Origin of the sequence: Streptomyces sp. NPDC060205 (assembly GCF_042728395.1) — a bacterium.
In the GTDB taxonomy this organism is placed as follows: domain Bacteria; phylum Actinomycetota; class Actinomycetes; order Streptomycetales; family Streptomycetaceae; genus Streptomyces.
This window is the reverse complement of record NZ_JBHWZP010000048.1, coordinates 1-42,110: the sequence shown is the minus strand read 5'-3', so window position 1 is coordinate 42,110 and position 42,110 is coordinate 1. Positions and strand designations below refer to the sequence as shown.

The window sequence follows — 42,110 nt, the reverse complement described above, 5'->3', positions numbered from 1 at the left end:
CGGGCTAGTAGTTAGCCTCTCCGGCGTTTGAGGAGCGGGGGTTCGGGGGCTGGCCCCCGAGTCGTTGACGGGAACGGGTAGGGGCGGCGGGGGCGAAGGACTAAAGACGGTCCAGGACCTGGGTGAGGAGCGCTCCCATGTGCGTGGCCGAGTCCCGGCCCGCCTGGAGCACCTCCTCGTGGTTCAGCGGCTCGCCCGTCATCCCCGCGGCGAGGTTGGTGACGAGCGAGATGCCGAGCACCTCCGCCCCCGCCTCCCGCGCGGCGATCGCTTCGAGCGTGGTCGACATGCCCACCAGGTCCGCCCCGATCACCCGGGCCATCCGGATCTCCGCCGGAGTCTCGTAGTGCGGGCCGGGGAACTGCGCGTACACGCCCTCTTCGAGCGTCGGGTCGATCTCCTTGCACAGCGCGCGCAGCCGCGGCGAGTACAGATCCGTCAGGTCGACGAAGTTCGCGCCGACGATCGGGGACGTCGCGGTGAGGTTGATGTGGTCGCTGATGAGGACCGGCTGCCCGGGCCGCATGCCCTCGCGCAGACCACCGCAGCCGTTGGTCAGCACGATGGTCTTGCAGCCGGCGGCCACGGCCGTCCGGACGCCGTGCGCGACGGCGGCGACCCCGCGGCCCTCGTAGTAGTGGGTGCGGCCCAGAAAGACGAGCGCGCGCTTGTCGCCGATCCGGTACGAGCGGACCGTGCCGCCGTGCCCCTCGACCGCCGGCGGCGGGAAGCCGGGCAGCTCGGTGACCTGGAACTCGGCTTCGGGATCGCCGAGGGCGTCCACGGCCGGGGCCCAGCCGGAGCCCATCACGAGGGCGACGTCGTGGGTCTCGGCGCCCGAGAGTTCCCGCAGGCGCGCGGCGGCGGCGTCGGCGGCGGCGTAGGGGTCGCCCTGGATGTCGTCCGGAAGAAGAGATGCGTTCACGCGCATGAGGGTAGCCGCTCGCGGCCTACGCGCGTAGATGTTGATGGTCACGGGTTTGCGATCGTTGTCTTGTTGTTTCCCACGAATCCCGGCGACGGCGTGTTCCGGGAGGCGTCCCGCGGGTCAGCAGGGGCGCTTGCGCAGCTCCATCACATAGTCGTGCGGGGCGCCCGCCGACTCCGCCGCGTCGGCCAGCTCGCCGAGGTAGCGGGCCGAGGGGAGCCCGCCCTCGTAACCGTTGAGGACGTACAGCCACGCCGACTCCTCGCCCTCCAGTGTGTGGATCCGTACGCGCATCCGCCGGTAGACGTCGAGGCCGACACCCTCCCAGCGGTCCAGGGACTCCTCGTCCGGGGGAGCGATGTCGTACAGGGCGACGAAGACCTGCGAGCGCGGGGCCTCGACGATCGTCGCCAGCGCGCCCTCCCAGCCCATGTGCTCGCCGCCGAACGTCAGCCGCCAGCCGTTGAGCCACCCCGTGGCGCGCAGCGGCGAATGGGGTGCGCGGCGCGTCATGAGCCGCGGGTCGAGATTGCCGGCGTACGCGGCGTAGAGCGACATGGGACCGAGGGTACGGCAGCGAACCCATGTGACTCGCCCGTAACCGCAGCCCCGTATCGCACACCCGTGCCACCCCGATCGCCCGTCCGCGACACCCGGACAGCGCCCCCGTGCGGAAGCACCTTGAAGCGTGCGGGACAATGGAGTACGTGACTCGGATCGTGATCATTGGCGGCGGACCCGGCGGATACGAAGCGGCCCTGGTGGCCGCGCAGCTCGGCGCGGAGGTGACCGTCGTCGACTGCGACGGCCTGGGCGGTGCGTCGGTGCTCACCGACTGCGTGCCGTCCAAGACCCTCATCGCGACGGCCGAGGTGATGACCACCTTCGACTCCTCGTACGAGGAACTGGGGATCATCGTCGCCGACGACACCCCGCACATCGACCAGCCCGCGCGCGTCGTCGGCGTGGACCTCGGCAAGGTCAACCGCCGGGTGAAGCGCCTCGCGCTCGCCCAGTCCCACGACATCACGGCCTCCGTGACGCGCGCCGGGGCGCGGGTGCTGCGCGGTCGCGGCCGGCTGGAGGGCATGCAGGCCCTGGACGGCTCCCGCAAGGTCGTCGTCCGGGCCGCGGACGGCAGCGAGGAGACGCTCGTCGCCGACGCCGTCCTCATCGCCACCGGCGGGCACCCCCGCGAGCTGGCCGACGCGCAGCCCGACGGCGAGCGCATCCTGAACTGGACGCAGGTCTACGACCTCGACGAGCTCCCCGAGGAGCTCATCGTGGTCGGCTCCGGTGTCACCGGCGCCGAGTTCGCCGGCGCCTACCAGGCCCTCGGCTCCCGGGTCACGCTCGTCTCCAGCCGCGACCGCGTGCTGCCGGGCGAGGACCCGGACGCGGCGGCCGTCCTGGAAGACGTCTTCCGCCGGCGCGGCATGAACGTCATGGCCCGCTCGCGCGCCGCCTCCGCCAAGCGGGTGGGCGACCGGGTCGAGGTGACGCTCGCCGACGGCCGTGTCATCACCGGCTCGCACTGTCTGATGGCCGTCGGCGCCATCCCCAACAGCCACGGCATGGGCCTGGAGGAGGCCGGGGTCAAGGTCCAGGAGTCCGGGCACATCTGGACGGACAAGGTCTCCAGGACCACGGCCCCCGGCGTGTACGCGGCCGGTGACGTCACCGGGATCTTCGCGCTCGCCTCCGTGGCCGCCATGCAGGGCCGTATCGCGATGTACCACTTCCTCGGCGACGCGGTCGCGCCGCTCAACCTGAAGACGGTCTCGTCGAACGTCTTCACCGACCCCGAGATCGCCACCGTCGGCTACTCGCAGTCGGACGTCGACGGCGGCGTCATCGACGCCCGGGTCGTGAAGCTGCCCCTGCTGCGCAATCCGCGCGCCAAGATGCAGGGCATCCGGGACGGCTTCGTGAAGATCTTCTGCCGTCCGGGCACCGGGATCGTCGTCGGCGGTGTGGTCGTCGCGCCGCGCGCCTCGGAGCTCATCCACCCGATCTCGCTGGCGGTCGACAACAACCTGACCGTCGAGCAGATCGCGAAGGCCTTCACCGTCTATCCGTCCCTGTCGGGCTCGATCGCCGAGGTGGCCCGTCAGCTCCACACCCGGAAGTCCACGGGCGAGGGCTGAGCACCGACGGTCGGCGCCGGGGCCCGCGAGCCCGGCCGGCGCGGCAGCGAAAGCGGTGCCCCGAGCGGTTTTTCGCTGGTCACGCGGATCGGCCGTCCCTCTGGTCACGGGGAGTCGTCGACCATTCGTGCGGCATAGGCGCCCGGATTAGGCGCGTATACCACTCCGGGTACTGCCATGCGAACAACTTCTGTTATTCGGCGCAAACTGCTGAAAGCAGACGGTCGTTGGGGTTACTGTCAGTTTCGTGTTCGCTGCAGAACGTCGTCAATTGATCCTCGAAATGGTGCGAGCAAATGGAGCCGTGTCGCTCCGTGAGCTCGCCCGCGTCGTCCAGACCTCCGAAGTGACCGTACGGCGGGACGTGCGCGCACTGGAGGCAGAAGGACTCCTCGACCGCCGGCATGGCGGTGCGGTATTGCCGGGCGGGTTCACGCGGGAGTCCGGCTTTCCGCAGAAATCTCATCTCGCGACCGCCGAGAAGACGGCCATCGCCGACCTCGCCGCGGGTCTCGTCGAAGAGGGCGAGGCCATTGTGGTGGGAGCGGGAACCACCACGCAGGAGCTGGCTCGCCGGCTCGCGCGGGTGCCGGGGCTGACCGTCGTCACCAATTCCCTGCTGGTGGCCCAGGCGCTGGCCCATGCCAACCGCGTGGAAGTCGTGATGACCGGCGGCACCCTGCGCGGTTCCAACTACGCCCTGGTGGGCAGCGGGGCCGAACAGTCCCTCCAGGGGCTGCGGGTCTCCCGGGCCTTCCTGTCGGGAAGCGGGCTCACCGCCGAACGCGGGCTGTCCACCTCCAACATGCTGTCGGCCTCGGTCGACCGCGCGCTCGTCCAGGCGGCCGCCGAGGTCGTCGTCCTGGCCGATCACACCAAGCTCGGCGCCGACACGATGTTCCAGACGGTGCCGACCGATGTGATCACCCGCCTGGTCACGGACGAGCCACCGGCCCAGGACGACCGTGCGGCCACCGAACTGCAGGCCCTGGCCGACCAGGGCGTACAGATCGCGGTGGCGGGAGCGGGTGGTTCGGGCGGCGATACGGTCCCGGCGGGGCGCCAGCCGCCACGCCGGGACGTGCCGCTGCCCGGCCCCCGACGCGGTCAGGTGCCCGGAGCGGGACCGCAGTTGCGCAGCGCCGCGGCGGTGCTGGGCGACCAGGCCCAGAGCGAGCGGGCGCGGGTCGCCGACATGCGCAGACGCTGACAACAGGGTTGTGGCTGACGGACGGCGGTCCAGTCCGTACGTCGGAACGCGCCGCGCCGGTGGTTACGTTCGGTGTGCGCGGCGTCAGGCCTTGAGGCCCCGCAGCGTCAGCGCCAGCAGGCGGTCGGCCAACTCCGGGTCGCCCGGACTCTCTTCGGCGGCCAGCGCGATCGCGTTGGTCAGCTGAAGCAGATCACCGATGGCGACACCGGTGCGTACGGAGCCTGCCTGCTGCGCGCGCGTCAGGAGGGCGCTGCCCGCCTCGCGCATCGGGCCGCTGCACTGCGCGAGCGCCGACGCGTCGTCGTGCGAGGCCGACATGAGTGCGCGTGACAGTCCGCGGTACTCACTCGCATGGGTGATGACGGCGCGCAGCCATTCCACGAGCGCCGTGCACGGGTTCGGGGCGTCGAGCAGTTCGCGGGAGCGGGTCAGCAGGTCGCTCACCGCGTCCGCGAAGACGGCGTTCAGCAGGGCGTGGCGGTTGGGGAAGTGGCGGTAGAGGGTGCCGATGCCTACGCCCGCGCGTTTCGCGACGTCCTCCAGGGAGGCGTCGGCGCCGTTCTGGGCGAACGTGGCTCTTGCCTCTGTGACCAGGCGGGCGTGGTTTCTGCGGGCGTCGGCGCGCATCCCTGCCGGGGGGTTGGCCATGTGTCCTACCTACCCTCTCCTCGGTCCTTCGGGCGGGGACGGTGGCCGCCCTCGAACCCTATCCGTCTGCCCATGACCACCGGCTGGGTGCTGCGGGTCGTGTGTGGCTGGTCGCGCAGTTCCCCGCGCCCCTGAAGGCACGGGGTGCTGCGGGTGTGTTGTGTCTGCGGGCCGGTGGGGGTTGCCCGCGCAGTTCCCCGCGCCCCTGAAAAGCGCCGGCTGGTTGTGCAGTTCGCCGCGCGTCTGAAAACAGCGTCGGACGGGGTGCGCCTTCTGAGGCGCATCCCGTCCGACGTGGCGGCTGGTGTCAGTCCTTGATTTCGCAGATGACCGCGCCCGAGGTGAGGGACGCGCCCACCTCTGCCGCGAGGGCCTTGATGGTGCCCGAGCGGTGGGCGTTCAGGGGCTGTTCCATCTTCATGGCCTCCAGGACCACGATCAGGTCGCCCTCCTTGACCTCCTGGCCCTCCTCGACGGCCACCTTCACGATGGTGCCCTGCATGGGCGAGGCGAGGGTGTCGCCGGAGGCGGCCGGGCCGGACTTCTTGGCCGCGCGCCGCTTGGGCTTGGCGCCCGCCGCGAGTCCCGTACGGGCCAGGGACATGCCCAGCGAGACCGGCAGGGAGACTTCGAGGCGCTTGCCGCCGACCTCGACGACGACCGTCTCACGGCCCGGCTCGTCCTCCGTGTCGGCGTCCGCGGGAGCGGTGAAGGCCGGGATCTCGTTGACGAACTCGGTCTCGATCCAGCGGGTGTGGACCGTGAACGGGTCGGCGGAGCCGGTCAGCTCCGGCGCGAAGGCGGGGTCGGCGACCACCGTGCGGTGGAAGGGGATGGCCGTGGCCATGCCCTCCACGGTGAACTCCTCCAGGGCGCGCGCGGCCCGCTGCAGGGCCTGCTCGCGGGTGGCGCCGGTGACGATCAGCTTGGCGAGCAGCGAGTCCCAGGCCGGGCCGATGACCGAGCCGGACTCCACGCCCGCGTCCAGGCGCACACCGGGGCCCGACGGCGGGGCGAAGGTGGTCACCGTGCCGGGGGCGGGCAGGAAGCCGCGGCCCGGGTCCTCGCCGTTGATGCGGAACTCGAAGGAATGGCCGCGCAGCGGCGGGTCGTCGTACCCCAGTTCCTCGCCGTCGGCGATCCGGAACATCTCCCGGACCAGGTCGATGCCGGAGACCTCCTCGGTGACCGGGTGCTCGACCTGCAGCCGGGTGTTGACCTCCAGGAAGGAGATCGTGCCGTCCGCGCCGACCAGGAACTCGACGGTGCCGGCGCCGACGTACCCGGCCTCCTTGAGGATCGCCTTGGAGGACGAGTACAGCTCGGCCACCTGGGCGTCGGAGAGGAACGGCGCGGGCGCCTCCTCGACGAGCTTCTGGTGGCGGCGCTGCAGGGAGCAGTCACGGGTGGAGACGACCACCACGTTGCCGTGGGTGTCGGCCAGGCACTGGGTCTCCACGTGCCGGGGCTTGTCGAGGTAGCGCTCCACGAAGCACTCGCCGCGGCCGAAGGCGGCGACGGCCTCGCGCACCGCGGAGTCGAACAGCTCGGGGATCTCTTCGAGGGTGCGGGCCACCTTCAGACCACGGCCGCCACCGCCGAAGGCCGCCTTGATCGCGATGGGCAGACCGTGCTCCCGGGCGAAGGCGACGACCTCGTCCGCGCCGGGCACCGGGTCCGGCGTACCGGCGACCAGCGGGGCGCCCGCGCGCTGCGCGATGTGCCGGGCCGCGACCTTGTCACCGAGATCGCGGATCGCCTGCGGCGGCGGGCCGATCCAGGTCAGGCCCGCGTCCAGGACGGCCTGGGCGAACTCGGCGTTCTCCGAGAGGAAGCCGTATCCGGGATGGATCGCGTCCGCCCCGGAGTCCTTGGCGGCCTGCAGCACCTTGGCGATGTCGAGGTAACTGCTCGCGGGGGTGTCACCGCCCAGCGCGAACGCCTCGTCCGCGGCCCGCACATGCAGGGCGTCCCGGTCCGGCTCGGCGTACACCGCCACGCTCGCGATGCCGGCGTCTCGGCACGCCCGGGCGACACGAACAGCGATTTCGCCACGGTTGGCGATCAACACCTTGCGCACGTTGGCTCCCTCTCCTTGAAACAAGCCGAGTTTAGGGACTGCCGACACGTCGTTTCGACCCGTCCCCGATGGTGAGCTTGCCCACACGGAGCGTGATACAAGGCCTGCTCGCCCGCGAATTCCCTTGCCCTACCTCGGTACGCAGGGGGCTTACCTTGAACACTAGCTCTCCGGTGTGGCCAAGGTCTCTGTGAGTCCGTGCTGCGCGCCACTCGGTTTCTTTGTGGAGACCCTACGAATGGCCCAACGATTCTTTGCCCTCCGCAGATCCCTTGTCCCTGGGTTTACTCGTTAGTAGCGTGCTCGCTGGCGTACGGATACTTGAGGTAACACGGCCCTGCTCGGGCGGAAGTCGAAAGTGGGTGGGGGCCGGTGGTCCGCAGACCGGTGGCATTCGTGACTGCGATCGTGCTCTTCGTGGAGGCGGTGGGCATCGCGTGGGTCAACTGGTTCATGGGGGTCGTCGTCGACCGGCAGGACATGTCGCTGGCAGGGCTCGACCCGGACGTGATGTCCACGTCGTCGAAGGTCGCCGGGCTCGTCTTCGGCCTCTACTTCGCGCTCTGCGGCTTCACCGCGCTGCGCGTCGGCCTGCGCGACCGCGCGCCCGCGGGCCTCGGCCGCATCCTGCTGATCAGCGCGGCGGTGGTGCACGCCCTGCTCGGCGCGTTCGCGGTCGGCCTGGTGGGCTGGGGCGCGTTCGCCTTCACGATGGTCGTGCTCGGACTGATCGTGCTCATCTTCATGACGTACGACCGTCTGGAGGCCACGAGGTCCGAAGCGAAGCCGGATGCGGGGCCGGACGCGGGGCCCGGCGCCGGTCCGGGGAGCCCCGGCGGCCCGGGGAGCGCCGGTGGTACCGGGGACGGTGTGCTGCCTCCGCCCCCGGCGCCTTCCGTCTCCTGAAGCCACTCCCCTGAACCCAGTCTCCTGAACTCCGTCTCCTGCGGCCCGTCGCCCGGAGCCCGTCGGCTGCACCGTCCGCGGCCCGGCCCGGTGGGCCTACCGCCCCTGACCCGGCCCGGTGGGCCCTACTTCTCGCGCGGGGTCCACAAGTCGGTGATGCCGACGCCCAGTTTCGCCAGCAGGCGGCGCAGCAGCGGCAACGAGAGTCCGATGACGTTGCCGTGGTCGCCGTCGATGCCGTCGACGAACGGGGCCGAACGCCCGTCCAGCGTGAACGCCCCGGCGACGTGCAGCGGTTCGCCCGAGGCGACGTACGCGGCGATCTCGGCGTCGGTCGGCTCGCCGAAGCGGACCACGGTGGACGCCACGCCCGAGGTGTGACGGCCGGACTGCGTGTCCCACACGCAGTGGCCGGTCTGCAGGATGCCTGCCCGGCCGCGCATCGACTTCCAGCGCGCGGTCGCCTCCTCGGCGTCGGCCGGCTTGCCGTACGCCACGCCGTCCAGTTCGAGCACCGAGTCGCAGCCGATCACCAGGGCGCCGGCGACCTCGGGCCGGGCCGCGACCACGGACGCCTTCGCCTCGGCGAGCGCGAGCGCCAGTTCGGCGGGGGTCGGAGCGGTCACGGCGTCCTCGTCGACCCCGCTGACGATGACCTCGGGGTCGAGTCCGGCCTGCCGCAGCAGTCCGAGCCGGGCGGGGGACTGGGAGGCGAGAACGAGCCTGCGGCGTGGCTGATCAGTCATGCGGTCAGCGTAGCGAGACCCGGCCGGCCGGATTCGCCGGAGGCCGGACTCCCGGTCGGGCCGGTCTCACATGAGGCCGAGGATGATCATCGCGAACACCACGGCCAGTGCCATGAGGACGCCGAGCCGCCGCAACATGTCCTGCATGTCGCGCAGCTCCTTCGGCGGCTCGTTCTCCGGGTCGGACCACAGCATGTCTCCGATCGTGACTCCGGCACGGCTCCGGACGCCTGAGTACGCGTACTCATCTTGAGTAAAAGGGTCGCTGGTTCCATTAGATGGTCACCTCCTGCTACCGTTCCCGGCACCACTAAAGGGACTGTATTCCCATTAGGGAGTCCCCTGAGGAACTGGAGGGAACCGCTGTGTTCACCACCGCCTGGACCGCTTCTCCGCAGTCGCCCAGCACCGGCTTCACCCCCAACTGGTCGCAGGAGGGCTTCTGGCGCCAGTCCCTGCGGCAGGTAGTCCGCCTGTCCGCCGGCGGCGACCGCGTCCGCATCCGTCTGTCGAACGCGTACGGGACCTCGCCGCTGCGGATCGCGGGCGCGACCCTCGCCCGTACGGCCACCGGTGCCGGAGCCGGTGCCGCCGTGCGGGCCGAGCCCGTGCGGCTCACCTTCGGCGGGGCCGCGTCCGTCGAGATCCCGGCGCGCGGGAAGATCATCGGGGACGCGGCCGGGCTGGCCGTGGCGGCCGGGGAGTCCGTGACCGTCACCCTGCACCTCGACGCCGTCACCGGGCCCGCCACCTTCCACGCGCAGGCCTTCGCGACCAGCTACCGGGGCGCGGGCGACCTCCTGGCGGACACCGGGGGCGCGGGCTTCGACGAGACCACCGAGTCCTGGTACTTCCTGACCGCGGTCGACGTCTCAGCAGCGCGCACGGACGGCGTGGCGCTCTTCGGCGACTCGATCACCGACGGGTTCGGGTCCACGCCGGGCGCGAACCGCAGATGGTCCGACGCCCTCGCCGCACGCACCGGACGGCCCGTGCTCAACGCCGGCATCGGCGGGAACCTGCTGCTCAACGACTCCGCCTGGTACGGGGAGAAGGGCGTCCACCGGCTGGAGCGGGACGTGCTCTCCCTGGCCGGCGTCGACACCCTCGTGGTGCTGCTCGGGCTCAACGACATCGGGTTCAGCGAGGGGGCGGCGGAGCCCACGTATTGGCCCGCGCCGCGTGTCGAGGTGGATGAACTCATCGCGGGGCACCGGGAGTTGATACGGCAGGTGCGGGGTCGGGGGGTGCGGGTGGTGGGGGCGACGCTGTTGCCCTTCGGGGGGTCCGATCACTGGGGGGAGCGGGCCGCGAAGGTGAGTCACGAGTTCAACGAATGGGTTCGTTGCTCGGGGGAGTACGACGGCGTGGTCGATCTCCATCGGGCGCTCGCCGATCCCGTCGCGTCCGAACGGCTGCGGGGTGTTTACGACTTCGGCGATCACCTGCACCCGAATGATCTCGGGTACGAGGTGATGGCCGAAGCCGTGGGGGTGCTTCTTTGACTGCGGGTGCGTCGTGGCTGGTCGCGCAGTTCCCCGCGCCCCCAAGAGGGGGCTGCGCCCCCATCGGGGACCCGTCAGGCGGGCCAGAAGGTGTGGGCCCAGGACTGTGGGCCCGGGGACGGTAGGCGGGTTCGTGCTACTCGGGACGGGTCGGACCACGCGTCCCGGTTCTCCGCCGCGCCGGGCGGGGGTGTCTCCGCCGCCGCGGCGCGTGCTCTGACCACTGCCAGTGCGGCGGCCAGCTCCTCGGGGGTCGGGTTGCCCCGTACGACCTTGATGTTCATGAGACCGCTCCCGTTCTCGACGACCGGCGTACTGGCTACAGGGGGATGTTGCCGTGCTTCTTCGGCGGCAGGGACTCCCGCTTGGTGCGCAGCGCCCGCAGACCGCGTACGACGTGGGCGCGGGTGTCGGAGGGCAGGACCACCGCGTCGATGTAGCCGCGCTCGGCCGCCGTGTAGGGGTTGAGGAGCGTGTCCTCGTACTCCTGGATCAGGCGGGCCCGGGTCGCTTCCTGCTCCTCGGCGGGGGTGGCCGCGATGGCGCGGCGGTGCAGGATGTTGACCGCGCCCTGCGCGCCCATCACGGCGATCTGGGCGGTCGGCCAGGCGAGGTTGAGGTCCGCGCCCAGATGCTTGGAGCCCATGACGTCGTACGCGCCGCCGAAGGCCTTGCGGGTGATCACCGTGATCAGCGGGACGGTGGCCTCGGCGTACGCGTAGATCAGTTTGGCGCCCCGGCGGATGATGCCCGTGTGCTCCTGGTCGACGCCCGGGAGGAAGCCGGGGACGTCCACGAAGGTGAGGACGGGGACGTTGAAGGCGTCGCAGGTGCGCACGAAGCGGGCCGCCTTCTCGCTCGCGTCGATGTCCAGGCAGCCCGCGAACTGCATCGGCTGATTGGCCACGATGCCCACCGGCCGGCCCTCCACGCGGCCGAAGCCGGTGAGGATGTTCGGCGCGAACAGCGGCTGCGTCTCGAAGAACTCGGCGTCGTCCAGGACGTGTTCGATCACCGTGTGCATGTCGTACGGCTGGTTCGCGCTGTCCGGGATCAGCGTGTCGAGCTCGCGGTCCTCGTCCGTCGTCGTCAGGTCCGCCTCCTCGGGGAAGGCGGGCGGCTCGCTCAGGTTGTTCGACGGCAGGTAGGACAGCAGCGACTTGACGTACTCGATCGCGTCCTTCTCGTCGCCCGCCATGTGATGGGCCACGCCCGAGACCGCGTTGTGCGTGCGCGCGCCGCCCAGCTCCTCGAAGCCGACGTCCTCGCCGGTGACCGTCTTGATGACGTCAGGGCCGGTGATGAACATGTGCGAGGTCTGGTCGACCATCACCGTGAAGTCGGTGATGGCGGGGGAGTAGACCGCGCCGCCCGCGCACGGGCCGACGACCAGGCTGATCTGCGGGATCACACCCGAGGCGTGCGTGTTGCGGCGGAAGATCTCGCCGTACATGCCGAGCGCCGCCACACCCTCCTGGATGCGGGCGCCGCCGGAGTCGTTGATGCCGATGACCGGACAGCCGGTCTTCAGCGCGAAGTCCATCGCCTTCATGATCTTCTGGCCGAAGACCTCGCCGAGGGCGCCGCCGAAGACCGTGAAGTCCTGCGAGAACACGGCGACCGGACGGCCGTCCACCGTGCCGTACCCGGTCACCACGCCGTCCCCGTACGGACGGTTGTTCTCCAGGCCGAAGTCCGTGGAGCGGTGCTGGGCGAACTCGTCGAACTCGACGAAGGAGTCCTCGTCCATCAGCAGCTCGATCCGCTCACGGGCCGTCAACTTGCCCTTGGCGTGCTGCTTTTCGACGGCGCGTGCCGAGCCGGCGTGCGTCGCCTCGTCGATGCGGCGCCGCAGGTCCGCGAGCTTGCCCGCGGTGGTGTGGATGTCGATCTCTTGCTGCTGTTCCGGCTCGGACATCGGGATGCGGCTCCCTGCCTGCTCAGTGGGGACGTGAGGGTGAGGTGCTCAGAAGGGGGGTTGGGCTCAGATGGGGGATTGGCTACTCATCCGTAGCGTAGTGGCGTGCCTACCGTTCGGCAGTGCGGCGTTTACCACACCTAGGGTGGGTTGCATGACGCCGCGAGATGACTCAGACGCGAACAGCGACGCGCACCGCAATCCATGGTCCGACCTGGACCGTCCGCCGCTCAACGCCACGGCGCTGCGCCGCGCGCTCGTGCGCGACGAGGGACGTGACGGAGGGCGCGGCGGGCTCTGGTCCGACGTCCGGGTGGTCGCCCGTACCGGCTCCACCAACTCCGACCTCGTCGCCCTCGCCGTGGACGGCAAGGCCGCGGAGGGCACGGTCCTGATCGCCGAGGAGCAGGACGCCGGACGGGGACGCCTGGACCGGCAGTGGACGGCGCCCGCCCGCTCGGGCCTCTTCTTCTCCGTGCTGCTGAAGCCCACCGGGGTCCCCGTCGAACGGTGGGGCTGGCTGCCGCTGCTCGCCGGGGTCGCGATGGCGACGGGGCTCTCGCGGTCGGCCGGCGTGGACACGGCGCTGAAGTGGCCCAACGACCTGCTGGTGACGGTCGAGGGCCAGGAACGCAAGGTCGGCGGCATCCTCGCCGAACGCGCCGGGGCCGACGCGGTCGTCGTCGGCATCGGCATCAACGTCACGCTGCGGGCCGACGAGCTGCCCGTGCCGGGCGCCGGATCGCTCGCCCTCGCGGGCGCGGCGACCACCGACCGGGACACCATCCTGCGGACGGTCCTCCGCTCGCTGGAACAGTGGTTCGAGAAGTGGCGGAGTGTGGGGGGCGACCCGGCCGCGTCCGGCCTCCAGGACACCTACGCCGCCGGCTGCGCGACCCTCGGCCGTGCGGTACGGGCCGAACTGCCCGGGGACAAGTCGATCACCGGCGAGGCGGTCGCCCTCGACGGCGACGGACGACTGGTGCTGGCCACCGCGGAGGGCGTGCAGCAGCCGGTGGGCGCCGGAGACATCGTGCACCTGCGCCCGGCGGGGTCGCCGGGGAGTGAGTGACGGGCGCGTCCAGCGGGATTCCCGGGGGACGTGTGGCCGGTGCGCTCGGCGGGATCTGCGGGGGCACGTGTGACGGGCGCGTCCAGCGGGGTACGCGGGGCGTTCCGTGTGTTCGCCGTGTCGCGCGTCCGTTCGTGCTGGTGATGAGCAAGGGGCGCGGCCGGGCCGTACGACAGGGAGCGGGCCGGAGCGGGCCGCCGGACGTACGGGGACGGAGTGGGTCATGGGCCGTCCGGCCTCGGCAGTCGGGAGTGAGCCACAGCACACCTGCCGTAGAGTTGAGGCCGGTCGATACCTGACCGCGGCAGATCGGAAGGGCAGCAGGCGTGACGGTCGACGACAGCGGTTCGGGCACGGGTGACCCCGCCTCCGACGGGGAGCCCGGGCGTGCCGCCGGGTCTGTCGCCGACACGGCGGCCGCGCGGGTCGACCGCGCCGAGCTCCACGCGCGCGTGGAGGAAGAGGAACAGGACCCAGTGGACGCGCAGGACGGCCGGACCGACGTGCACAACGGCCGGGCGGACGTGCGGGACAGCCGCACCGACGTGCAGAACAGCCGGACGGGCGGGCAGGGCGGCCGGACCGACCAGCCCGGCGCCGAGTCCGACGACGATCCGCTCGCGCTCCGGCTCGAACAGCTCATCCTCGGCGCCGAGCGCCGCTACACCCCCTTCCAGGCGGCCCGCAGCGCGGGTGTCTCCATGGAGCTGGCCTCCCGTTTCTGGCGGGCCATGGGCTTCGCCGACATCGGCCAGGCCAAGGCGCTGACCGAGGCGGACGTCCTGGCGCTGCGGCGGCTGGCCGGTCTCGTCGAGGCGGGGCTGCTCAGCGAGGCGATGGCGGTGCAGGTGGCCCGTTCCACCGGCCAGACCACGGCCCGGCTGGCCGAGTGGCAGATCGACTCGTTCCTTGAGGGCCTCACCGAGCCGCCCGAGCCGGGCATGACGCGCACCGAGGTCACGTACCCCCTGATCGAGCTGCTGCTGCCCGAGCTGGAGGAGTTCCTGATCTACGTCTGGCGGCGCCAGCTCGCCGCCGCGACCGGGCGGGTCGTGCAGGCCGCGGACGACGAGGAGATGGTCGACCGGCGCCTGGCCGTCGGCTTCGCGGACCTCGTCGGCTTCACCCGCCTGACCCGGCGCATGGAGGAGGAGGAACTCGGCGAACTCGTCGAGGCCTTCGAGACCACCGCCGCCGACCTCGTCGCCGCCCACGGAGGACGGCTCATCAAGACCCTGGGCGACGAGGTGCTGTACGCGGCCGACGACGCCGGGGTCGCCGCCGAGATCGCGCTGCGCCTCATCGAGACGATGGCCAACGACGAGACGATGCCGGAGCTGCGCGTGGGCATCGCGTTCGGCACGGTCACCACGCGCATGGGCGACGTGTTCGGTACGACCGTGAACCTCGCCTCCCGGCTGACGTCGATAGCTCCCAAGGACGCGGTCCTGGTCGACGGGGCCTTCGCGGAGGAGCTGATCCGCACCGGCGACGCGCCCGCCTCCGAGGCCGTGGCCGTCGAGGAGGCCGTCGCCGCGGAGAAGGAGGGCGAGGAGCCGCCTGCGTACCGCTTCGGGCTCCAGCCGATGTGGCAGCGGGCGGTCCGTGGCCTCGGCGTGGTCGAGCCGTGGCTGATGAGCCGACGGGGCTGAGGGCTCGCCGCTCCTACGGGCCGCCGTCGATGCACAGGCCCACGATCGGTACGCAGACGGCGTCCGGCGGGCGCGGCGGCCGGGTCGGTGCCGAGGGCTCGGTGGCGGGCGGTGTGTGGGGTGCCGGCTGCCGTGCCGACTCCCGTGCGGGGGGTGGCTTGACGGGCACGGTGACCGGGACGGAGCGGGTGGGCGCGGGCGCGGGGTGGACGGCCGTCGGGGCCGTGGTCCCTGCCGGTGTCCGGCCCGGGGCCGTGGGGGTCGGTGGGTTCGTGCGTGCCGCCTCTCGTGCCGCTTCTCGTGCCTGTTCCGACGGTGTGGCGGAGGGGGAGGCGGCGGTCGTCGCCGGTCCGGTTCGCGGTACCTCGGGGACGGTGGACGCGCTGGGGTCCAGGTCCGTGGCCTCCACGCGTTCGCCACCCGCATGCGAGGGGGTGGGGACCGCCAGGCGCAGCATGCCGAGCGCGCCTGCGGCCAGGGCGAGGCCGCTGACCGTGAGGAGGGTGCGGTGGGGGCGGGGTTTGCGGTGGCGACCGCGGGGTGCTGCCGCTGTGGCCGTCGGGTCCGTCTGCGGTGCGGTGTGCGTGGGCGTGTGCGTCATGCTGATCCCTCCCCCGGTGGGCAGGTTATGCACGGGGGTGGGGGTGCGGGCGGTATGCGGCGACACGTCACTCGAACGGGGTTTTCCGCCCCCGCCGCCCCTACCCGTTCCCGTCCACGTATGGGGGCTTCGCCCCCTCGCCCCCTTTGTCCTCAAACGCCGGACGGGCTGGTGGGTAGCCTCTCCGGCGTTTGAGGAGCGGGGGTTCGGGGGCAGCGCCCCCGAGTCAGTGACGGGAACGGGTAGGGGCGGCGGGGGCGAGGAAACTACTCCCCGGGCCACTCCGGGCGGCGCTTCTCGTTGAACGCCGCAACCCCCTCCGCCCGGTCCCCCGAGAACGCGACCGACCGCCACGCCGCGTCCTCGATCTCCAGCCCGGCCCGGAGATCGAGCCCGTGCCCGAGCCGCAACGCCCGCTTGGCGGCCCGAAGCCCCACGGGCGAGTTCCCGGCGATCCGCGCGGCCAGCGCAACCGCCTCCGCCCGGTCCTGACCGTCCCCGACCAGCACGTCGACCAGCCCCAGCTCCCGCGCCTCCACCGCCTCCACCCGCCGAGCGGAGAAGATCAGCTCGGCGGCCCGCGCGGCGCCCACCCGGCGCGGCAGCAGCTGCGTACCGCCGCCGCCGGGGATGACGCCGACCGACACCTCGGGCAGGCCCACGACGGCCGTGCCGTCCGCCACGATCAGGTCGCAGGCCAGGGCCAGTTCGAAACCGCCGCCCAGCGCGAAACCGTGCACGGCGGCCACCGTCGGCATCGGAAGCTCCAGCACCCCGGTGTACGCCGCCCGCGCGACCGGCCGCTGGCGGACCAGCTCGGCGTCCGTGAGGGAGTTGCGCTCCTTGAGGTCGGCGCCGACGCAGAACGCCCGCTCGTGCGTCGAGGTCAGCACCACCACGCGTACGTCCCGGTCGGCGGCCAGCGCCTCGCAGGCCGCGGCGATCGAGCGGGCCATCCCGGACGACACGGCGTTCATGGCCTTGGGCCGGTCCAGGGAGAGTTCCGCGACGTACGGGGCGGGGCGCCGCACCGCCACGTACTCCCCGAACCGTCGCGCCGAGTCCGGGACGGCCTGATCCACCTGGTCCACCTGGTCCACCTGGTCCGCCCGGTCGGCCCCGCTGTCCTGCTCCGTCATGTCGCCGCTCCCCGGTTAACGTGGGTTAACTTCCGGGTCGATCATCCCAGCGGGCCGTCCCGGAGGGAACCCCTGTTCGCCGCGTCGACCTCTCATAGTCGTACAAACCTACCTAACCTAGGGTAATGGGTGGTGACGATGTGCGACTGAGGGCCGTGGTGGCGCTGGCCCAGGGCATGGCCGCCGCGCACGCCCCGCGTGAGTCGTGGCGCGCGGCGGCGGACGGGGCCCGCCTGGCGCTGGGCGGGAGCTTCGCCGCGCTGTCCGTGTGGGAGCGGCAGCTGGGGCGGCTGCGGGTCCTGGTGAACACGGGGGAGCGGGTCCCGGACGAGGAGGAGTTCCCGGAGTCGGAGACGTACCCCGTCCATCAGTTCCCCGAGATCACCGAGTTCCTGCACGAGCGCTGGGTCGGCGGCGGCGAGCCCAACGCCTGGGTCGAGACGGCGGACGGTCCGGCCGCCGGGGGCGCCGAGTACTGCCATCAGAGAGTGGCCGCGCTGCGGCGGCGCGGGCGCGGCTGCTGTGTCGTCGCGCCGATCGTGCTGCACGGGCGCGCCTGGGGTGAGCTGTATGTCGCCCGGTCGGCCGGTGAGCCCGTCTTCGGCCGTGCCGACGCCGACTTCGCGACCGTCCTCGCCTCCGTGGTCGCCGCCGGGATCGCGCAGACCGAACGGCTCGAAGAGGCACGGCGGCTCGCCTTCACCGACGCGCTGACCGGGCTCGCCAACCGCCGGGCCGTGGACGTGCGCCTGGACGAGGCCATCGAGTGCCATCGCGCGCAGGGAGTGGTCGTCAGCCTGGTGGTGTGTGATCTCAACGGACTCAAGCGCGTCAACGACACCCGGGGGCACGCCGTCGGCGACCGGCTCCTCGAACGCTTCGGGTCGGTGCTCTCGCTGTGCGGCGCGATGCTGCCCGGCACGCTCGCGGCCCGTCTCGGCGGTGACGAGTTCTGCCTGGTCGCGGTGGGCCCCGCCGCCGACGAGGTGGTCCGGGTCGGCGAGGAGCTGTGCCGCCGGGCCGGTGAGCTGGAGCTGGGGGAGGGGGTGGCGTGCGGGATCGCCTCGACCGGGGACCCCCTCGGGCCCGTCCGCTCGGCCCGCCGCCTCTTCCGCCTCGCCGACGCGGCCCAGTACCGGGCCAAGGCCGTACGCGCCACGAAGCCCGTCGTCGCCGGGCGTGAGGGCCCCGACGATCCCGTCGTACGCCTCGCCGACGCGCCCCCGCCCGCGGCGGCCGAACGGCGGCGGTTTCGCGGACGGCGGTAGGCAGCGCGCGAGCCTCGGTGCGAGGCCTCGGTGCAGGGCTTCGGTGTGAGGCCTCGGTGCAAGGCTTCCGAGCGAGGCCTCGGTGTGACGCAGAGGTAAGGACCCAACCCCGTATCCACTAGTGACATCACTGCATTCACTGCGTACGCTCCTGAATATGGATATGCACTCTGTGGTGGTGGGGACGAGCGGGGTCACCGCGTCCGACGTGCTGGCCGTGGCGCGCGGCGGCGCCCGCGTCGAGCTCTCCGGCGAGGCGGTGGCGGCACTCGCCGCGGCTCGCGAGATCGTCGAGGCCCTGGCCGCCAAACCCGAGCCCGTCTACGGCGTCTCCACCGGCTTCGGAGCCCTCGCGACCCGGCACATCAGCCCGGAGCTGCGGGCGCAGCTGCAGCGCAACATCGTGCGCTCGCACGCCGCCGGCATGGGGCCGCGCGTCGAGCGCGAGGTCGTCCGGGCCCTGATGTTCCTGCGGCTGAAGACCGTCTGCTCCGGCCGGACCGGGGTGCGCCCGTCCGTCGCGCAGACCATGGCCGACGTCCTCAACGCCGGGATCACCCCGGTCGTCCACGAGTTCGGCTCGCTCGGCTGCTCCGGCGACCTCGCCCCGCTCTCCCACTGCGCCCTGACCCTGATGGGCGAAGGGGACGCCGAGGGGCCTGACGGTGTGGTCCGCCCCGCCGGTGAACTGCTCGCCGAGCACGGCATCGAACCCGTCGAACTGCGCGAGAAGGAGGGGCTGGCCCTCCTCAACGGCACCGACGGCATGCTCGGCATGCTGATCATGGCCCTCGCCGACCTCGACACCCTCTACAAGTCCGCCGACATCACGGCCGCCCTCAGTCTGGAGGCGCTCCTCGGGACCGACAAGGTTCTCGCGCCCGAACTGCACGCCATCCGGCCGCACCCCGGCCAGAGCGCCAGCGCCGCCAACATGCTGGCCGTGCTGAAGGGTTCGGAACTGACCGGCCATCACCAGGACGACGCGCCGCGCGTGCAGGACGCGTACTCCGTGCGCTGTGCCCCGCAGGTCGCCGGCGCCGGGCGCGACACGCTGGCCCACGCCCGGCTGGTCGCCGACCGCGAGCTGGCGTCCGCCGTCGACAACCCGGTTGTGCTGCCCGACGGGCGCGTCGAGTCGAACGGCAACTTCCACGGCGCCCCGGTCGCGTACGTGCTGGACTTCCTCGCCGTCGTCGCGGCCGACCTCGGCTCCATCGCGGAGCGCCGTACCGACCGGCTCCTCGACAAGAACCGCTCGCACGGGCTGCCGCCGTTCCTCGCGGACGACGCCGGCGTCGACTCCGGCCTGATGATCGCGCAGTACACGCAGGCCGCCCTGGTCAGCGAGATGAAGCGGCTCGCCGTACCGGCCTCCGCCGACTCCATCCCGTCCTCCGCGATGCAGGAGGACCACGTCTCGATGGGCTGGTCGGCCGCCCGCAAGCTCCGCACGGCCGTCGACAACCTGACCCGGATCATCGCCATCGAGCTGTACGCGGCCACGCGCGCCGTCGAGCTGCGCGCCGGACTCACACCCGCGCCGGCCTCGCAGGCCGCCATCGCCGCCGTCCGGGCCGCCGGCGTGGCGGGCCCCGGGGCGGATCGTTTCCTCGCCCCGGACCTCGCCGCCGCGGACGCGTTCGTACGCTCCGGAGGCCTGGTCGCGGCCGTGGAACCGGTGACCGGCCCGCTGTCCTGACGGAATTCCCGATCGGCGGGGCGGGGCTGTCGCGTGCGTCACGGCAGCCCCGCCACTTCATGTGCTAGGGTTCATAGCGAAACGTTTTTGGTACCCATTAACTTGTGCGCCTGAAAGGATTCTCTCTCAGGCGCGTTTTGTTTTTCCGGTCATTTCCGGATGGGAGCCACACCTATCCAAGGAGAAATGACATGGCTACTGGCACCGTGAAGTGGTTCAACAGCGAAAAGGGCTTCGGCTTCATCGAGCAGGACGGCGGCGGCGCCGACGTCTTCGCCCACTACTCCAACATCGCCACCTCTGGCTTCCGTGAGCTGCAGGAGGGCCAGAAGGTCTCCTTCGACGTCACGCAGGGCCAGAAGGGCCCGCAGGCGGAGAACATCGTTCCCGCCTAATTCCGGGACGCGCATCACGCGAGCCGGGGCCCGCACCTTCGGGTGCGGGTCCCGGCTTGTGCTGTCCGTGTGTCCTTGAGCACGGGAAACCGTGAGCACGGAAATCCGTGCGGCCCAGGAAGGAATTCCCGATCCAGCATGACTCGATCCGAACGTCCTGAACGAACCGCCGGCGGGCGGCCGGCGAATTCCCGGGGTTCCCGCGGCTCTCGTGGCACACGCGGCGCAGGCCAGGCGGCCCCCGCGAACGGCGGCGGCAGAAACGTACGCAAGAAGCCCCTCGCGCAGGCCGCCCCGCCGCGCGAGTTCACCCTGCCGCAGACGCTCACGCCCGCGCTGCCCTCCGTCGAGTCCTTCGACGCGCTGGACATGCCGGCCGCGCTCAGCAAGACCCTCAGCGCCCAGGGTGTCACCGACCCCTTCCCGATCCAGGGCGCCACCCTGCCCAACTCCCTCGCCGGGCGCGACATCCTCGGCCGGGGCCGCACCGGCTCGGGCAAGACCCTCGCCTTCGGCCTCGCGCTGCTCGCCCGCACCGCGGGCCGCCGCGCCGAGCCCAAGGCGCCGCTCGCGCTCGTCCTGGTGCCCACACGCGAACTCGCGCAGCAGGTCACCGACGCGCTCACGCCGTACGCCACGGCCGTGAACCTGCGCCTGGCGACCGTCGTCGGCGGGCTCTCCATCGGCAAGCAGTCCGCCCTGCTGCGGCGCGGTGCCGAAGTGCTCGTCGCCACGCCGGGACGCCTGAAGGACCTGATAGACCGGGGCGACTGCACCCTCGCACAGGTGTCGATCACCGTCCTCGACGAGGCCGACCAGATGGCCGACATGGGCTTCATGCCGCAGGTCATCGGTCTCCTCAACCAGGTCGAGCCGGACGGCCAGCGCATGCTGTTCTCGGCGACCCTGGACAAGAACATCGACCGGCTCGTGCGGATGTACCTCACGGACCCCGTCGTGCACTCCGTCGACCCCTCCGCGGGCGCGGTGACGACGATGGAGCACCACGTGCTGCACGTCGCCGACGAGACCGACAAGAAGGCCGTCGCGATGCGGATCGCCGCCCGCGACGGGCGCGTGATCCTCTTCGTCGACACCAAGCGCTCGGCCGACCGCTTCACCAAGCGGCTGCTCGCGAGCGGCGTACGCGCCTCCGCCCTGCACGGCGGACGCTCGCAGCCGCAGCGCACCCGCACGCTCGACCAGTTCAAGAACGGTCTGGTGACCGCCCTCGTCGCGACCAACGTGGCGGCGCGCGGCATCCACGTCGACGACCTCGATCTCGTCGTGAACGTCGACCCGCCGACCGACCACAAGGACTACCTGCACCGCGGCGGCCGTACCGCCCGCGCGGGCGAGTCCGGCAGTGTCGTCACGCTGGTCCTGCCCGAGCAGAAGCGCGACATGACGCAGCTGATGGCCAACGCGGGGATCAATCCGCACACGGCCCGCGTCAGGTCCAGCGACGAGGAACTGGTCCGGATCACCGGGGCGCGGGAGCCTTCGGGCGTACCCGTCGTCATTCCCGTGCCGGAGCCCGCGGTCGCCCAGCCTGCGCAGGGGAAGTCGCGGGCGCGGCGGGGTGGTGGCGGGGGTGGCCGCGGCGCGGCTGCCGCCGGTACTCGGTCCTCCGGTACGCGGGCCGGTGGCGGCGGGGCTCGCAGCGGGTCCGGCGCCGGGGCGGCGGCCTCGCGTGGGCGCGGGGGTGCCGCAGCGTCGCGTACGCGCGGTGGACAGCAGGGTGGGCGTCGGTCCGCCTGAGGCTCCGCCTGAGAGCTCGGGGGGAAGTGTTGTGCGGCGGCTGCGCGTACGTAGTGGCCGGCCGCGCAGTTCCCCGCGCCCCTTGCGGGGCTCAGTACTCCGCCATGCGCTCCCTGCGCACCGAGTACACGACGAACCCCGCCCCCAGGGCCAGGAACAGCGTGCCGCCCGCCACGTACGGGGTCGTGTCGAAGCTTCCCGTGTCGGCCAGGCGGGTCCGCGTCTCCTCCGTGGTCGTGTCGTCGGTCGTACCGGTTTCCTCGGTGGCGGTCTCCGCGGACGTGTCCGTGGAGGTGTGCGCCGCGGTGCGGACCACCGTCGTGGTCGTTGTCCGTGTGCTGTGCTCCGCCGGCTTGTCGTCCGTCGCATTGGCGGACGGAACGAACCACAGGGCACCCAGGAGGGTCCCCGCGGCGGTGGCGGTCAGCAACGATCGACGTGCGGACACGGAATATCGATCCCCTTGTGACGCTGGCGAATTGGCCGTGTGGGGCGATGTTAGTGAAAGGTGCGGGTCACGGGAAAGTCACGGTGGCCAAGAGCCGTACGCTCCGATGTATGAGCACACCTGAGACATCACGTTTTGTGCGGTTGCACGTCGAATTGGTCGTCGAGGTCGACGACGAGAACGCGCTGACCAAGGCGGCGCTGGGCCGCATGGCCGAGGACGCCGAGATCCCGGCCGACGAGCGGGCCCACGCCGAGAGCACCGTGACGCACAACACGGCCGAGGCCCTCGCGTACCTCGTCGACCCGTTCGACCTGGTCGCGGACCTGCCCGGGGTCGAACTCGCGCAGGCCTCCTGGAGCAGCGAGCACATCGACTACGACCCCGATTCGCCGGATTGGGACCTGGACGAGGATGATGACGCCTCGGACGAGAAAGAAGCGACCGGCTGACACCGCTCGGGAGAATTCATGACCCCGGGCGGCAACCGCCGCCCGGGGTTCTGTCGTCTCAGGGGACGCAGTGACCGACACCCGCACCAGGCGTATCCCTGTGGATCGACGTGGCGTGCCCCACACCCGTGACGGATGTGGAACGGGACGAACCGGTCGTAGCGTTGATGGGTGTTACGGGGACTCTCGTGGTTCAGGGGATTCGGCAACGATGGAGAAGCGTGTGATGACGGACAGTAAGCGGCGCAAGGGCCTGACGGTCGCGTCCGCACTGCTCGGTGGGGTGCTGATGCTCTCTGCGTGCAGCGGAGGGGGCGGCGACAACCCCAAGGGCGACGACGAAGGGGACGGCTCCTCGCAGTCGAAGGTCGACGAGGCCGCGGCGAAGAAGACGTCCGAGGCCCAGATCAAGATCACGCCCAAGGACGGCTCCGACAACGCCTCCATCAACAACGCCGCCGCGGTCACTGTGACCAAGGGCACACTGAGCGACGTGACCATGAAGACGTCGGCCGGTGCCGCCGTCGAGGGCGAGATATCCGCCGACAAGAAGAGCTGGAAGCCCAGCGGTCAGCTGGAGCGCGCCACCGCCTACAAGATCGCCGCGACGGCCAAGGACGCGGACGGCCGCGCCGCCCACGAGAACGCGTCGTTCACGACGGTCTCCCCGGCCAACAGCTTCATCGGCAACTTCACGCCCGAGGACGGTTCCACCGTCGGCGTCGGCATGCCGGTCTCGATCAACTTCGACAAGGCGATCACGAACAAGGCGGACGTCCAGAAGGGCATCACCGTCTCCTCGACCAGCGGCCAGGAGGTCGTCGGGCACTGGTTCAACGCGAACCGCCTGGACTTCCGCCCCGAGGAGTACTGGAAGGGCAACTCGACCGTCACGCTGAAGCTGAACCTCGACGGTGTCGAGGGCGCCGACGGCGTGTACGGCGTGCAGCAGAAGACGGTCACCTTCAAGATCGGCCGCAACCAGGTCTCGATCGTCGACGCCAAGACGAAGACGATGAAGGTCACGCAGGACGGCAAGACGATCCGGACCATCCCGATCTCGGCCGGCTCGCCGGAGAACAAGACGTACCAGGGCCAGATGGTGATCTCCGAGAAGTTCAAGGAGACCCGGATGAACGGCGCGACCGTGGGCTTCACGGACGACGACGGCAAGGGCGAGTACGACATCAAGGACGTACCGAACGCGATGCGTCTGTCGAACTCCGGCACGTTCATCCACGGCAACTACTGGGGCGCCAAGTCCATCTTCGGCAGCGTCAACACCAGCCACGGCTGCGTGGGCCTGTCGGACACCAAGGGCGCCAACGACCCGAACACCCCGGGCGGTTGGTTCTTCAGCCACTCGATCGTCGGTGACGTCGTGGACGTGCGGAACACCGGTGACAAGACCGTCGCTCCGGACAACGGCCTCAACGGCTGGAACCTGGACTGGGCGGCGTGGAAGGCCGGTTCGGCCGTCTGATCCTTCGGCCCGAACACCTTTCGTCCCGGGGGCGGTTGCTCATCATGAGCAGCCGCCCCCGGCGTTTTCACAGCCTTCCCGGGGCCCGCACAGCCCGCTGGGGGGCCTTTCCGGGGTTCTGCACAGCCTTCTCATCCTTCTCTTATGCGGGGCTTATCCCGCCATCACACGCCGTCCCTAGCTTGCGGCCATGTTCTTCACCTATCTGAGGCGCGAACTGCGCCGCCGCAGAAAGGCGGCGCTCGTCGTCGCCTCCGGACTCGCCCTGGGCATCGCCCTGGTCATCGTGGTCAGCTCCGTGTCGTCCGGCATGGAGAAGGCGCAGGGCAAGGTCCTCCAGTCGCTGTACGGGCTGGGCACGGACATGACGGTCACCAAGGCGGCCCAGGCCCAGTCGAGCACGGGCGAGCGCCCGCGCTTCCAGTTCGACGCCCGGGACGGTGACTCCGACGAGGAGCAGAGCAGCGACCGCGTCATGGTGCAGGGCTTCCAGACCCTGGCGGCCGGCACGGTCTCCAAGGTCGATACGCAAAAGGGCGTCTCGGACGCCGTCGGCGGGCTCAGCCTCCAGGTCATCAAGGTCAGCGGCCAGTTCCAGCGGGGCGAGTTCCGGCAGGACCAGCAGCAGGGCGGCGGCGGTGGCAACGGGCAGGGCGGCGGCCCCGGTGCCCAGCAGTCCCCGCAGGGCCGCGTCGAGGGTGGCGGCGCCGACTTCGACGTCAACAACTACTCGGTGTACGGCACGGACGTCACCAAGCCGGACCTCGGCCCGCTGACCTCCTCGAAGATCACCAGCGGCCGTACGTTCAAGACCTCGGAGACCGACGCGAAGGTCGTCGTCGCCGACAAGTCCTACGCCAAGGAGAAGAAGCTCGCCCTCGGCGACACCGTCACCGTCAAGAGCGTCAAGTACAAGGTCATCGGCATCGCGACCCCCGACAGCGGGGACGCGGCGGCCAACCTGTACATCCCGCTCAAGCAGGCGCAGACGCTCAGCGACTCCAAGAACAAGGTCACCACGATCTACGTCAAGGCGTCGGACTCGCAGCAGATCGACAGCGTCAAGTCGACCATCCAGAAGAACATCGACGGTACGACGGTGACGACCTCCGCCGACCTCGCGGACACGGTGTCCGGGTCCCTGTCGACCGCGTCCGACCTCGCCTCGAACGTCGGCAAGTGGCTGTCGATCGCGGTGCTCGTGGCCGCGTTCCTGGTCGCGGGACTGCTCACCTCGTCGGCCGTGTCCCGGCGTGTACGGGAGTTCGGCACGCTGAAGGCGCTCGGCTGGAAGTCCGGCCGCGTCACCCGGCAGGTCGTCGGGGAGGCCGTCGTCAACGGGCTCGTCGGCGGTGTCCTCGGGATCGCGCTCGGCCTCGCCGGCGCGTACGCCGTCACCGCGATCAGCCCGACGCTCCAGGCCGAACTCGCCTCCACGGGCGGGGGCATGGGCGGCCCCGGCGGCGGGGGAGGCCCCGGTGGCGGCGGCATGGGCGGCCCGGCCCGCCAGGCGGCCTCCAAGGCCCTCGACGTGACCCTCACGGCACCCGTCGCCCTCAATACGATCGCCATCGCGGTGGGCCTCGCGGTGGCGGGCGGCCTCATCGCGGGCGCGTTCGGCGGCTGGCGCGCCTCCCGCCTCCGCCCGGCGGACGCGTTGCGCCGGGTCGAGTAGCCCCGCTCCTCTAGGGGCGCGGGGAACGGCGCGCTCAGCCACGTACCACCCGCACTTCCGACACGGCGGCCACCACCCCGCCCCTCCAGGGGCGCGGGGAACTGCGCGACCAGCCACGGACGGCCCGCACTTTCATCACGGTCCAGGAGTGACACAATGTACGAACTAAAAGGTATAACCAAGCAATACCGCCGCGGGAAAGAGACCGTCCACGCCCTCGCCGGCGTCGAACTGACCATCCCGGACGGCGACCGCCTGGTCATCCAGGGCCCCACCGGCGGCGGCAAATCCACCCTCCTCCAGATGCTCGGCGGCCTCGACCGCCCCACCTCCGGAAGCATCGAGCTCGACGGAACAGATCTCGCCAGATTGTCCGAGACCAAACTGACCGGCGTCCGCAGCGAGAACATCGGATTCGTATTCCAGAGCTTCAATCTCATTCCCACCCTTACCGCCCAGGAGAACGTGGAGACCGCCCTCGTACCGCTGAAGGTGAAGGTGAAGGAACGGCGGGAAAGGGCCGCCGCCGCACTGGAGTCCGTCGGGCTCGCCGAGCGGGCCGGGCATCTGCCCGCCGAGCTGTCCGGCGGCCAGCAGCAGCGCGTGGCCATCGCCCGTGCCCTGGTCAAGCAGCCGAAGGTGCTGCTCGCCGACGAACCGACCGGCAACCTCGACGAGTCGATGCGCGACGAGATCATGGACGTACTCGACACCATGTGGAAGGAGCACGGGCTCACTTTCATCATGGTGACGCACGATTCCGCACTCGCGAAAAAGGCCCCCAGGGTCGCCACGATCCGGAAGGGAAAGATCACCGTCAGGGAAAACGCGAACTCCTGACCCTCGTCTCGCTATTGAGCACCAGTTCACCCCCCGGCATACTGAGTATTCCGGGGGGTTACGCGCGAGCATGCGTACGGGATGTCCCCCGGCCGGATGAACGGGGGTTCATCCCGGACCTGATCTCCAGGGGGAGACTTGCGCAGACAAGTGAAAAGAGCGTGCACGGCCACGATCGCCGCGGCGGCTGCCGTGGCCCTGGCGGCGGGCATGACCAGCCCGGCGTCGGCGGAGGCCGGGCCTTCGGCCGCCGACCGGGCCGTACAGACCACGCCGAAGCACCGCGTCACCCTGATCACCGGCGACCGTGTCGTCGTCGACGCCAAGGGCCGTGTCCTCGGCCTTGAGCGGGCCAAGGGCCGCGAGGGGATACCCGTACAGATACGCAAGGCCGACGGGCACACCCTCGTCGTGCCGGCCGACGCGTCACGGCTGATAGCCGGCGGCAAGCTCGACCAGCGGCTCTTCGACGTCACCGAGCTGAGCTCCGCGGCCAACCGCAAGGCGCAGAAGCAGGGCCTCAAGCTGATCGTCGGCTACAGCGGCACGGCCGCGGCGGCGAAGGCGGACGTCCGCGAGGCCGGTGACACCGAGGTCCGCCGGACCCTGAAGTCGCTGAACGCGGACGCGGTGCTGACGCCCAAGGGCGACGCGCCCGACCTGTGGGCCGCGGTCACCGACACCCGCTCCGGCGGCGCGCGCACCGCCTCCGGCATCGCCCACGTGTGGCTCGACGGGGTCCGCAAGGCCAGCCTCGACAAGTCGGTTCCGCAGATCGGCGCCGACAAGGCGTGGGCGGCCGGCTTCGACGGCAAGGGCATCAAGGTAGCGGTCCTGGACACGGGTGTCGACGCGACCCACGACGACCTGAAGAATCAGGTCGTCGCGGAGAAGAACTTCTCCGCCGCCCCGGACGCGAGCGACAAGTACGGTCACGGCACGCATGTCGCGTCCATCGTGGCCGGTACGGGCGCCAAGTCCGCCGGCAAGTACAAGGGCGTCGCGCCCGGTGCCAAGCTGCTCAACGGCAAGGTGCTCGACGACAGCGGTTACGGCGACGACTCCGGCATCCTCGCCGGGATGGACTGGGCGGCCGAACAGGGCGCCGACGTCGTGAACCTCAGCCTGGGCGGCGGGGACACCGCCGACATCGACCCGCTCGAAGCGCAGGTCAACAAGCTGTCCAAGGAGAAGGGCATCCTCTTCGCCATCGCCGCCGGCAACGACGGCGACTTCGGCGAGCAGACGATCGGCTCCCCGGGCAGCGCGGAGGCCGCGCTCACCGTGGGTGCCGTCGACGACAAGGACAAGCTGGCCTCGTTCTCCAGCCGGGGCCCCGGCCTCGACGGGCAGATCAAGCCCGACGTGACCGCGCCCGGTGTGGACATCACGGCCGCCTCGGCCCCGGGCAGCGTCATCGCCAAGGAGGTCGGCGAGAAGCCGGCCGGCTACGTGACCATCTCGGGTACGTCGATGGCCACCCCGCATGTCGCGGGCGCCGCGGCGATCCTCAAGCAGCAGCACCCCGACTGGACGTACGCCGAGCTCAAGGGCGCGCTGACCGGCTCCGCGAAGGGCGGCGCGTACACCCCGTTCCAGCAGGGTTCGGGCCGCATCCAGGTCGACAAGGCCATCAAGCAGACGGTGGTCGCCAGCCCCTCGTCGGTGAGCTTCGGCGTCCAGCAGTGGCCGCACACCGACGACACCCCGGTCACCGAGAAGGTCACGTACCGCAACCTCGGGAAGAGCGACGTCACGCTGAGCCTCGCGGTGGCGGCCACCGACCCGAAGGGGCAGGCCGCTCCGGCCGGTTTCTTCACGCTCGGCGCCAAGACGCTGACCGTCCCGGCGGGCGGCACGGCCTCCGCCGACCTCACGGTCAACACCAAGCTGGGCGGCACGCTCGACGGCGCCTACTCCGCGTACGTGACGGCAACCGGCGGCGGCCAGAGCGTACGCACGGCGGCGGCGGTGCAGCGCGAGGTGGAGTCGTACGACCTCACGCTCAAGTTCATCGACCGTGACGGCAACGCGGCCAAGTACTACAACGCCAACCTCTCCGGGGTCTCCGGGCTCTCCAAGGAGAAGTGGTACTCGCCCTACGACGCGTCCGGCACCGTCAAGGTCCGCGTCCCGAAGGGCGGTTACATCCTCGACTCGGCGTTCTTCGTCGACCCCGAGGACTTCGCCAAGGGCGCCGACTGGGTGGCCCAGCCGAAGCTGAGCGTCACCAAGAACGCCACGATCACGGTGGACGCGCGGACCGCCAAGCCGGTGGACATCACCGTGCCCGACGCGGCGGCCACCTCGGAGTTCGCCTCCGCCGACTACACGGTGGACGTCGGCAACAGCAGCTACTCGTTCGGCTGGTGGCTCGACACGTACGCCAACTTCCGTGCCGCGCACGCCGGTCCGCAGATCACGGACGGCTCGCTGTACCAGCAGTGGGACGGCCACTGGGCCAAGCCCGCCGAGGAGTACGACACCACCGCCGGAGCCAAGGTCAAGCAGCTCGCCACCGGCTACACCAAGCACTACAAGGCGAGCGAGCTGGCCACGGTGAAGACCGGCCTGGGCGCCTCGGCGAGCGGCAAGAAGGGCGCGCTCACCGCCTGGGGCTCGCTGCCCGGCAGCTCCGGCTCCTCCGCGATCGGTATCCAGCAGACACTGCCCGGCACGCGGACGGTGCACGTGTCCACCGCGGGCGGGGTCAAGTGGAACCTCGAATTCGAGCAGCACGGCGGAGTCGACGAATGGGGCTGGCCCATCGTCGAGGCCTACTACACGCTCGGCACCCCGCAGACGTGGAAGGCCGGCACGAGCTACGAGAAGACCTTCAACACCGCGGTCTTCGGCCCGCGCCTGAGCTCCTCCTTCGGCCTCTACCGCGAGGACAACGGCATCTACGGCTACCTGCCGCTGTTCGCCGACGGCAAGACCCACTCCGGTTCCTCGCTCTACTCGTCGGTCACCACGACCCTCTACCGCAACGGCGCCAAGGTCGGCTCGAACAGCGACCCGCTGGTCGGGGACGGCATCTTCAAGGTCCCGGCCGGTGACGCCGCGTACAAGCTGACGACCTCCGTCAAGCGGACCGTCAAGGTCGCCGCGGCCTCCACCCGCGTCGACGCCAGCTGGACCTTCCGCTCCAAGAAGGCCGACCTGGCCAAGCTGCCCGCGTCCTCGATCCGCTTCGACGCGGCCGTCGGCCTGGACAGCAGGGCCCCGGCGGACAAGAAGGTCTCCGTCCCGGTGACCGTCCAGGGCTCGGCGGCCGGCTCGAACCTGAAGTCCCTGGCCGTGTACGTGTCGTACGACTACGGCCAGACCTGGAAGAAGGTCACCGTCAAGAACGGCAAGATCGCGATCACCAACCCGGCCAAGGGCAAGGGGATCTCGTTCCACGCCAAGATCGCCGACAAGAAGGGCAACAAGTCGACGATCTCGATCTACAACGCGTACTACGGGAAGTGACCCAAGGGTCGCCCACTGACCGCTGACGCGTAAGAACGGCCCGCCGGAAGCAGAGCTGCCGGCGGGCCGTTCGGGTATGCGGGAGGTATGACCGCGCACACCGTTGAATACATCCGCTACCTCATCCCCGAGGAGCAGTCGGCGCTGTTCCTCGCCGCGTACTCCCGGGCCGCCTCGCACCTCGCGGCCGCCCCGCAGTGCGTCGACTACGAGCTGGCCCGCTGCGAGGACGACTTCCAGCACTACGTGCTCCGCATCACCTGGACGTCGACCGAGGACCACGTCGAGGGATTCCGTGAGTCCGAGCTGTTCACCGACTTCGTCGCCGAGATCGGCCCCTTCACCCGGTTCGTGGAGGAGACACGCCACTACAAGCCGACGGCGGTACGGGGGACGGGGGCGGCCGTGCCCACGCTGTACGCCTGGGCCGGGGGCGCCGAGGCCTTCGGCCGCCTGACCGAGGTGTTCTACGACAAGGTCCTCAAGGACGACGTCCTGGCCCCCGTCTTCGAAGGGCTCGCCGCCGAGCACGCGGCGCATGTGGCGTCCTGGTTCGGGGAGGTCTTCGGAGGGCCGCCGGTCTACTCCGAGACGCAAGGAGGGCACGGGCACATGGTCGCCAAGCACCTCGGGAAGGGGATCACCGAGGTGCAGCGGCGGCGGTGGGTGAACCTGCTGCAGGACGCGGCGGACGAGGCGGGGCTGCCGTCCGATGCGGAGTTCCGGTCCGCGTTTCTCGCTTACGCGGAGTGGGGGACGCGGTTGGCTGTGTATTTCTCGGGCCCGGACGCGGCGCCGCCGGCCGAGCAGCCGGTTCCCCAATGGACGTGGGGTGCGGCCCCGCCGTACCGTGCCGGGGCTTGAGGTGGGCGATTTCGGCTGCGGGTCCGGTGGGGGCGAGCCCAAAGGATTGCGCAGTTCCCCGCGCCCCTAGAAAGTGCGGGCCGGTGGGGGTGGGCCGCGCAGTTCCCCGCGCCCCTTTGGGGCGGGGGCTTTTTTAGCCTCTCCGGCGATTGAGGAGTGGGGGTTCGGGGGCGGAGCCCCTGAGGTGGTGACGGGACGGGTAGGGGCGGCGGGGGCGAGGAAAAAAGCTACTGCCCCGGCGCCGACGCGCCCGCCCGGACCGCGTCCGTGCCCCAGCTCGCCAGCAAGCGGAGCGCCTCGGCAGAGGCAGACCCCGGCTCCGCGTGATACGTCACCATCGACAACTCCTCGTCGTCGACGAGCTTGAACGTCTCGAAGGACAGCGTCAGCTCACCCACCAGAGGATGATGCAGCCGCTTCACCCCATGACTCTTCTCCTTGACGTCATGCGCCGCCCACAACCGCCGGAACTCCTCACTCTTCACCGACAGCTCCCCGACCAGCGCCGACAACCGCGGATCGTCCGGATGACACCCCGCGTCCATCCGCAGAAAACTCACCATGTCGGACGCCTTCTGCTCCCACTCCACGAACAGCTCGCGGTACTCGGGCCGCAGGAACACCATCCGCGCCCAGTTCCGCTCCTGCGCCGGCAGCTGCGCCCAGTCCCCGAAGACCGCCGCGGACATCCGGTTCCACACGAGGATGTCCGAACGCCGCCCCACCACATACGCGGGCACACTGTCGAAGGTGTCGATCAGCTGCCGCAGCGGCACCCGCACCTGCTGCGGCCGGGCCGACACCTTCTTCTTGTGCTGCTTGGGCTTCGCGAGATGCGTCAGATGCGCGTGCTCGGCGCCGCTCAGCCGCAGGGCGCGCGCGATCGAGTCGAGCACCTCCGCCGACACGTTCCGCCCGTTGCCCTGCTCAAGGCGGGTGTAGTACGCCACGGACACCCCGGCCAGCTGCGCCAGCTCCTCGCGGCGCAGCCCCGGCACCCGGCGGTGCCGCCCGAAGTCCGGCAGCCCCACGTCCTCCGGCTTCAGCCGGGCCCGGCGGGTGCGCAGGAACTCGCTGAGCTCGGCGCGCCGGTCCAGCCGCCGTCCCGGTTCCTGGCCGGTTTCGCCGGTGGGCTCCTGAGAGGGCTGTTCGTCCATACGTCCAGTATTCACGCTGCTACACGGTCGTACGCCTGCGAGCCTGCCCCCGCCAGTAGTAGGACCGGCGAACGTACGAAACACCGTGGTCTGGGTGAAAGCAGGCAGACGGAGCAGGCTGGACGCCGTACCCGGCCGGAAGGCAGGCCGGGCACGGATCCACTCCTGAGGAGAACCCTCCGCATGACCACTGTCGCCGCATACGCCGCCCCCGCCGCCAAGGCTCCGCTGGAGCGCACCACCATCGAGCGTCGCCCGGTCGGCGAGCAGGACGTCCTGATCGAGATCAAGTTCGCCGGTATCTGTCACTCCGACATCCATCAGGCCCGCGAGGGCTGGGGCGAGGCCATCTTCCCGATGGTCCCCGGCCACGAGATCGCCGGCGTCGTCACCGAGGTCGGCTCCGGTGTCACCAAGTTCGCCGTCGGCGACCGTGTCGGCGTCGGCTGCATGGTCGACTCCTGCCGCGAGTGCGAGAACTGCAAGGCGGGCCTTGAGCAGTACTGCGTCAAGGGCAACACCGGCACGTACAACGCCGTCGACCGCAACGGCGAGAACACCTACGGCGGCTACTCGACCCACATCGTGGTCGACGAGGCCTTCACCGTCCGTATCCCCGAGGGCATCGCCCTCGACGAGGCCGCGCCGCTGCTGTGCGCCGGCATCACCACGTACTCCCCGCTCAAGCACTGGAACGCCGGCCCCGGCAAGAAGGTCGCGATCCTCGGCATGGGCGGCCTCGGGCACATGGGCGTCAAGATCGCGCACGCACTCGGTGCGGAGGTGACCGTGCTCTCGCAGTCGCTCCGGAAGAAGGACGACGGGCTGAAGCTGGGCGCCGACCACTACTACGCGACCAGTGACCCGCAGACCTTCGAGGAACTGCGGGGGTCGTTCGACCTGATCCTCTCGACCGTCTCCGCTCCGCTGGACCTGGACAAGTTCCTGTCCCTGCTGCGGACCGACGGGGCGTTCGTGAACGTGGGCGCGCCCGAGGAGCCTGTTTCCCTGAACCTGTTCTCCGTGATCGGCGGGCGCAAGACCCTTGCCGGGTCGGGGATCGGGGGGATTCGGGAGACGCAGGAGATGCTGGACTTCTGTGCTGAGCACGGGTTCGGGGCGGAGATCGAGCTGATCTCCGCGGCTGAGATCAACGAGGCGTACGAGCGGGTGCTTGCCAGTGATGTGCGGTACCGGTTCGTGATCGACGCGGCCACGATTTAGCTCCGCTGGGGTGCGTTGTCGTGTGCGGGTCCGTTGTGGCTGGTCGCGCAGTTCCCCGCGCCCCTTAAAAGCAAAAGACTGCGCCGTTCCCCGCGCCCCTGAAGGACGAGAGGCCGCGCCGTTCGCCTTGCCTCTAGAAGCAAAAGACTGCGCAGTTCCCCGCGCCCCTGAAGGCCCGTGCCCCTTGTGCCCCCACCGGGTATCCCGGTGGGGGCACTGGCGTACACGTACAGGCCCTAGCGTGGAGGTGTACGGGAGCATGGAATGTGCCGAGCAGCCGGCGAACCGAGGAGGTCCGCACGATGACCGTCGAGCTGAACCACACGATCGTCGCAGCCCACGACAAGAAGACGTCCGCCCGCTTTCTCGCCGACATCCTGGGCCTGGAGGTGAGCCCCGCGTACGGCCCCTTCATCCCCGTGAAGATCCCGAACGGGGTGACCCTCGACTACATGGACGCCGTCGGGTCCATCCCGCCCCAGCACTACGCGTTCCTGGTCTCGGAGGACGACTTCGACACGATCTTCGCCCGGGTCCAGGACGCCGGGCTCACCTACTGGGCGGACCCGCACCACCACCGCGTCAGCGAGATCAACACGAACGACGGCGGTCGCGGCACGTACTTCGAGGACCCGAACGGCCACAGCCTGGAGATCCTCACCCGGCCCTACGGAAGCGGGACGCGGGGGTAGGCGGGGCAGCCGGCACGCCTACTATGTGCTTTTCGGCTGCCATTGTCCTGGGGAGGGCCTGCAGCGCATGTCTCGTCGCTCTACTGGTTTCGTCGGCGTGTGGGCTGAAGTACAACGGCAGCAGCAGCGCCAGCTGGAAGTCGAAGCCAGGCAGCGCAGGCGGGCGGAACAGCAGACGCTCGCCTACCAGCGCCGAGCGGCCCAGAGCCACCGCCAGTACCGGCAGGCCGAGGCGCAACGCCGTACCGACGAACTGGACGCGCAGGTCGCCTCGTTGCAGGGCCTGCTCGCCGCGGGCTGCCGGACGCCTCCCTTCCGGGCGTCCTCGCTCCTGCGGCGCGAGGAGGTCGAGCCCTTCGCCCCGGGGCCGCTGGCCCAGCCGGTACGCATGCCGGATGCCAACCAGTACCAGGTGCAGAGCGGCTGGACCGCGAACCGCCGGGCCCAGGCGCAGGCCGAGGCCCGGGCGCGCTTCGAGCACGACTGGCACGCCGCCCAGGCCGCCGAGGCGCACCGGCAGCAGCAACTGGCCGCCTACCAGCGGCAGTACCAGCAGTGGGCCGACGCCCAGCTGGCCGACGTACGCCGTCACAACGCGGACGTCGCCGACGTGGTCGAGGGCGTCCGGCGGCTGGACCCCGACGCGGTGATCGAGTACTTCTCCGCCGCTCTCTACGCCTCCACGGCATGGCCACAGGACCTGCCGCGCCAGGTCGCGGCGGCCTACGACCCGGCGGCCCGCGAACTGGTGCTGGACTGGGAACTGCCCGGCTTCGGCATCGTCCCCGAGGTCAAGTCCGTCCGGTACGTGGCCCAGAGCGACCAGGACAAGGAGAGCCCGCGGCCCGTGAGCCAGCGGCGGGCCCTGTACCGGGACGTCCTCGCGCAGTGCATGCTGCTCGTCCTGCACGAACTCTTCGCCGCGGACGAACTGGGCGCACTCGAAGCGGTGACCCTGAACGGATTCGTGGACGGACACGACCCGACCACGGGCCGGCCGGGCCAGATCTTCCTCGCGACCGTCATGGCCTCCCGCTCGTCGTTCCGCGAGCTGCACCTCGCGCAGGTGGAGGCGGGCAGCTGCCTGTCCGACGCGCTGCGAGGACAGCTCTCGGCCCGGCCGGACCAGCTCACTCCGGTACGTACGGGGCGGCGGCCGCAGGACGTCGGCAACCGTGTCGTCGCCCACGGCGGCGAAGAGGAACCCGACCTGTACGCCATGGACCCGATCGCCTTCGAGAACCTCGTCGCCGAGTTGTTCCGGGCCATGGGGATGCAGGCGGTGACGACCCAGCGCTCCGGCGACGGCGGCGTGGACGTCGACGCGCTGGACCCGGCACCGATCCGGGGCGGCAAGATCGTCGTACAGGTCAAGCGGTACCGCAACACCGTGCCGCCCACCGCCGTACGCGACCTGTACGGGACCGTGCAGGACGCCGGGGCCAACAAGGGTGTCCTGGTGACGACTTCGGGCTTCGGCCCCGGCTCGCACACCTTCGCGGGCGGCAAACCGCTGGAACTCGTCTCGGGCCCCCAGCTCGTCGACCTGCTGCACCGGCACGGGCTGCGGGGGCGGCTGGGGGACGGCGGCCGGGCGGGCGGCGGCGCCACGCGGTCGGCGGGGGAGCCGGGGACGGCGGGGTCGGCGGGGGCGGTGGCGCCGGACACCGGCGACCGGCTGCCCGACGACTACAACGTCCTCGGCATGTCGTGGAGCGGAAGCGTCGCCCTGGACGTCTGCGCGCTCGTCTGCGAAGGCAACCGCGTCCTCAGCGACGAGCACTTCGTCTTCTTCAACAACCCGCGGACGCCCGACGGTTCGGTACGCACCCTGCCCGCCACCGGGTCCGACAAGGCCGCGATCTGCGTGTCCTTCGACGGGCTGCCGGCGCGGGCGGACCGGTTCGTCCTCGTGGCCGCGGTCGACCCCGAGGTCAACCCGGACGCCGACCTCTCCGGGTTCACCGACGCCCGTATCCGGCTGCTCGACCCGGAGATGTCCGAACTGGGACAGCTGGAGGTCTCCGACGGGCGACCGCGCGAGACCGCGCTGGTGCTCGGCTCCTTCCGCCGACGGGCGGGCGGCGACTGGGACTTCGTCCTCGGCGGCAAGGGCTACACCGGGGGGCTGATGGAACTCGTCCAGGACCATGGCATAGAGGTGGAGTAGCCGGTCTATCGGGCTATGGCCCGGTCCCGGTCCCGGTCCCGGTCCCGGTCCCGGTCCCGGTCCCGGTCTCGTTCCCGGGCCTCGTGGGTTTCCTGTGCTTCGACGAGCTCGTCGCCGTGCTCGGTCACCCAGCGGCCGAGCGCCGCCATCGGGCCCTCGACCAGGCTCCGCCCCAACGCGGTCAGGGCGTACTCGACGCGCGGCGGCGCCTCGTCGTGGGCCCGGCGGTCCACCAGGCCGTTGGCGAGGAGGCGGCGCACCGTCTCGGTCAGCACCTTGTCGCTGATGCCGCCGATCGCGGCCCGCAGATCACGGCGCCGGCACGGTCCCGTGCGCAGGGCCGCCAGGACGACGGGGTCCCAGGTGTGCGCGAACAGATCGGCGGCGGCCCGCAGCCGGCAGTCGGCGACCAGTTCGTAGCAGTGTGCGTAGTCATCGGTCATGTCCGCTTCCCCGTCCCCGCCCCGCCCCCGCTTCCGCGTCAGCCCGCTCCGCCATCATCGCGCATCGGTCGCGCACCGATCGGTGCGCGACGTGCTCCCTACCGTGGCTACCCGATCGGCAGCGGACGACGACGGTTCGAGAGGTGGAGGTGGCGACGATGCGTATCGGAATCCTGGGAACGGGAACACTGGCGGCGGCCCTGGGGGAGGGCTGGATCCGGGCGGGGAACGAAGTGTGGATCGGCGGACGCTCGCAGGCCAAGGCGGACAAGCTCGCCGAGCGGCTGGGGCGACTGGGGAGCCGGGGGCGTCCGGGGCAGGCGGCGTTCGCCGTCACCCCGCGGGAGGCGGTCACGGACCGTGACGCGGTGCTCCTCGCCGTGTCGTGGGACGGCGTCGGGGACATGCTGGGACTGGCGGGCGCGGCCGACGGCCTACTCGCGGGCACGCCTCTGATCGACCCCACGAACGCCGTCGCGCACGGCGTCGGCGATCTGCTCACCGAACGCGGCGAGTCCATGGCGATGCGGATCGCCGGGCTCGCACCGGGCGCCCATGTGGTGAAGGCGTTCCACCTCTTCCCCGCCGGCCTGTGGACAGGCCCCGCCGCCGACGGCCGGCCCCGGGCGACCGTGGCGATGTGCGGCGACGACCCGGCGGCCCTGCGGGTCGTCGGCGAGCTGGTGAGCGATGTCGGCGGAGCCCCGGCGACTCTGGGAACGCTGGGGCGGGTCCGCCAGCTGGAGGAGGTCGCGGGCTTCGTGATAGGCCTCGCGTTCGCGGGCGTCGACCCCAACTCCGCGATCCCCAAGGTGCCTTGAGGCGGCGACGGGCATACGGGGTGTCCCCCGGGACCGCCGGGTCGTGACCGGCGGTGTGCCCCCGAGGCCCTCGCCAAGGGGGAACGGGGTGGTGATACTCCTTGCTCTCTGTCACGTGCCGCGTGCTCAGCCCGGCGGCTCGGGTCGTCATCCCGGTCCGTCGTCCTGGCAACGGTTTCCGCACGCCGGTTTCCGCACGGAGGAACGGTGTCCGCGTTCGCGCCCGCGACTGCCCTGGCTCCCGCGCCCGCGCCCGTGCCCGTGACCCTGTGACCTCGTGACCTCGTACAGACATCACTTCTGCATTCCTGGAGACGCATCCGATGAAGCTCGCCAAGCGACTTGTCCTCACCACCGCGGCACTCGCCGCCGTGACCGCCGGCACCCTCTCCGGCGCCGCGGCCGACCAGGCCGCGGACTCGCAGCCCGTACGGGTCGGCGTCGACGTTCCCGACGCGCTGAAGGTCCCGGACGGCAACCGGCTCACCGGTGTCTTCGCCGCCACCGGCGTCCAGACGTACACCTGCACCGACGGTGCGTGGAAGCTGCTGGAGCCCGCCGCCACGCTGTCGGTGAAGAGCGACCGGCACCACCGCCCGGTCGCCCTCCACTCCCGCGGACCCGTCTGGGTGTCCACGGTGGACGGCAGCGCCGTGAACGCCGCCGCCGTCGCCACCTCGCCCAAGACCGGCACCATCCCCGAGCTGCTGCTCAAGTCCACCGCCACCCGCGGCACGGGCGTCTTCGCCGACGTCTCCTACATCCAGCGCCTCGCCACCGACGGCGGCGTGGCCCCCGCCACCGCCTGCACCGGCACCGAGCAGATCGGCGTCCCGTACTCGGCCACGTACACCTTCTGGAAGCCCACCGCGTGACGGCCTCGTGACGGCCTGCAGCAGCGGGGGTCCCTGCCCCCGTTCGACCAGGTATGGAATCGCCCGGAACCCTCGTGCGTTGAGGGGTGTGGGCATGGACGCAGGTGGTGAGCGAGCCGAGCGGCCCGAGTGACCGAGCTGACTGACATTTGGAGGGGCCGCAATGGCTGCGCAGACACAGAGGGCCGTGCTGGCGGGCGGATGCTTCTGGGGGATGGAGGACCTGATCCGCCGACTCCCCGGCGTGACGGCGACCCGGGTCGGATACACCGGGGGCGACGTACCGAACGCGACGTACCGCAACCACGGCACGCACGCGGAGGCCATCGAGATCCTCTTCGACCCCGCGGGCACCGATTTCCGTACGATCCTGGAGTTCTTCTTCCAGATCCACGACCCGAGCACCAAGAACCGCCAGGGCAACGACCTCGGCCTCAGCTACCGCTCGGCGATCTACTACGTGGACGACGAGCAGAAGCGGATCGCCGAGGACACGATCGCGGACGTGAACGCCTCCGGACTGTGGCCGGGCGAGGTCGTCACCGAGGTGGAGCCGGTCGGCCCCTTCTGGGAGGCCGAGCCCGAGCACCAGGACTACCTGCAGCGTTACCCGGACGGCTACACCTGCCACTTCCCCCGCCCGGGCTGGCGCCTACCGGCCCGCACGGAGGGCTGACCGCTAGGGGAGCCCTGCCGGCCACGGGCGGTCTGACCACCAGAGGGCCCGCCGACCACACCACGTGTGGTTGACGGGCCCTTCTTCTGGTGCTCAGCCTGGTCCTCTCGGTTGTCGACCCTCTCCTGCGGCCCGGCCGTCACTCTGCCGGCAAGAGCCGTGTTCGTCCGTCTCCGCAGGCACCTGCGCCACTACGAAAGAGGTGCTTCCTAGCCCGGCGCATCGGCGAGACGTCGACCCTGATGTTGTGCGCCTGACATGCGACGGCGTGAAATTCCGCTTGTATCGGCGCCGCTTCTGCACTCGATTCAGTTCACCAAGCGGTTTTTGAGTCGACGTTCGCGGGAAATCCTGGGTTACTGCTGGCTAGGGCGTGAGGCCCTACAAGACGGAGCATGGTGTGATGGCCCGAATCGGTCTTGGTCGCGTTTCCCTCAATTTAGCGCTGATTTTTGTGGCTTCCATTGTCGGCTCGGTAGGAATAACTGTGGCCCTGGTGCGGATCCCGTGGTTCCAGTCAGTCGAAAGCGGAAATGCCGGTCAAGCATACGGGGCTGCGGCTGCCACTGCTTCTGTGGTCGTGCTTGTGTTTATCGCTCGCACGTTTCAGCAGCAGGCCGAGGAATCGCGTATTCATCGGGAAGAGTCTCGTATGTATTGTCAGGTGCTGGAAGGGCAGCGAGCGGAATTGGCCCTGCAGCGCGAGGCAACACACAAGCAGGGTGAGAGTGCGCGATGCAGTGCGGAAGCCGCGTTACGGGCACAGCATCAGAGGCTGCTGGAGTTGGCTTTGCGTGACCCCCTTCTGATGGAGGTGTGGCCCAGTCACGACCCGACGCTGCCGCAGGAGCGTAAGCGCCAGTACATGTACGCGAACCTGATAATTTCGCACCATTACATGTGCCACACGGGAGGGAGTTTCACTGAGGAGGAGATATCGGTCAGCCTCAGGCACATATTCAGCGCGGCGCTGATGCGAGAATTCTGGGAGTGGTCCAGCAGTCACCGGCAGCGAACGATAATCCCTGCGGGCAGTATGGCCAAGTTCTATGCGGTAGCAGAACAAGCCTATCTGGAAAGACTTCCTTAGATGACAGCGCGGTCCGACGTATGACTGGTCGGGCCGCGCTATGGTTCTATCAGTTCATTCCCCACCCGGTTCTTTCGATAACTTCGCGGGGAACTACTACGAGCTCCTCACCCTCGCCGATTCGCGAACCAGGAGGAAGTGATTTTCGGAGCTCGCTGGATGCCGTACGTCCGATAAATGCGAAGTCGCCAGTGGTCGTAGAGAAAACTGCCGGGCAATTAGCGTCTGACAGGCATGAATCCATCGTGGAGTCCAGCCGTCTTTCGATTTGCATGTTGGTTATGCCTCTCTTTTATCTTTGCAGGGAACGACCTTCCCGTCTCATGCGCTCCTCAATCCAGGTGATGCAAAACGATCTTATTGACTTGAGTATCGACAAGTGTACTTAGCGATGCTGAATAGTGAGAGTGAGATCGAGTTGCTGTTTTCCTCGTGGACGTTTTAGATCATGCTTCGAAGTTCGGGGTCATGCATGCTGCATCAGAGTCCCGAAAGGCAGTCGAGGATAGTTGCGCGACGGCAGACCGTGCGACCGGACCGTCGTTCTGAGCGGCCACGCACCGGTCGGGCCGTCCGTCGGCTGCTTCTGTCGCCGCCTCCGGCGACGGGGCGATATCCGTTGTGCAAAAGCTCCTGAGTTCGTTGCGAAAGGGGTGCTGAGCCTGCCTCCGTCCCCCGAGCCTCTTCTGCCATGTGCTCCAGGAGCCGTTCCGTCACCCGCCTAGCCGGGCTTGAAGCTCGTCTCCGACGGGGTAGGGACGTTCCTGGGGCGGCAGGCGTGTCGCGGAGTCGAGGTCCGGGTGAACCCCGCGGGTATAGCCCGACAGACGGGAGTGGCGCAGCGCCCACTCGAAACCGTCCCGCTCGATCTCGGCAGCGGGAACGACCTCTTGCCCACCTTGGCACCCCACCGCAGCGGTACATCATCCACAGGAACGACGGCTTGATCCATGTCAAGCCTCGTTCACAGACCTGTCCGCCGTGATCGGAGTGAACGTCTGCCCTCTTCTGCACGGCGGGCGGGCTACCACCAGCATTATCTTGACCGGACCATCAACGGCCACGACAGGGCCGCGTCTCCTGTCCTACCGATGTGGCTCCGGCCACAGGGGAGTTTTGTCATCGACCCTGATCTCCTGGCGGCTTTGTGGAGGGAACGGCATCCGTCGGGTCCTCCCGTCGCTCACACGTTTCGCACCAGGTACGCGGATCGCTGGGTTCGCTTCCACAGCCTCCCCGGCTCGAAGCGCTACCCGGAGTCCGGGGACGAGTACGCGATCGTGCTGGGCCGGTACAACACGATCCTCGACGAGTTGTTCGCGGACGCTGATGTGTTCGTGGTGACGATGGACTGGTCGGACACACCGACCGGGCCCCCGGGCTACTCGACGCCACGACCGAGATTGCACCCGGACAGCATCCGCTGGTGGACGGAGTCGGACCAGGATGACCCAGACGCGGAGTTCCACATCCACACGCGTCTGTACGCCGACCGGCGCCGGTGGAGTCGCGGCTGTATCGACGGGCTGTTGCGAGCAGTCGCGGACGAAGCGCTCGTCGAAGTCTTCATCGCCGACACGGAACTGCGACGTATCCACCATCCCTATGACGGCGGCGCAGACGTCATTCTTGCCACGCCCGCAGAGCGTGACCGTATGCGTGACCGACACACAGACTGGCTTTCGAGCAACCCGGCCGGCCTCTGAGAACCGCAGTGACTCCCGCCTCCGGCCGACGCTCAGCGGTCTGGAACGCTGCTCGACGTTGTTGAGTGGTGTTCACAGCTCCGAGACGGTTCCATGCCCTGCAATCGACACTGCGGAGGCCGATCGTCTGGGCACTGCGGCACTTCCACCCAGGACAAAAAATCGGTGGTCACCTGGGCCGGCCGAGTCCACGCTGTGCGCCATGGAAGAACCGCTCCGCAGAATCCGTGCGCTCCACACGGCGTCCACGATCACCGTCTACCAGGCGTACTCCCCGGAAATCGCCCTGCCAGCCGTCCGAGACGGGCGTTTCCCCGCCGCGTGGAGGCGGGACAGGAT

The 42,110-nt window shown here is 70.2% G+C and carries 38 protein-coding genes and 1 pseudogene; 25 read left to right on the top strand and 14 right to left on the bottom strand.

The features are described 5' to 3' along the window. Positions 1-100 precede the first annotated feature (100 nt). Together ACFWGJ_RS11835 and ACFWGJ_RS11830 are read right to left on the bottom strand one after the other, a co-directional pair. On the bottom strand, positions 101-925 hold the full coding sequence (locus tag ACFWGJ_RS11835; protein WP_381833034.1) for a purine-nucleoside phosphorylase: 825 nt from the start codon (positions 923-925) through the stop codon (positions 101-103). Positions 926-1,048: 123 nt separating this feature from the next. Continuing rightward, positions 1,049-1,486: a gamma-glutamylcyclotransferase gene (locus ACFWGJ_RS11830; protein ID WP_381833037.1), complete on the bottom strand. Its 438-nt coding sequence runs from the start codon at positions 1,484-1,486 to the stop codon at positions 1,049-1,051. Between the two features lie 140 nt (positions 1,487-1,626). Here ACFWGJ_RS11830 and ACFWGJ_RS11825 point away from each other — a divergent pair, with 140 nt between their 5' ends. Together ACFWGJ_RS11825 and ACFWGJ_RS11820 are read left to right on the top strand one after the other, a co-directional pair. Then, entirely contained in the window at positions 1,627-3,075 is a 1,449-nt protein-coding gene (locus ACFWGJ_RS11825) for an NAD(P)H-quinone dehydrogenase (protein ID WP_387322813.1), read from the top strand. A gap of 247 nt (positions 3,076-3,322) precedes the next feature. Beyond that, positions 3,323-4,285 carry a DeoR/GlpR family DNA-binding transcription regulator gene (locus ACFWGJ_RS11820; RefSeq protein ID WP_107020346.1) on the top strand — a complete coding sequence of 321 codons (963 nt, stop codon included), beginning with the start codon at positions 3,323-3,325 and terminating at the stop codon, positions 4,283-4,285. A gap of 84 nt (positions 4,286-4,369) precedes the next feature. On the opposite strand, the gene ACFWGJ_RS11815 is transcribed toward ACFWGJ_RS11820, so the two are convergent. Together ACFWGJ_RS11815 and ACFWGJ_RS11810 are read right to left on the bottom strand one after the other, a co-directional pair. After that, the gene (locus tag ACFWGJ_RS11815; RefSeq protein ID WP_387322811.1) at positions 4,370-4,936 is read right to left on the bottom strand and encodes a TetR/AcrR family transcriptional regulator; all 567 of its coding nucleotides are present in this window, start codon (positions 4,934-4,936) and stop codon (positions 4,370-4,372) included. 307 nt (positions 4,937-5,243) lie between these two features. After that, positions 5,244-7,016, bottom strand: a complete 1,773-nt coding sequence (locus tag ACFWGJ_RS11810) for an acetyl/propionyl/methylcrotonyl-CoA carboxylase subunit alpha (protein WP_387322810.1) — start codon at positions 7,014-7,016, stop codon at positions 5,244-5,246. A gap of 372 nt (positions 7,017-7,388) precedes the next feature. On the opposite strand from ACFWGJ_RS11810, the gene ACFWGJ_RS11805 reads away from it, so the two are divergent. After that, on the top strand, positions 7,389-7,922 hold the full coding sequence (locus tag ACFWGJ_RS11805; protein WP_387322809.1) for a hypothetical protein: 534 nt from the start codon (positions 7,389-7,391) through the stop codon (positions 7,920-7,922). A 125-nt stretch (positions 7,923-8,047) separates the two neighbouring features. On the opposite strand, the gene ACFWGJ_RS11800 is transcribed toward ACFWGJ_RS11805, so the two are convergent. Together ACFWGJ_RS11800 and mmpB are read right to left on the bottom strand one after the other, a co-directional pair. Continuing rightward, positions 8,048-8,668 carry a nucleoside triphosphate pyrophosphatase gene (locus ACFWGJ_RS11800; RefSeq protein WP_387322807.1) on the bottom strand — a complete coding sequence of 207 codons (621 nt, stop codon included), beginning with the start codon at positions 8,666-8,668 and terminating at the stop codon, positions 8,048-8,050. Positions 8,669-8,734: 66 nt separating this feature from the next. Then, entirely contained in the window at positions 8,735-8,863 is a 129-nt protein-coding gene (gene mmpB, locus ACFWGJ_RS11795; RefSeq protein ID WP_107020342.1) for a morphogenic membrane protein MmpB, read from the bottom strand. 170 nt (positions 8,864-9,033) lie between these two features. Between mmpB and ACFWGJ_RS11790 the strand changes: the two genes are divergently transcribed. Then, on the top strand, positions 9,034-10,173 hold the full coding sequence (locus ACFWGJ_RS11790; protein ID WP_387322805.1) for an SGNH/GDSL hydrolase family protein: 1,140 nt from the start codon (positions 9,034-9,036) through the stop codon (positions 10,171-10,173). A gap of 74 nt (positions 10,174-10,247) precedes the next feature. Here ACFWGJ_RS11790 and ACFWGJ_RS11785 read toward each other — a convergent pair whose 3' ends face one another. Then, complete coding sequence (locus ACFWGJ_RS11785; RefSeq protein ID WP_387322804.1) at positions 10,248-10,457, bottom strand: acyl-CoA carboxylase epsilon subunit; 210 nt, start codon at positions 10,455-10,457, stop codon at positions 10,248-10,250. A gap of 35 nt (positions 10,458-10,492) precedes the next feature. Further along, positions 10,493-12,091 carry an acyl-CoA carboxylase subunit beta gene (locus ACFWGJ_RS11780; protein ID WP_387322802.1) on the bottom strand — a complete coding sequence of 533 codons (1,599 nt, stop codon included), beginning with the start codon at positions 12,089-12,091 and terminating at the stop codon, positions 10,493-10,495. 154 nt (positions 12,092-12,245) lie between these two features. Here ACFWGJ_RS11780 and ACFWGJ_RS11775 point away from each other — a divergent pair, with 154 nt between their 5' ends. Both ACFWGJ_RS11775 and ACFWGJ_RS11770 read left to right on the top strand, forming a co-directional pair. Continuing rightward, complete coding sequence (locus tag ACFWGJ_RS11775; RefSeq protein WP_387322801.1) at positions 12,246-13,163, top strand: biotin--[acetyl-CoA-carboxylase] ligase; 918 nt, start codon at positions 12,246-12,248, stop codon at positions 13,161-13,163. Between the two features lie 326 nt (positions 13,164-13,489). Continuing rightward, positions 13,490-14,815, top strand: a complete 1,326-nt coding sequence (locus ACFWGJ_RS11770) for an adenylate/guanylate cyclase domain-containing protein (protein ID WP_387322799.1) — start codon at positions 13,490-13,492, stop codon at positions 14,813-14,815. A gap of 13 nt (positions 14,816-14,828) precedes the next feature. On the opposite strand, the gene ACFWGJ_RS11765 is transcribed toward ACFWGJ_RS11770, so the two are convergent. Beyond that, a complete protein-coding gene (locus ACFWGJ_RS11765; RefSeq protein WP_387322797.1) occupies positions 14,829-15,416 on the bottom strand; it encodes a hypothetical protein in 588 nt (195 codons plus the stop codon). A gap of 266 nt (positions 15,417-15,682) precedes the next feature. After that, the gene (locus tag ACFWGJ_RS11760; RefSeq protein ID WP_387322795.1) at positions 15,683-16,555 is read right to left on the bottom strand and encodes an enoyl-CoA hydratase/isomerase family protein; all 873 of its coding nucleotides are present in this window, start codon (positions 16,553-16,555) and stop codon (positions 15,683-15,685) included. 125 nt (positions 16,556-16,680) lie between these two features. Here ACFWGJ_RS11760 and ACFWGJ_RS11755 point away from each other — a divergent pair, with 125 nt between their 5' ends. From ACFWGJ_RS11755 to ACFWGJ_RS11740, 4 genes are all read left to right on the top strand, one after another. Next, positions 16,681-17,823 carry a diguanylate cyclase domain-containing protein gene (locus ACFWGJ_RS11755; RefSeq protein WP_387322793.1) on the top strand — a complete coding sequence of 381 codons (1,143 nt, stop codon included), beginning with the start codon at positions 16,681-16,683 and terminating at the stop codon, positions 17,821-17,823. Between the two features lie 163 nt (positions 17,824-17,986). Continuing rightward, positions 17,987-19,525 (top strand): histidine ammonia-lyase, encoded by a 1,539-nt coding sequence (gene hutH / locus ACFWGJ_RS11750; protein WP_387322817.1) that lies wholly within the window; start codon positions 17,987-17,989, stop codon positions 19,523-19,525. Positions 19,526-19,716: 191 nt separating this feature from the next. After that, a complete protein-coding gene (locus ACFWGJ_RS11745) occupies positions 19,717-19,920 on the top strand; it encodes a cold-shock protein (protein ID WP_003969786.1) in 204 nt (67 codons plus the stop codon). Positions 19,921-20,058: 138 nt separating this feature from the next. Further along, the gene (locus ACFWGJ_RS11740) at positions 20,059-21,681 is read left to right on the top strand and encodes a DEAD/DEAH box helicase (RefSeq protein WP_387322792.1); all 1,623 of its coding nucleotides are present in this window, start codon (positions 20,059-20,061) and stop codon (positions 21,679-21,681) included. A 91-nt stretch (positions 21,682-21,772) separates the two neighbouring features. Here ACFWGJ_RS11740 and ACFWGJ_RS11735 read toward each other — a convergent pair whose 3' ends face one another. Next, on the bottom strand, positions 21,773-22,129 hold the full coding sequence (locus ACFWGJ_RS11735) for an LAETG motif-containing sortase-dependent surface protein (protein WP_387322790.1): 357 nt from the start codon (positions 22,127-22,129) through the stop codon (positions 21,773-21,775). Between the two features lie 110 nt (positions 22,130-22,239). Between ACFWGJ_RS11735 and ACFWGJ_RS11730 the strand changes: the two genes are divergently transcribed. The 6 genes from ACFWGJ_RS11730 to ACFWGJ_RS11705 all read left to right on the top strand — a co-directional run bounded on the left by ACFWGJ_RS11730 (position 22,240) and on the right by ACFWGJ_RS11705 (position 30,917). After that, on the top strand, positions 22,240-22,581 hold the full coding sequence (locus tag ACFWGJ_RS11730) for a hypothetical protein (protein WP_387322789.1): 342 nt from the start codon (positions 22,240-22,242) through the stop codon (positions 22,579-22,581). Between the two features lie 211 nt (positions 22,582-22,792). Beyond that, on the top strand, positions 22,793-24,064 hold the full coding sequence (locus tag ACFWGJ_RS11725) for an Ig-like domain-containing protein (protein ID WP_387322788.1): 1,272 nt from the start codon (positions 22,793-22,795) through the stop codon (positions 24,062-24,064). 190 nt (positions 24,065-24,254) lie between these two features. Further along, a complete protein-coding gene (locus tag ACFWGJ_RS11720; RefSeq protein ID WP_387322786.1) occupies positions 24,255-25,739 on the top strand; it encodes an ABC transporter permease in 1,485 nt (494 codons plus the stop codon). 156 nt (positions 25,740-25,895) lie between these two features. Next, a complete protein-coding gene (locus ACFWGJ_RS11715) occupies positions 25,896-26,579 on the top strand; it encodes an ABC transporter ATP-binding protein (protein WP_387322784.1) in 684 nt (227 codons plus the stop codon). Positions 26,580-26,729: 150 nt separating this feature from the next. Continuing rightward, a complete protein-coding gene (locus ACFWGJ_RS11710) occupies positions 26,730-30,053 on the top strand; it encodes a S8 family serine peptidase (protein ID WP_387322782.1) in 3,324 nt (1,107 codons plus the stop codon). 87 nt (positions 30,054-30,140) lie between these two features. Continuing rightward, complete coding sequence (locus ACFWGJ_RS11705) at positions 30,141-30,917, top strand: antibiotic biosynthesis monooxygenase (RefSeq protein ID WP_387322780.1); 777 nt, start codon at positions 30,141-30,143, stop codon at positions 30,915-30,917. Positions 30,918-31,144: 227 nt separating this feature from the next. On the opposite strand, the gene ACFWGJ_RS11700 is transcribed toward ACFWGJ_RS11705, so the two are convergent. Beyond that, positions 31,145-32,074 carry a helix-turn-helix transcriptional regulator gene (locus ACFWGJ_RS11700; protein ID WP_387322778.1) on the bottom strand — a complete coding sequence of 310 codons (930 nt, stop codon included), beginning with the start codon at positions 32,072-32,074 and terminating at the stop codon, positions 31,145-31,147. A 183-nt stretch (positions 32,075-32,257) separates the two neighbouring features. Here ACFWGJ_RS11700 and ACFWGJ_RS11695 point away from each other — a divergent pair, with 183 nt between their 5' ends. The 3 genes from ACFWGJ_RS11695 (at position 32,258) to ACFWGJ_RS11685 (ending at position 36,160) form a co-directional block, all read left to right on the top strand. Next, positions 32,258-33,298 (top strand): NAD(P)-dependent alcohol dehydrogenase, encoded by a 1,041-nt coding sequence (locus tag ACFWGJ_RS11695; protein ID WP_387322776.1) that lies wholly within the window; start codon positions 32,258-32,260, stop codon positions 33,296-33,298. A gap of 302 nt (positions 33,299-33,600) precedes the next feature. Beyond that, the gene (locus ACFWGJ_RS11690) at positions 33,601-33,990 is read left to right on the top strand and encodes a VOC family protein (RefSeq protein ID WP_387322775.1); all 390 of its coding nucleotides are present in this window, start codon (positions 33,601-33,603) and stop codon (positions 33,988-33,990) included. A gap of 67 nt (positions 33,991-34,057) precedes the next feature. Then, positions 34,058-36,160 carry a restriction endonuclease gene (locus tag ACFWGJ_RS11685; protein ID WP_387322773.1) on the top strand — a complete coding sequence of 701 codons (2,103 nt, stop codon included), beginning with the start codon at positions 34,058-34,060 and terminating at the stop codon, positions 36,158-36,160. 5 nt (positions 36,161-36,165) lie between these two features. On the opposite strand, the gene ACFWGJ_RS11680 is transcribed toward ACFWGJ_RS11685, so the two are convergent. Further along, positions 36,166-36,603, bottom strand: coding sequence for a winged helix-turn-helix transcriptional regulator (locus tag ACFWGJ_RS11680; RefSeq protein ID WP_387322771.1), 438 nt, complete (start codon positions 36,601-36,603; stop codon positions 36,166-36,168). A 158-nt stretch (positions 36,604-36,761) separates the two neighbouring features. Between ACFWGJ_RS11680 and ACFWGJ_RS11675 the strand changes: the two genes are divergently transcribed. From ACFWGJ_RS11675 to ACFWGJ_RS11660, 4 genes are all read left to right on the top strand, one after another. Beyond that, on the top strand, positions 36,762-37,424 hold the full coding sequence (locus ACFWGJ_RS11675) for an NADPH-dependent F420 reductase (protein WP_387322769.1): 663 nt from the start codon (positions 36,762-36,764) through the stop codon (positions 37,422-37,424). A gap of 323 nt (positions 37,425-37,747) precedes the next feature. Continuing rightward, on the top strand, positions 37,748-38,299 hold the full coding sequence (locus ACFWGJ_RS11670; RefSeq protein ID WP_387322767.1) for a DUF3455 domain-containing protein: 552 nt from the start codon (positions 37,748-37,750) through the stop codon (positions 38,297-38,299). Between the two features lie 163 nt (positions 38,300-38,462). After that, complete coding sequence (gene msrA, locus ACFWGJ_RS11665; RefSeq protein ID WP_381834155.1) at positions 38,463-38,975, top strand: peptide-methionine (S)-S-oxide reductase MsrA; 513 nt, start codon at positions 38,463-38,465, stop codon at positions 38,973-38,975. A 403-nt stretch (positions 38,976-39,378) separates the two neighbouring features. Continuing rightward, on the top strand, positions 39,379-40,065 hold the full coding sequence (locus ACFWGJ_RS11660; protein ID WP_387322765.1) for a DUF6082 family protein: 687 nt from the start codon (positions 39,379-39,381) through the stop codon (positions 40,063-40,065). Positions 40,066-40,859: 794 nt separating this feature from the next. On the opposite strand, the pseudogene ACFWGJ_RS11655 reads toward ACFWGJ_RS11660, so the two are convergent. Continuing rightward, positions 40,860-41,079, bottom strand: a pseudogene (locus tag ACFWGJ_RS11655) (DUF4291 family protein); the annotation flags it as partial. Between ACFWGJ_RS11655 and ACFWGJ_RS11650 the strand changes: the two are divergent. Beyond that, complete coding sequence (locus ACFWGJ_RS11650; protein ID WP_387322818.1) at positions 41,016-41,771, top strand: hypothetical protein; 756 nt, start codon at positions 41,016-41,018, stop codon at positions 41,769-41,771. The pseudogene ACFWGJ_RS11655 and the gene ACFWGJ_RS11650 overlap by 64 nt on opposite strands. 202 nt (positions 41,772-41,973) lie before the next feature. Continuing rightward, positions 41,974-42,110 (top strand): DUF4291 family protein (locus ACFWGJ_RS11645; protein WP_387322815.1); only part of this gene is annotated, 137 nt, incomplete at its 3' end.

What these genes read in the sequence shown, in the direction of transcription:
- ACFWGJ_RS11830 (WP_381833037.1), bottom strand. Translation starts at nt 1,486, where the DNA reads ATGTCGCTCTACGCCGCGTACGCCGGCAATCTCGACCCGCGGCTCATG.
- ACFWGJ_RS11825 (WP_387322813.1), top strand. Translation starts at nt 1,627, where the DNA reads ATGGAGTACGTGACTCGGATCGTGATCATTGGCGGCGGACCCGGCGGA.
- ACFWGJ_RS11815 (WP_387322811.1), bottom strand. Translation starts at nt 4,936, where the DNA reads ATGGCCAACCCCCCGGCAGGGATGCGCGCCGACGCCCGCAGAAACCAC.
- ACFWGJ_RS11800 (WP_387322807.1), bottom strand. Translation starts at nt 8,668, where the DNA reads ATGACTGATCAGCCACGCCGCAGGCTCGTTCTCGCCTCCCAGTCCCCC.
- mmpB (WP_107020342.1), bottom strand. Translation starts at nt 8,863, where the DNA reads ATGCTGTGGTCCGACCCGGAGAACGAGCCGCCGAAGGAGCTGCGCGAC.
- ACFWGJ_RS11785 (WP_387322804.1), bottom strand. Translation starts at nt 10,457, where the DNA reads ATGAACATCAAGGTCGTACGGGGCAACCCGACCCCCGAGGAGCTGGCC.
- ACFWGJ_RS11780 (WP_387322802.1), bottom strand. Translation starts at nt 12,091, where the DNA reads ATGTCCGAGCCGGAACAGCAGCAAGAGATCGACATCCACACCACCGCG.
- ACFWGJ_RS11775 (WP_387322801.1), top strand. Translation starts at nt 12,246, where the DNA reads ATGACGCCGCGAGATGACTCAGACGCGAACAGCGACGCGCACCGCAAT.
- ACFWGJ_RS11765 (WP_387322797.1), bottom strand. Translation starts at nt 15,416, where the DNA reads ATGACGCACACGCCCACGCACACCGCACCGCAGACGGACCCGACGGCC.
- ACFWGJ_RS11760 (WP_387322795.1), bottom strand. Translation starts at nt 16,555, where the DNA reads ATGACGGAGCAGGACAGCGGGGCCGACCGGGCGGACCAGGTGGACCAG.
- ACFWGJ_RS11755 (WP_387322793.1), top strand. Translation starts at nt 16,681, where the DNA reads ATGGGTGGTGACGATGTGCGACTGAGGGCCGTGGTGGCGCTGGCCCAG.
- hutH (WP_387322817.1), top strand. Translation starts at nt 17,987, where the DNA reads ATGCACTCTGTGGTGGTGGGGACGAGCGGGGTCACCGCGTCCGACGTG.
- ACFWGJ_RS11745 (WP_003969786.1), top strand. Translation starts at nt 19,717, where the DNA reads ATGGCTACTGGCACCGTGAAGTGGTTCAACAGCGAAAAGGGCTTCGGC.
- ACFWGJ_RS11740 (WP_387322792.1), top strand. Translation starts at nt 20,059, where the DNA reads ATGACTCGATCCGAACGTCCTGAACGAACCGCCGGCGGGCGGCCGGCG.
- ACFWGJ_RS11730 (WP_387322789.1), top strand. Translation starts at nt 22,240, where the DNA reads ATGAGCACACCTGAGACATCACGTTTTGTGCGGTTGCACGTCGAATTG.
- ACFWGJ_RS11725 (WP_387322788.1), top strand. Translation starts at nt 22,793, where the DNA reads ATGGAGAAGCGTGTGATGACGGACAGTAAGCGGCGCAAGGGCCTGACG.
- ACFWGJ_RS11720 (WP_387322786.1), top strand. Translation starts at nt 24,255, where the DNA reads ATGTTCTTCACCTATCTGAGGCGCGAACTGCGCCGCCGCAGAAAGGCG.
- ACFWGJ_RS11715 (WP_387322784.1), top strand. Translation starts at nt 25,896, where the DNA reads ATGTACGAACTAAAAGGTATAACCAAGCAATACCGCCGCGGGAAAGAG.
- ACFWGJ_RS11705 (WP_387322780.1), top strand. Translation starts at nt 30,141, where the DNA reads ATGACCGCGCACACCGTTGAATACATCCGCTACCTCATCCCCGAGGAG.
- ACFWGJ_RS11700 (WP_387322778.1), bottom strand. Translation starts at nt 32,074, where the DNA reads ATGGACGAACAGCCCTCTCAGGAGCCCACCGGCGAAACCGGCCAGGAA.
- ACFWGJ_RS11695 (WP_387322776.1), top strand. Translation starts at nt 32,258, where the DNA reads ATGACCACTGTCGCCGCATACGCCGCCCCCGCCGCCAAGGCTCCGCTG.
- ACFWGJ_RS11690 (WP_387322775.1), top strand. Translation starts at nt 33,601, where the DNA reads ATGACCGTCGAGCTGAACCACACGATCGTCGCAGCCCACGACAAGAAG.
- ACFWGJ_RS11685 (WP_387322773.1), top strand. Translation starts at nt 34,058, where the DNA reads ATGTCTCGTCGCTCTACTGGTTTCGTCGGCGTGTGGGCTGAAGTACAA.
- ACFWGJ_RS11680 (WP_387322771.1), bottom strand. Translation starts at nt 36,603, where the DNA reads ATGACCGATGACTACGCACACTGCTACGAACTGGTCGCCGACTGCCGG.
- ACFWGJ_RS11675 (WP_387322769.1), top strand. Translation starts at nt 36,762, where the DNA reads ATGCGTATCGGAATCCTGGGAACGGGAACACTGGCGGCGGCCCTGGGG.
- ACFWGJ_RS11670 (WP_387322767.1), top strand. Translation starts at nt 37,748, where the DNA reads ATGAAGCTCGCCAAGCGACTTGTCCTCACCACCGCGGCACTCGCCGCC.
- msrA (WP_381834155.1), top strand. Translation starts at nt 38,463, where the DNA reads ATGGCTGCGCAGACACAGAGGGCCGTGCTGGCGGGCGGATGCTTCTGG.
- ACFWGJ_RS11660 (WP_387322765.1), top strand. Translation starts at nt 39,379, where the DNA reads ATGGCCCGAATCGGTCTTGGTCGCGTTTCCCTCAATTTAGCGCTGATT.
- ACFWGJ_RS11650 (WP_387322818.1), top strand. Translation starts at nt 41,016, where the DNA reads ATGTCAAGCCTCGTTCACAGACCTGTCCGCCGTGATCGGAGTGAACGT.